Genomic DNA, 42,009 nt, shown 5'->3' on the forward strand with positions numbered 1-42,009 from the left:
GCAACAGCAAATGAGTTTTTCTGCACACCGCGCCCAAGCTCACCAAGATTTTTATACCATTCCAGGCAAACGTAACCCTTACCGGCTAAAACATCCTGCCGTAAACCTTCTTTTTTTATCAATTGACCAAGTTGAAGATCATCATCCGGGCGCAGTTTTATGCGTACATGCGTGCCAATTTTTTCATAAGCTGTACGTCTGACCAAATTGAAAGCCCCTATGCCCGACGATGCTTTTGATTTCGGTTTTTTTGCCTCCCATGGTTTCATGGCAATCATGAGCATAATGCTTAATGTGGCAAATACACTGTTTAAAATTGACGACCGGGAGATCAACTCAGGTAACATGGTTAAATGATCAACCTCGTGCTTAACGGCATAACCGACAGCCTTGTTAATAGCATCAGGATGAAAAACGATATCAGCATCGGCAAAAAGCATCCATTCCTCAGTACTGCTAAGGTAACCCTGGTAAAGTGCGTTGTTTTTACCAAGCCATCCGTCGGGTAAAGTGTCTATCGTAGTTACCTGAAGCTTTGGATAGTGTAAGCTAAAATCTTTCAGGATGTCGGTGGTACGGTCGGTTGAGCGGTCGTTCACTACAATAAGGCGATGGTTAGGATAATTGATATGGCAAACGCTTTGCAAGGCTTTTTCAAGGTCTTCCTCCTCGTTTCGCACAGCTATAATGATGGCAAGGGGTGGGGGATTATCCATCACAGGTTGTCGGCTTACCTGTTTAATTTGTTTAAAGCCGATAAGCAGATAAAAGTTAAGCGCTAAAGTGGATACAAACAGTATTACGCTGTACCAGAATAATATCATGATAAATAGGTTTGGATAAAGGTGGGCAAAATCAGGAAATAATCACAACAAAAAATGGCATATTGCATTACCAATTTTAACACCTATGAAAAACATCAGCCGCAAAAAATTTATTGCTTCGGCCGCAATAGCTGCTGCCGGTTTACCTTTTGGTTTAAGTGCTTTGGCTAAGCAATCACCCTTAAATACTGACGTTGCCACAGGTAACCCCTCTGCGGGTGAAAAAATAAAAGTGAGCATATTTTCCAAACATATGCACTGGCTTAATTATGCCGATATGGCCGCTTTAACGGTACAGCTTGGTTTTGACGGAATTGACCTTACTGTAAGGCCCGATGGCCACGTGCTGCCCGAACGTGTTGCCGATGACCTGCCTAAAGCGGTTGAAGCTATTGAAAAAGCCGGGCTCAAGGTTTATACCATAGTAACCAATATTAAAACTGCTGATGAAAAATACGCCGAACCGATCCTGAAAACAGCATCGGCATTGGGCATTAAATATTATCGTACCGCCTGGTTTAATTATGATAAGGCTACCAGTGTACCGGCCAATATCAGGGCTATCAATAAGCAACTGGCCGGTCTTGCCCAGCTCAACAAAAGGTATGGCATGCACGGCGGCTATCAAAACCACTCCGGCGACTTGTTTGGAGCATCACAATGGGATTTATGGCTGAGCCTTGAAGGGCTTGATCCTAATAACATCGGTTGTCAGTACGATGTAAGGCATGCAACAACTGAAGGTGCCGATACCTGGCCTGTTACACTTGACCTGTTGAAGGCTTATTCCAAAACAATCAATGTAAAAGATTTTTACTGGGAGAAAAAGGGCGACAAATGGCGGGTGAAAAGTGTGCCATTAGGCGAGGGTATGGTTGATTATAAAAAATACTTCAGCCTGCTAAAACAATACAATATCAATGGCCCCATGAGCCTGCACTGCGAATATCCCTTAGGCGGGGCAGAGGATGGTAAACGTGAGCTGACTATTAGTAAGGATGAGTTTTCGGCCGCTTTAAAAAAGGATTTGACCAGATTGCGTGGATGGCTGGCAGAGTATGACCTGTAGGTCTCGTTCAACGCATTACAGGTTTAAGTATCCGCGCTTCAACCTGTCATTTTTTTTACTCCCCTAAAACTTGTTTTATAACAAATTTGTTACTAAATTTAATAACAGCATGCCCGTCGCTTGATCTCCCTGATCGCCCCGGGTTGCTCATAACCAATTATTAAACTAAAAGGAGGGCTTTATGAATCTGGTTCATAAAATTGAACACTGGGGCGACACTCATCACCCTAAAGTTTTGGATATTGTGCGTATTGTTCTTGGCGTATTTTTATTAGTGAAAGGCATAACTTTTATGGAAAATACATCATACCTGCGAGGTATTATTACCGATCAGGATGTTATTAACGTATCGCCAGATATGCTGATGATCCTGGTATACTATGTATCATTTGCCCACATGGTTGGTGGTATACTCATAGCCATGGGTATATTAACCCGTTTGGGCTGCATTATTCAGATCCCTATATTGGTGGGCGCAGTATTTTTAACAGGGATTTTCCAGGAACCTATCAATACCATGTTATGGCCATCAATTACAGCTCTGGCTCTGCTTATACTATTTACCATTTTAGGCTCCGGTCCATGGTCATTGGATAAAGTACTGTCGTTTAAGGGATAATGGAGAGATAAGAAATCAAGAGCCAGGAAAGGAATTTCTTTTAACTAACACCAAAACTGTAAAACTCCCAATTTGGGACTTAAAACTTCGAACTCAAAACTTCCGACTTCCAATTAATATCCTTTAACGGCTTCATCTACATAACACCATAGCCAGCGCTCACCTGGTTCGGCAGATATAACTACGGGATGGCCTGTAGCGTGGAAATGCTTAGTCATATGCGTATTGGGTGAACTATCGCAGCAAAGCGTAACGCCGCAGGTTTGGCAGGTACGCAGGTGCAGCCATGAACCGTGATGTTTTATGCATTCCTCACAAACGTAGCCTTTGGGCTCGGTTATGCTTTCAACAGCTTCGATGTGGGCACAGGTTTCTTCCATAGGTATATGTAGTGATTAATAATTTAAACTTCGGCAAGATATTTATGTACGAAACTTATAGCCATTGAGCCTTCGCCTACGGCAGATGCCACGCGGTTCATAGCCCCGGCACGCACATCGCCAGCTGCAAATATACCCGGGCAACTGGTTTCTAACAGGAACGGATCGCGTTTAAGCTTCCAAACTTTTCCAAAGCTTTCATAGCTGCGCAACTCACGGCCGGTTTCAATAAAGTCTTTACTGTTTTTAATAATATCCAGCTTTATCCAGTCGGTATAAGGTTTAGCGCCAATAAATATATACAATGCGTTAGCCGTTTTAACCTCAGATTCTTTGGTTTTACAGTTTTGTATCGTAAGCTTTTCAAGGCAGTTGGTACCTTCGGCCTCAATTACCTCGGTATTTGGCATAACCTTTATATTGGGCGTATCGGCAATCTGGTTGATCAGGTAGGCAGACATGGTTGCCGTCAAATCATCTCTGCGGATAATAATATGCACGTTTTTTGCAAATTTGGAAAGGTACATAGCTGCCTGTCCGGCCGAGTTACCTCCGCCAATTACAAACACCTCTTTACCTGTACATGCCGAAGCTTCGGTAGTTGCGGCGCCATAATAAATACCTGCCCCGGTAAAGTTATCAACGCCTTTAACTTCCAGCTTGCGGTAATCAACCCCGGTGGTAATTACTACTGTACGGCTGATGATCTCGGGCCCGTCATCCAAAATAATGGTTTTGTAGCCATCTTTTTGTTTGATATCGCTTACAGATTGGGGTGATAAAAATTCGGCGCCTAAACGCATAGCCTGACTTATGGCGCGACGGGTAAGATCGGCGCCGCTTAAACCTGCCGGGAAACCCAGATAATTTTCAATACGGGAGCTGGTACCGGCCTGTCCGCCCGGTGCTTTACGCTCAATCAATAAAGTTTTTAAGCCTTCTGATGAACCATATACGGCAGCAGCCAACCCTGCAGGGCCGGCACCAATGATCACCACGTCATAAACATCAGTGAGCTGGGTTGGATTTTTACCCATTTTATCGGCAATATCCCTTATGGTTGGTTTTGTTAAACAACTGCCATCCTCAAATATAACCATCGGCAAATCATCGGTTGTGCGGTTATTGATGGTAAGCAAACTGGCCGAATCGATATTTTTTTCGATATCAAACCAGCGATAAGGGATCAGGTTACCGGCTAAAAAATCTTTTATAACGTGCGATTGAGGCGAAAACTGGTAACCTACCAGCTTCATACCCACAAATTCGGGGATGTAGTGGCTGTGCCAGTCGCCAAGCAGGTCATTAATTACCGGGTAAAGCTTTTCCTCGGGAGGATTCCATGGCTTCATCAGGTAATAATCAAGCTGCACATCGTTGATGGCTTTAATGGCGGCATCAGTATCGGAGTAGGCGGTCAGTAGTACACGTTTAGCTTCGGGGAATACTTTTTTCGCTTTTTCCAGAAATTTAACGCCTTCCATTTCGGGCATGCGCTGATCGCACAAAAATAAGGCGACCACCTCCGAACTGTTTTTCAGTTCAATAAGGGTATCATATGCCTCATTTGCCGATGTTGTGCTTAGTATTTTATATTCTTTGCCATACTGCGACTTTAAATCGCGGCTTATTGACCGCAGTACCTGCGGATCATCATCTATGGAAAATATTATCGGACGGCTCATAGGGTAAATATGCAGGCAAATTAACTAATATTTTTGGTAAAATCAGTTTTTTGCTAACCATTTATCGGGAAGCAAACTATAAACTCGGTATGCCCGGGTCTTGATTTTACCTTTATTGAACCGCGGTGCTGCTTCACAATACGCTGCACCACTTCAAGGCCCATACCGGTACCTTTGCCCATTTCTTTTGTGGTAAAGAACGGATCGTAGATCTGGCTGATATTATCTTCGGGTATGCCGGGCCCATCATCAATGATTCTTACTTCAACAAAGTCGTTATCTTTTTTTGTGCGGATGGTAAGTGTGCCTCTCTCATTTATTTCCATGGCATCAAGGGCATTATCAACCAGGTTGGTCCAAACCTGGTTAAGTTCGCCGATAAGCGCTTTCACTTCGGGCAGGGTTTCATCAAACTCTTCAATTACGGTAATATTTTCCTTCCTGATCTTGTAACCCAACATGGTAATCGTGTTACGGATCCCTACGTGGATATCGGCATACTGCTTATCCTGCGCGCGATCCATATGGGTAAACGTTTTAACGGAACTTACCAATTCGGCAATACGTCGTGCAGACTCCTGGATATCTTCAATCATCTTTTCGCCCATAAGCTTGGCACTGAGCCAGCCCATAATGATGGGTACTGCATGTTCAGGAATGTGCGATTTTAGTGCCTCCAGATTTTCGGTCGTAAAGCTAAAGTCAACAAAACTTTCGGCTATATCATAGGCATCCTCAACACCGTTATCTTCCAGCCATTCTGATATTTCGTCTTCAAGCTGGGTACGCTGTTTTAGTGTAAGGCGGGTATAGCATTCCTTTTTATTCAGAATCCTGAACAACTCGTCGGTCAAACCATCAACCTGCTCATCACTCGCCCTTATGGCAAACATATTTTTCAGATGGGCAGGCACCATACGCAGATGTTTTCTTAATGACAACGAGTCGCGCACAATGGCCGATGCCGGGTTATTAAGCTCATGCGCTAAACCGGCAGATAGCTTACCTAAAGCCATCATTTTATCATTTTGCTGCTGCATGGCCGTAAAATCGCGTACGCGGGTAGTCATGATATGTACCAGCGCCTGCGTAAGCTCAAAATGGTTCCGAATCATCTCCATGATTTCGGCTGTAGGGTAACTCAACACCGTCAGTTCGCCAACAGCCTGGGCATAGCCTTTGGCTATGAGACCGCGGGAATAGGGCATATAACCCGTGATACTTCCTTTTTCAACCATGGTATAGTCGCGACGCGAACCCTGCTGCATCATAAAGAAGCGCATGTTGCCTTCTATTATAAAATGTGGGCCTGTAAGATCCTGCCCCGGCTCCATTAGGTATTCACCATCTTCAAATGTTAAGATCTCACTTTTATCAATCAGCCATTGCAGCTGATCGTCGGGTATATTGGCCAAAGCTTCAAAAGCTTTTAAGTCTGATACGCTTACCTGTAGTTCACTTACCTTTTGCATAATTTAAAAGTAGGGAATATTATTTAATGATGTAAAAATGAGGCAAAAAATTGCAATTAGGTGAACCTGTGCAGGATGGATTTTGTTTGTCTGTACCAGGATTTTGTCTGAACCGGAATTTAGGGGATTATTGGATTCCCTGAATTCGTGTCCTCACGAAACGCTTTGTTAATATGGAAAGTTGATGGCTTTGAAGGCGATCGTGGAGACACGATCGCAGGGGTAGAATATCGAATGGCTCGGTTAATCTTCAGGCAGCATTCAAAAATCCAGTAATCAGGAAAATCCTATAAATCCGGGTTCAATTCCATTTGCTCAAAAATACCCCGAAGGCTTCTTTATACTGATCCCCAACGGTAATGTTCACTTTACCTATCTGTAAAGCGTTGCGGGTAATGGAGTTGATTTTATTGAGCGATACAATGAATGAACGATGTACACGCATAAAACGTTTGGATGGCAGTTTTTCTTCCAAAGCTTTTAAACTGGTGAGGGAAAGCAATGGTTTTTCCTTATCCTGAAGATAGATTTTTACATAATCTTTCAAACCTTCAATGTACAAGATGTCATTAAGAGCGATCCTTACTAACTGGTATTCTATCTTTAAAAACAAGTACTCTTCCTCTTCGGGTTCAGCGGCAATTACGGTTGCAGGGCTGTTCGAGCGGTTCACCAGTTCAAAATAATTCAGGGCTTTGTTTGATGCATGCAGAAACTCTTCATAATTAAAAGGCTTGAGCAGGTAATCGAGTGCGTCAACCCGGTAACCTTCTATAGCAAATTGGTTGTAAGCGGTAGTAAAAATGATGCGTGGTTTATTTGATCCGCGACTGTCAAGCACCCGTGCGAGCTCCATGCCGTTAAGGTTAGGCATTTGGATGTCCAGGAAAATAAGGTCAACCTTTTTATCCTGTAAGCCGACAAGTGCCTCAACGGCACTGCTATAACGGCCAATCAGTTTCAGGAAGGGGGTTTGCTCGATAAAAGCACAAACCAGGCCCAGCGCAAGCGGCTCATCATCAACAGCTATGCAGTTAATTATCATGACAGGTTAAGGGTTAAGTGAACAGTATAGATATTGGCGGTTACATCCTCAGTAATATCCAGTTTATATTTTCCTGCATAGAGCAAATCAAGCCGGCGAATGGTATTGGTTAAACCGATACCTTTATTTTCGCCAATGTTTAGGTTATGATCTTTATAGATGCCATTCTCTACCTTTAACTCCAGTAGATTATCATGCTGATCGATAATGATGCGGATAGCGCTTGGCTCCGTAGCGCTGATGCCGTGTTTAAAGGCGTTTTCTACAAAAGGTAAAAAAATCATCGGGGCCACAGTTACATCGTTAGTGTGTGCAGGCGGAGTAAAGGTAACGGTTACTTTTTGGGTAAGGCGCAGTTCCATAAGGCTGATATAGTCTTTAATGAAAGCTACCTCCTGGCTTAATAATGCCGTACCATGCTGCGTATCATATAATACATATCGCATCATGCGCGAAAGCTGGTGCAGCGCCTTGCGCGATGTTTCGGCGTTAACATGGGTAAGCGCATAAATGTTATTGAGCGTATTGAAAAAGAAATGCGGGTTGATCTGGGCTTTCAGAAAAGATAATTCCGAGCTGATCTTATCCTGTTCCAGGGCCTGGCGCAGGCGGATATCCATCTGCCATTTTTGTATAGCCGTAATACTGGTGCTGATCCCTAAAACCAATGCCACTATCACGGTTCCAAAAATATCCCAGCCGCCGCGGTCTTTTGGTTTAGGCGGACGGTGCTGCCGGTGAAAAACGGCTTCCATATGCTCATGCATATGCAGCGCTTTATCGGCCCAACTGTTAAGCAATAAAAAAACTATTACTATACCTACAACGGCTATAAAATACATACCGGTGCGGTCATGCAGTAAAAAGCGCGGAACAAGTAATTTGCTGTTAAAGTAATAGGCAGCAACCAGTATAAAAAAAGTAACCGCCTGTTTGATCCAGAACTGGTACGGAAATTCAACATTCCAGGTAAGCGGCTGGTAAAAGAACAACAGCAGTCCAAACACCACCCATATTAAAATATGAATGAGGACGGTAATGGTATTGCTTTTTGATTTAAGGCTCATTTAGGGGATTTACGCTACGGTGCACGGCAAATAAATTTACAGATATAATTCAGCAATATTACAAATCAATAAGACTATAAGACAATTATAATCGCCCGGGAGGCAAAAATCACCGATGAACGCTTTGATCTGATCTTTAAAGACTTCTATCAACCTTTCGTAGGATAACAGTCAGTGTTTATAGGCAAAAAGCTGTATCCCGTCTATACATAAACAACGCCCGTCTATTCCCTTTTTTTCACTAAAAATAATGCTATTGTTTTGGGGCTGTTAATCAGCATAAAATGAAAATCCTATACTCCTTGGCAGTAATTATTGCCTTAGCGTTTATCAAACCGTTTAACGCAAAAGCCGACCCTGGCCGTACGGTTAAAGGTGTCGTAAAAGACTCTACCGGTTACGTGGTTGCGGGTACGAGCGTAAAAATGCTTACCGGTACCGACAGCACTACCGTTATTACGGGTGCCGATGGTACCTTTACATTTAACAATGTGACAGTAAGCCAGTTTAGTTTAGTTTTTAGCTCGATAGGTTATGAACCACTCAGGCGCAGGTTTGTGTTGGCTAATGATAATAAGCCGGCTAATTTGCCGCCGGTTATCCTGAAAATAGAAACTACGATGTTAAAAACCGTAGTTATTGCGGATGTGAACCCGGTAAAGCTTAAGGAAGATACCATTGAATTTAACGCCGATGCTTACAAAGTACGCGATAATGCCCCTGTTGAAGATGTGATTAAAAAACTGCCTGGTATGGATGTTGATAAAGATGGCAATATTACCGCCCAGGGCAAAAGTGTAACCAAGGTGCGTGTTAATGGAAAGGATTTTTTTGGAGGCGACGTTAAAACAGCTACAAAAAACCTGCCTGCCGATATCGTACAAAATATCCAGATCATAGATGATTATGGCGATCAGGCAAATCTTACCGGTGTAAAAATCGGCGAACCGGATAAGGTACTGAACATAACTATTAAGCAAAATAAAAACTATGGTTACTTTGGGCAGGCCAGCATAGGTGGCGGGCGGGATGCTATTCCCGGTGTCTCAAGCGATAAGGAGAGCAACAGGCATGTGGCTTCGGCCAATGTGTTTAGCTTTAATGGCAACAGACAGCTGGCTTTTTTGGGTAACCTTAACAACACCAATACCAATCTGTTTAGTTTTGGAGGTGGTGGTCCAAGAGGTGGCGGACCGGGTGGCCCTCCGGGATCAAACAGCAGCTCATCAAACGGGATCACTACAGCACGTTCGTTCGGGTTCAATTATCGCGATAGCTGGGGCAAAAAAATTACCGCTTATGGCAGTTACAGTTTTGCCGATAATTCGGTGAACACCATCAGCAGCACTATTCAAAATAATCTTTCGTCAACCAATCCCAGTACCAATACGCAAACCAATAACCAGCAAGACGAAAAGCTGAACCACCGGATTAATTTCAACATTGAGTATAAACCCGATACCGTAAACTATATAAAGATTACCCCAACATATGCTTACGCCAGCACCAATACTACATCCGACGCAACCAGTTTACTGCTCAGAAATTCGGAAACGGTATCAAATTATAGCCTCGCAAACCTCAGTAAATCAACCGAGCCCAATTATGGTGTTAATGTGTTGCTTAACCACAGGTTTAACAGTCACGGGCGCAACTTCAGTGTAAATGTTGGGGCAGGCAGCTATACCATTAACAAATATCAAAACCCGGTTTACACTTATATTGACGGGGCCCGCAACGCACCTTTAAACCAGTTCATCAATACTGATAGCCGTACCGATAGTGTGGGGACTACGGTATCATACATGGAACCTATCAGCAAAAAAGGATACCTGGAGCTTAACTACGCTTACCATTACTCCTACACCACTGCCGACAGGGCCACCGATACCCTGGCCGATGATGGAAATATCAACCGATACGATTTGTTAAGCAATAACTATAATTCGACCTTTGTTACCAACAGGTTCGGGCTTAACTATCGTTTTATCGACAAAAAATACAATTATACCCTGGGCCTGGTAGCGCAACCTACGCTATTAAAAGGATCGTCGATAGTTGATGGCACACCATTTACTACTAATAACAATACGTTTAATTGGGCGCCTACTGCAAGGTTCATTTATAACTTTTCGCGCAGTCAGTCACTTAGTTTAAACTATAATGGCAGCAGCAACCAGCCTACTTATACCGAGTTGCAGCCGGTTACCGATTTTAGTAACGCATCATACCCGGTACAAGGTAACCCCGATCTGAAACCGGAGTTCAACAACACGCTGTCGTTAAAATACAATAAATTCAATTTTGAAAGCGGGAACGTGTTTTTCAGTAACCTGTCGTTCATTAAAACAGATAATAAGATAGTAGCCAACACCATTACCTACCCCAGAAATTATGCACCAAACAGTAAACTTGCGGGAAGTATCTTAACCCAATATTTAAATGCCGATGGCTATTATTCGGCCCAGGGGTTTTACGTGTTCGCCAAGCCATGGCAAAAAAGAAAATATAATTTATTCATGATCGGTAACATTTCGTACAATAACAACGTCTCATATATTAGTAACGTTGACTCTGCTACCTATAACATGACAACCGAAAAGAATATAGCCAAAAATTTGGTATTATCTCAAGGCGCGCGCTTTAGGGTAAGCATTACCGACGTTATTGATGCCGAAGCAAGCACTACTTACAGCGTTAACACCTCAAGCAATTCTATCAAACAGGCAAATGTTAACAGTAACTTCCAAACGCTTAATCTTGGCCTTAATGGCAAAAGCTATTTTAAAGACTGGACCCTGAGCTATGATTATTCAAAAATGATCTACTATGGTTATACGGGCGCTACCAATCCTAATATATTGAATACCTATGTTGAGCGTCGCTTTTTGAAAGGCAATGCCGGTACGTTACGCTTTTCGGTGATGGATGTGTTTAATGAAAATACCGGGTATACTACCACTCAGAACGGCAGCTATATCACTCAAACCAACAGTAATCGTTTGGGGCGTTACTACTTGTTAACCTTTACGCTTAAGCTACAGAAATTTGCCGGCAAAAGGCCAACCATGGAGCGTGGCGGACCGGGTGCTCCACCTCCGGGCGGCGGCCCCGGCGGACCGCCGCCATTTTAAAGAACAGCAAAGGTTCATAAAATATTAAAAACCTTCCCATCCCTGAGAACGATGGTGAGTTCAGATCAAAAAGCATGATGATCTGAGATTTAGTTGATGTTATCATCAGATAACTGCAGGGCGTTCCGGGGTGAGATACGGGACGCCCCTTTTTTATTAATTATACGTTAATGCACTTATTTAGGTTTCGATTTTTGGCTTAAACCAATTTATTATTCAATCAATCTGAATATCAACGCAGTAGTATGAGATATTATTCTCATTTTTTTTATTATTTAATTAAACTACACAAACCAAAGATTAAACTTTTATGTGTTAATTTACCTGGACCGTTTTTGCGGGGGTACTTCGTAGCCCGAATATTTGTTAATTTAGCCCTTTATAAAAAATAAGCTTTTTTTACAGTTTTTAATTACATTTAACCCATTATTTGTAAATAAAACTGAATGAAGCCGCTTTTACTTAAAGTTTCTGCCGATCCTGCGCATTCCTTTAGCGTAAGGCATGATGTATCACCGGATATCAATAACCGCTGGCACTGCCATCCCGAATTGGAGCTGATTTATTTCATCAAAGGTGGCGGAACGCAATTTATAGGCGATAGTATTAAGCAGTTTGAAGACGGCGATATGGTGTTGGTTGGATCAAACCTGCCTCATTACTGGCGCTTTGACGACATGTACTTTAATAATGGCAACGAACAGGTGCCGGTTGATACCATCGTGGTACATTTTTGCGAAAACTTTTGGGGCGATCAGTTTCTTCAGCTTCCAGAAAACAAGCTAATAAAAGTATTGCTTGAACGTTCAAAACGTGGCTTGCAAATAACAGGTGAAATAAAAAAGCAGGTGGCCTCTATTTTAGCCACTATGCTTAATACTGATGGTGCCGAAAGGATCATCATGCTGCTCAAAGCATTGAATACCATAGCGGGCAGTTCACCGCTTAATTATCTAACTTCTATAGGTTTTAAGTACGATCATAATGAATCGGAAAGCGACAGGCTCAATAATATTTATGAATACTCGGTACGTAACTTCCGCAAAAAGATTTACCTGGAAGAAATTGCCGATATAGCCGGTGTGAGCGCGAACTCGTTTTGCCGGTACTTTAAATCAAAAACCCGCAAAACCTACTCACAGTTTGTGATCGAAATAAAGGTAGGCTATGCCTGCAAACTCCTCATTGAAAATAAGCTCAACATCAAGCAGCTTTGTTACGACAGCGGCTTCAATAATTTCTCCACTTTTCACAAGCATTTTAAACAGGTAACAGGTAAAAGCCCACTCATGTACCAAAAGGAGTTTACGAAGAAAACATAATTTTTTGCTATCCCCGAGTGGTTTTAATTGTATTGAAAATAACTCGGGATGGGCTGACCTTTAGAAAAAAGGCAGTTCATGACAGGGCAGCAGCCCCTTCAATATCCTTTTCCATAAGGCTGAAAATAATTCTATTATCCTATCCTGGGAATAATTTCTAAATTCACGGTGATATATCTCTCGTTTTGCGCACTTACTATTAAACGCACTGATCATGACACATGAGATAGTTTTTGATAAACCGGCCGCCCGAAGGGAAAAACTCATTACGAAGCTTTACCAAAGCGCTTTCCCAACAGTGGCTAAATATGTAAGCAAAATGGGCGGCTCTTTTGATGACGCGAAAGATATTTTTCAAGATGCCCTTGTTATTTATTATGAAAAGACGTTAAACGGTGATCTGTCACCGCATAACGGTGAAAAGGCTTACCTGCTGGGTATTGCCAAACATCTTTGGCTCAAAAAGTTTAAGGGTGACCGCCATAACCTGTCGCTTGATAATTGTACCAAAGGTTTTGATGTTACAGATGAAACTGAAGATCAGCCATCGGCAGTTAAACTAATGAGATACCTGGAAACGGCGGGTAAAAAATGCATGGAGTTGCTAAGCGCTTTTTATTATCATAAGCTGCCCATGAAGGATCTCGCGGATTTGTTTGGCTACGCGGGTGAGCGATCAGCTACTGTGCAGAAGTATAAATGCATTGAAAAGGTAAGGGAAACAGTTAAAGAACAATCACTGGCCTATGAGGACTTCATTGAATGAGATCAAGGAAATTGACGATCATGTGCTTGGGCAAACTGCGCCTGATGAGGCACTGCTGTTCGAGGCCAAACTGATCATCAATCCTGGCCTTGCGTATAAGGTGATGTGGCATAAACAAACTATGGCCCTGGTGCAGCAATATGGCCGTAACAGCCTTAAGGCCGAAATTGAAACCGTACAACAAAAGCTATTTAGCCTGCCTGAGCATGCGGGTTTCAGGCAAAAGATCATGCGTTTGTTCCTTAAACGCTAAACATTAAATTTTATGAATATTAATCAAAAGGAGTTCCGCAGATATGCGGTAGGGCATCGCCGTGTCCAAAGTTTACATGTTGACAGATTTATTGCGCAGGTAAATAACAGCAAAATAAGCATGGGCATGACACCCTATATTATGGAAGAGCGGCAGCTCAACATCTCGCAAATGGATGTTTTTTCGAGGCTGATGATGGACAGGATTATTTTTCTTGGCACTGCGATAGATGAACAGGTGGCTAACATCATCCAGGCGCAATTGCTTTTCCTGCAATCGGCCGACGCCAAAAAGGATATCCAGATCTATATCAATTCACCGGGTGGTTCGGTATATGCCGGACTGGGGATTTATGACACCATGCAGTTTATATCGCCTGATGTGGCTACTATCTGTACCGGTATGGCCGCTTCAATGGCTTCGACATTACTTTGCGCCGGCGCCAACGGCAAACGGGCTGCCTTGCCGCATTCACGGGTAATGTTGCACCAGCCATCAGGTGGAGCGCAGGGGCAGGAATCGGACATTGAAATTGCTGCCCGACAGATCTCTAAAATGAAGCGAGAACTGTATGAGATCACAGCCAAACACAGCGGGCAAAGCTATGACAGGGTTTATGAAGTATCCGACAGGGACTACTGGATGATAGCTAAAGAAGCGAAAGCTTTTGGTATGATAGACGAGGTTTTGGGAGCGAAGGAGGATTGATTAGCATATTGAAGACTTACGAAGTTTAATTGCTTCGTAAGTCTGGCTATTTAAATCACTTATTCAATGCATCCACCTTATCAAAAAACTCATTTTGCAATTTGATGGTACTGGTATCGGCCTTAATCGCTTTAAGCGCTTGTACAAAGCTGGCTATTTCATGCTCTGCTATAAATTTGCCGAATTCGGGTGTGGCTTTGGCTCCTTCACCGGCATAGTGGTTAGGGTAGGCGGCGTACCACCATATAGGCGTGTAAATATTAGCCAGGTTTAAACGATGTTGATTATCGCCCGATTGTGATGCTGCCCGGTCCATCTTCATCAGGTCGGGGCGATAGTACAGCATTGATGCGGTTTCGCTTTCACCCGCGTGCTGGTCGCCTTCAATAGCCGACTTGTGCATTTTCCGATATTGGTCATTATACTCCTTGTCGCCACTGTGCGGATCATAAAAATATACAGCATAGTTGTGGCGTTTGTTCAGCAGTGATTGCATAAAGAACTGGATAAACTCCGGGTTACCTCCATGACCATTTAGTATTACTATTTTATCAAATCCGTTTCGAGCAATTTCATCGCAGGTAGCTTCCAGTAAATCCCAGATCACTTTGCTTGGCAGCGCAAACGTTCCTGGCTGATGACGGGCCTCATTGATCTGCCCATAAAAATAATCAGGAAATACAACTGCATATTCCGACTTAACAGCATGGGCAGCCCACTCACGCACATGGATCAGATCGGTGCCTAAAGGGGAGTGAGGGCCGTGTTTTTCCAGGATCCCAATGGGCAGGATACAGGTTTTCGACGATTTTTCGAGTGCAGCAGGAAAATCTGAGGCAACAAGCTCGTCCCAGCGCGCAGGTATTTGCTGGGCAAAGGAATAAGCAGAAAGCAGCAGCGCTGCAAACAGTAATAAGTAAGTTTTCATAAATTATAGGTTTAATAACAGGTTATAGCAAACTGTATTTGAACTGAAATTTACGAACTTAAAATGTTGTTTTTCAATAGGTAATTTAAAAATTACAATGAAGAGGTTAATGGATATTGGGCAATGAGTAGCAGAAAATAGCCCCTTTTTCCTTGTCGTTTTCAACCCAGATCCGGCCATTCATTTTTTCGGTAAAATCTTTACAGATCATGAGCGCTACGCCTGCGCCTTTTTCCTTTTCGTTACTGTACTGCATGTTGGCTTTAAAATTAAAGAGCAACTTTAGCTTATCGGGCGAAATACCTTTTCCTTCGTCCTGTACACAAACAGTTACATCGTTGTCATCGCTTGATGCACCTATAGTAATAGTTGAATTATCTGGCGAAAACTTAATGGCGTTATGTATAAAATTGCGGTGGATAAACTGTACCAACTCTTTGTCGGCATGAATAACAATGGCCGGGTTCACTTTGATTACGAACCTAAGCCCGCGGTCTTTACCCATTAAGTAAAATGGTTGTATTGCCTCATCTATAAGGTCCTTTAAAGGCAGGGGAACAGCTTTGTAATTAAAGCCCGACAATTGCTGTTTGATCCATTGCAATATGTTTTCAAAAATCTCCAGCGAAATGTTTGAAGAATGCTCCATGGTATCTACCAATTCCATCAATTCTTCCCGTGTAAAAGTATCGGCGTCTTTAAGTACCGTTGCCAGTGTTTTGAGTGCACCTATTGGCTGCCTGAAATCATGCGCAAGAATAGATACCAGCCGGTTGTTGAATTCATGATCTATTTGCAGTTTTTCGTTTCGTAGCTGTACGGTGTGATTAAGTTCTTCCAATGTTTGTCCGTGCTTTTTCTTCAGGTTGTACAGTCGGTAAGTAAATATTACGGTAATGGCGGTTATCACAAATAAAACACCAAGTACAATCGCAAGCACCTGCCTGTTTTGGCTCCGGATGGTTATAGCTTCCAGTTCCTGGTCTTTCAGGGCATAATCAATATAATCAAAACCTGTTGTATTAGTGTACTTCTCCTCGTCGTCATATAGTTTCAGCAATTTTGAACTGTAGCGCTGTACTTCGGGCAGATTATTTTGAGCAATATAAATATCATATAATTTTTTCCCGAAGACTTTTTCATAATAGTGATAGCCGCTTTTTTCGGCGATAAAAAGTCCCTGTTTGTAGTATTCAATAGCTTTGGGAACATTATTTTCGAAGTACAAGTCGCCAAGGTTCATGACTATATCAAGGCTCAGGTAATAAAGCTCCATGGCCAAACCATTATCTACTGCTTTTTGTAAAAGCGCCACACCTTGTTCACGCTTGTTGCTTTGAAGGTATAGCAATCCCTGTACCTGGTCTGCTTCAACGAGCATACGTTTATCTTTATACCTTGTGCCAATTTCGCGTGCTTTATCAAGGTAAACTTCAACCGAATCTTTGGGGATTTGCTCGGGGTATAGGAGCAGGTAATTGCACAGCACCAACGCCATGATAGAGTCGCGCTGCAGGGTTTTACCAATGTTTAATGCCCGCTTAAAAAAGTTTATCGCTTTTTTATCTTCCTTGTTCTCGTTAAACACAAGGCCAATGTTCATTAACCCCTGTACAACGTTTGAGGTATCATTTAATTCTTTGTAAAGGTTATAAGCCTCGTTATAATAGCGCAGTGAAAGCTGTAGATTGCCTTTAAGATCATAAACAATGCCTATAACATTTAGTGCATCGGCCTTCCCAGCCTTATAGCCAAGCCGTTCAGCTATAGTTCTTGCCTTTTTAGCATAATTGAAAGCACTGTCGATATTTTGCTCATACATAAGCATCCCCAGCCTGTTAAGCGTATTTACATATTGTATGCTATCATGCGTTAAGGGCAAGTCTTTTTTTAGTTTATTAACCTCCCTGAATTGGCCAAAACATTCAGATACAGCAAGCAACAGTAATACTAAAAAGCTTACGTTTTTTTTCATTAATTAATATTTGCAAAACGGGGCTAACGGTTCATAATATAGCCTAAAGCTATTATACGGATAAAAAATGGTATGGTTGGAGAATGTTAAATAAAATAGGCCTGAGTTACAGTTAATTTAAACTGCTATCCCCAAAAAAAGATATTCAAGCTTATGCAGGTAATACCGGCATAATGGCTGAAATAAAAAAATGATTCAAAGAACTGTTATAACGAATCGGGATTAGGAATAAAGTTCATAAATGCCTGAAACTTGGCATAATAGTTTTGCATGTTTAACTGGTAATAATAAGCACCGCGTTTTGAGCCGGCTTTATCCTTATCGGCCAGTTTAATGAGTAAACCGGTTGCCAGCACCCTTTTACTGAAATTACGTTTATCAATAGTGGTATTAAACACGCTTTCGTAAAGTGTTTGCAATTGCGGAATAGTAAACTTGGTGGGCAAAAGCTCAAACAGGATAGGATGCATAGCTGCTTTGTAGCGGATGCGTTTGCGGGCCTGCTCAACCATTTCCTGCTGGTCAAATATCAATTTAGGGGCGCGTTTAAGCTGAAACCATTCGGCATGGTAATCATCACTAATCTGGGCTTCATATTTATGGATGTCAACCAGTGCAAAGTATGCTACAGATACTGTACGCTCAATAGGGTCACGCTGGGGTTGCCCAAAAGTATATAATTGTTCAAGGTACACGCCCTCCAAACCGGTTAATTGCTTTAAAATGCGGTTGGCACTTTGATCAAGACTTTCATCTGGCTGAACAAAGCCACCCATCAGGCTCCAGTTTCCCTTTTCGGGTTGAAAGCCTCTTTTTATCAATAGGATCTTTAAAACTTCGCCATCAAAGCCAAAAATGATACAATCAACAGCTAATAATAACCTTGTTTGCTTGGAGTACTTGAGCATTTATAAACAGTAATAATTTTATGGTAAAAACAAATATAGAATAACATTCGATATAAGCTTGCAAATTTGCTGTGTTATACCTGTTAAAAACGCATTAATTTACAATTGTTAGTCAAATGTGTAAATTAATTGTGCTTTTTACAATAATAATTGACATTTATTCATTATTTATTCGCCCCATGCCGATATTACCAGCATGCGGTTGCCGCCGTGGTTACGATGCTCGCACAAATAAATTCCCTCGCCGCTTCAAAATCGATAAAGCGAAAATCAATACGTCCGCTGCTCACAAAAAAGTTCCCGACAACCTCCCTCCTGCCGTTCCAAAGAACTTATTTTTAAAGTAGTTGGGATCTTGCGGCTCCAATTCGCTGTTATGATAATTACCTAATGTACCATAGCACCGTAAGCCGGGTTGAAATGATCAAATGCATGTGCGCGGCTAAAATTAAGCTGTCCACTAACCAACTCGTCTGAGTAATTAGGGCTTTCATCAACTACTAACGCCCCCGAAATATAATTTGTCGATTTGACAGCATCGGCAGATACCGGTTTAGGCAGATAAGCAATATCGCTATGGTGCATGGCCGGCGCATAAATATGATCACTGCATGCACATACTGGACAGGAGCAAAAGCAGGCTGAATTTAAGTTTCATCATAAAAGGTCCGGGGCAGGTTTATAAATAGGCACCAAGGGCATTTATATCATAACCTTATTTCGTTAGCTATATTAACAACAAGTCATCATCACTAAATATTAAAATGCGTTTGCCCAACTATTTATTATACCAGGCTACCAATAAAGTCATCCGTAAAATCATCGGCAAAATGAATTACGTTTTGCAATTCGGAAAACTCATCTATTTGATGGGTAGTAGTAAGTACAATAGCTTTCATACCTGCATTAGCGGCAGCTTCAGCACCTTTAGGTACATCCTCAAACACAATACAATCTGTGGGCAATGTATTCAGCAATTCGGCAGCTTTTAAAAATGTTTCTGGATGGGGTTTACTTAGTACTACGTCATCGGCACTTACTATTGCTTTAAAATAATGCCTGATGTTAAGATTATCCAGTACAAAATCAATGTTAAAAGGAATAGCGGCTGAACCGATAGCCATAGGGATACCGTTTTGATAAGCTTTTTCCAAAAACTCATGCAAGCCGGGCAATAATGCCAGATGGGGCAAAAACTCATCCTGGTAGCGCTGTTCCTTAAGGTACGAGAGCCTGTCCATTTCTTCGGCAGTAAAGCGATTGGGGCCAAACATACGTACCAGTACTTCCTGATTTTTGCCGTACATCTGTGGTTTTACTTCATCCCAGGTAAAGCTACCGCCAAGGTCGGTATTTAAAAGATATTGCCATGCTTTGGTATGATAAGGCATGTCATTGATCATAGTGCCGTTGAGGTCGAATATAAAGGCCTTCATGTATTAATTTTCAATTTATGAGATAAAACCGAGCCAATTTTTCGGCAAACTTAAACCTTTAAAAAACTAAAAGTTGAATTAGGCCACATATTCTTTAAACACATAGGCGATTAGTTTTTAACAGCCGCACGATGAATGAATATATTGTTCGATTTTTTTAGCGAAACATTGGTCTTTTCATGTACTTAATCCATCCGATAAAAAGGTATTTAATCCTAAAGATTTTAACCATAATGAATTTTAAGCTTAAGCAATAATTCAAAAAGAGGCGCTCAACCGTATAGCTATCATACAATCGCACGAATTGCGGAGGCCGGTAGCGTCAAAGCTTGGTATATTAAACCTCATGCGAATGGAAAATATTGATTTTGGTTACTTTAATATAATAGAACATACCGTTAACGAACTGGATGAAAAGATACGGGGGATAGTAAAAGATTCGGAAGACACCATCCAGGGAGGCCATTTGTCAGTAGCCTGATCATCAATTATTTAACCGGACAAATACTATCCCACAGATTTGATTTACACCTAAATTACGCTTTGGCTATTGCTGATTACGGTAAATTATAACTACCTTGGCGGCATTAATAAATAAAAGAATGCAAAATCAAGGAACAGTAAAATTTTTTAATGAAACAAAAGGTTTCGGATTTATAGTACCAAGCAATGGTGGTCCGGATATTTTTGTTCATTCAACAGGCCTTATTGACGAAGTTCGTGAAAACGACACCGTTGAATACGAAGTTGAAAACGGCCGTAAAGGTCTTAACGCGGTAAATGTAAAAGTTATATAATTATAATATAATCATTAAGCCTACCAGGCACTCAATTTTTGAGTGCCTTTTTTGTTGACTTATTTTTTTTATTAACCTGCAGGGTATTTCAACTTAATATTTGAATGTTACTTTCAAATAAAACTGGCATTGTTGTTGTTTAAACTATGATATCATAAATCGACTACATATAAAACAAAGAAAGAACATGAAAGATCAAGCAAAAATTATAGCAGCACTATTGGTAGGTGCAGCGGCGGGCGCGGCTTTGGGTTTATTGTTAGCTCCTGAAAAAGGGACTGAATTGAGAGGAGATATTGCAGACTATATAAATGATTTGGTTGATACAGCCAAAACGAAAGCGCAAACAACAGCCGGAGAAATCAAAGATTACAGCAACAATGTAATTGACAAAGCAAAAACCAAGTTTAGCGGAACTGTTAGTGACCTTTGGGATGCTAAAGATAAAGCTGTTGACACAGTACAATCAAAAGCCGATGAAATTGCAGGCAAAGCCAGCGACGCCGCCGAAAGCGCAAAAGATAAAGCTAAAGCAACTGCTAATGACTGGAACAATTCTGTACAAAACGCATAATATTTAGTACTATCATAAAATAATAAAACCCTGCCAGTTGGCAGGGTTTTATTATTTATAAGCGTTTTTTTTATTATTTATTCCATGTATTGTTGCTGTCATCAGCATCCATAAATATACCGCCATCTAAAGTAGCTGATTTAATGGTTTTGGCGGTTTTGATATCTACCGAAATTTGCTTTTGATTTTTTTCCCAAACCACAGGGGTTTGATGAATGCTTTCGGCCGAACCATCAGCATAAGTAATTTTTACATCAAACGGAATTACAAAACCGCCCACGTTTTTAATTGCTACTGTATAACCACCGGCTGTTTTGGTTACACCTTTTACCGACAGATCGATATAGTAATTAGTAAAGAACCAGTTATTGAAAAACCAATCAAGGTTTTTACCTGTAATATTACTCATAGAGTTAAAATAATCCCATGGTATTGGGTGTTTGCCATGCCAGCGGTCCATATATCCATGCAGGGCTTTTTTGAATAGTTGATCGCCCAGCATGTCTTTCAGGGCTAAATAACTTAATGATGGCTTACCGTATGAGTTATTACCGTACCCACCCCTCAATTCGCTCGATGGTGTAATGACCGGCTGATCTTCGGCGGTTGAAGCATCATGGATCCATCTGTCAACACGGAAATTTTTATACAATGCTTCAGCTTTTTCTTTGCCAACTTCTGATGTTCCAATCAACAGTTCAAAAGTGGTTGCCCAGCCCTCGTCCATAAATGCATAACGGCTTTCGTTAATACCCATATAAAAAGGGAAATAGGTATGCGCTATTTCATGATCCTGCACAAACTGCGAAAAGCGCACATCGTTGGTATGGCTATCGTTAACCATCATAGGGTATTCCATATCTGCAAAGCCCTGGAACGACGTCATTTTAGGGAACGGGTAGGGTATCCCCGGCCAGTTATGTGATAACCAGCTTAATGAATTACGGCCGTTTTGTACCGCATGATGAAAATCTTCCGAGCTATCTAAAAAAGCAGCCTGCATACTGGCCCGGCGGTTTGTTGCGTCATCAACCACAACGCTGGCTGCATCCCATACATAATGATCACTAATACCTACAGCCATATCGCTGATATCAATAGCGGTCCAGGTCCAGGTGTTCATCTCCTTTTGAGCCGTTACTTTATGGGCGGCAAGCTCAGCAGCCGATGCAATATTGATAGTTGAATCACTGGTGAATGAAGCCTTCAATCGTTTTGCATATTCAGGCTGAAGCACCTCTTCAGGGTTTTGCAGGGTACCGGTAGCCCAAACCACGTAGTTTTTAGGCGCGGTAACGTGCAGGGTATAGTCGTTAAAGTCGTTGTAAAATTCCTGGGCATCTAAAAAAGGTAGCCTGTCCCAGCCATTGTAATCGTCATAAACCGACACCCGCGGATAAAAATAAGCCAGGTAGCAGGTAGTTGAATCGATCATTCCTTCGCGGCCGCTTTCTTTCGAAATTTCAAAATGCCAGCCAATATCAAGCTTAACAGAATCATGAGGCATCAACGACTTACTTAAACCAACCATTTGATTTGTTGAACCTGATGCAACTTTTTTTGCTTCGCCATTAATTGAAAAGCTATCAAACTGAATGCCCGGTGTAAGATAGTCAGCCCCTGCATCGCCAAAACGGGCGGCACCCGGTTTATGAATGTTCAGGATGACCTTCATGTTAAGCCTTTTTAAAGTATCCGGACTATTATTAACATAAGTGATCTGTTCTGTGCCTTTTACAGTACGATTTTGAGGCACAGCCGTAATACTGATATTATAACGGCCATAATTTTGCCAGTACTTTTTGCCGGGGCGGCCATCAGTCGAGCGCGTTTCGTTTTTAAATGCTTTTTGTATATCGCGTGGCATATACAAGGTTTGGGCCTTAACCTGTATAAATGCAATGCAGGCTAATGCAGATAAAATAATGGGTTTGGTCATACGTCTTAAATTTCGTTGCCAATTTAAATTAATTGGACTAAATAACGATATGCAAGAAACATTAATCGGAAAATTTAAAACAAAAAATCGCTTGATAAATCGCTATATCAGAGCTTATTTTGTAACAAAGCTGTCACAAAGATTATTTATAAATAAATATTTTGCGGTATCGAATATATTTTTTTTTACTTTGTTACCAGTTATTTTAATAGGGGTATTAAATAACTAACATTTAAGCCATCTGCGCTATGCGGATGGCTTTCTTATTTCCCCTCTCAATCAGCAACAATATATTCTTTGGAAATGAGCGTAAAAAGCTCGTCATTATCAATTGATTCATCTTTACACTCGGTAAGTAATTGTTGAGCTTCAGTATAATTAAGCTGCTTGGCCACCATTATTAACATATGGCACGAAGTGATATTAATATGCTCAAGTAGCTGCAGATACAACATAATATCCATATCCAACAATACCGGTATAGTTTGCTCTTCGTCCAGGCAAAACTCATCCTTAACAATGGACTTTATAGGGTTACAGTTCTTATCCGATGGAATTTCATTAATCAGGGTATACACCTTATTCATCCGTTCTATCTGTTTTTTGATATCGTCCCAAAACTCCTGTATCGCTTGCTGCAATGCGGTAAAAGAAGCGAGGCCTTTCAGGTGCCCAAGGTGCTTATCAAGATAACACTTACCAAAATAAATGCGGTTTAAATTGTGGACAAATACCTTTTTTAATAAGTCATTGTCCAGTGTTTTAGGGGCATTTTTACTCATAGCATAAAATTAAAGTGTAGTTGTGGTTGATTATATTCTTAAAGCTATTAATTACATCATTGCCCATCAAACTTACCTTAAAAATAAGTAAGTTTTATTACCGGACAGATGTGCCCGATAAATTAACTTTGCACTGCAATAACATAATGCTATGAAATATAAATTAGGCGATTTTGTTCGGTTTGTTGATGAAAAAATGGAAGGTTTTGTAACGCGCATCATCGACGAACAGATGATAGGCGTTACCGGCGAAGACGATTTTGAGATTCCGGTACTGGCCAGTAAAGTAACTTACGTTCATGGTTACCAACCGGCAGGGGCGACAAAAAGCAACAATACAACGGCTGAAAAGCCCTTAACACCAGGTGAATTTGTAAAAAAAGGCGTTTATATAGGCGTGGTTACTGATGCCAGGGCAAGTTCTGTCGTACATTTTCATTTAATCAATGAAACTTCGTTTCAGTTGCTGGCTACTTTAACCACAGATAAGCAACAGGTATTTAAAGGCGAATTTGCAGGGATCATCGCGCCAAAATCAACCGAAAATATCTACTCCGCCCAACTGGCCGATCTGCAGGTTTGGCCAAAGTTTATTTTCAGCGTTTTATTCAGTACCAAACAAAACGTTGAACCACCGGCACCGTTGGCTGTACATGAAAAGTTTAAGGCCAAGGATTTCTCAACCACTAAAAAGAACATTCCATTCCTTAACCAGGCCGGCTGGCTCATCAGGCTCGACGAGCCTGAACTGATTATTGATGCTCAAAAACTGAAGGAAAGCTTTTTTGAAAGCCCTACCGAAAAAGTAGTGCTTGAAAAGCCGGTTAGCGAAGTTGACCTGCATATAGAAAAGCTGCGGGACGATTACCAGTTTTTAAGCAGCGCTGAGATTATGGAGATTCAACTGGCCCATTTTCACAAAGCGCTTGATGCAGCTATTGTTCATCAACTACCTGATATTACTTTTATACACGGTGGTGGCAATGGCACGCTGCGTAATGAGCTGCACAAACAATTGGGCAGGCATAAAAAAGTACAAACCTTTATGGATGCCCGTAAAGAAAAATTTGGTTACGGCGCTACCAAGGTGTTGTTGAAGTAACAATTTACGAGAGTAAGTAAGCCTTACGAAGTTTTAAAACCTTCGTAAGGCGGTTTTTCTTACTTTTTCGCAAACCAGATTTCAAGATTAGGCAACTTTAAAGTTTGATGCGGCGATGCCGGATCATGTAACTTTAAACTCACCGGGTAAAGTTCATTTGCTTCAAACGTTAAAGGTTCAAGATCTTTAATATAGATATTTTGTGGAATACTATGTGTGAGCGCAAAAGGAATGTTCTTTTTAAAGTTGTTGAACACTTTTATCAGTAACTGGTTATTGCCGGGCATCAAATCCAAACTGATGACATGACTTACAGAGGCAGCCTTACCCGGATTATTATTGATGAGCAGTTGCCTCCCATTAAGCAAAACAATTATGCCATCGCCGCTGGTAATCTTAACCTGCGCGTAAATTAAATCCTTGCCTGCGTTGATGTTTTGCAAAATGTAGTAAGCATTATCCATGCCTGCAGGCAGATCAATCAGCTGCCCGTTTTTATAGTAATTTACAGACCGCCATGGTTTATCGGTGTCTTTGGTAAAAGGTTTTGAGATATCGATTTTATCCGCGCTGCCATTTAAACCTCCTAAGCCCGCGGAGTATGGGCCGGTTATATATAATGGCCCCCATTTTATTTTAGCCGTATCGGGTTTATACTTCATCTTCCTGTCGCTGTCGAGTTTGAACGTGGTGGTTACATTATTTACATTTAGGTCAACAATGCTGCCTTTTTCTTCGTCGGTATATTGTATAGCAGGCTGATACCTGCCTTTGTGTTTGGGCTTAATTGTCCAGCCTTGCTTTACCGTACTTTGATAATTGCTGTTATAATCAATACCCGATGAACTATAATAATTATAAGCGTTGTGCTCATCCAGTTTTATGTGGTCATAACTGCTGCTCAGGATATGAACAGGTTGCACTTTGTAACCTTCGGCAACGTCAACCGCTATAACTTTTATTTGTTTTTCACTGTCAAAACCTGCGGGTAAGGTTATCACAGCGGCATCAGTTGCCTGTTTAAAGCTAAGCGATTGTTGTTCACCCAAAACAGAAACATTACTAATCCTGCCTTCCAGACCGGGTAAAGTGATCAGGCCATCAGCGGGTGCCGAGGTTACAAAAAGATAAAGCTTATTGGGTTTACTGGTTATATTCCCCCAGTCAAAAGAGGCAAAAAAGGGATCGGCAGTTGTGCCATAAACAGCTTCGGCATTTTTATGGAGCCAGGTCCCTATCTTCAATAAAACATCCTTTTCAAAACCAACTACTGAGCCATCTCCTTTGGGCCCGATATTAAGCAGGTAATTCCCTCCCCTGCTAATCACGCGGATCAGGCTTTCCAATTTCTCTTTATACTTTTCATCCTCGCTTCCGCGTTTTTGCCACGACCGGTAGCCCCAGGTTTCGTCAAAAAATGAAGCGGGCGACTGCCAGGGCACTCCGATGGAATAATCGGGATACTGATTATCACCCATTACGGCAAAATCGCCCTGATCATTACCCAAACGGCTGCTTACCATACAATCAGGCTGCAGGCGGTGCACCAATTGATAAAGCTCTTTACTTTGTTCAGGGCTTTGCGACCCCATATCAAACCAAAGTTCGGATATAGTACCATAGTTTGATAGCAACTCGGTTACCTGCTTCTTGTTATATTCATGATGCTCGGGTGTTATATAATCAGAATTATGACTTGATATGGGTGATGCCTGCGGATAATGCCAGTCTATCAGCGAAAAATACAAACCAAACCTCAGACCATGCCTTTTACAGGCTTCGGCCATTTCCTTTACCACATCACGGTTAAATGGAGTAGCATCAACCACATTAAAATCGGTAGTTGTAGTTTTAAACATGCAAAATCCGTCGTGATGTTTTGAAGTCAGTACAACAGAGCGCATCCCAGCCGCTTTAGCCAGCAGGGCAATACTATCAGCATTCCAGTTTATCGGGTTAAAGTTTTTGGCCAGGTTGGCGTAAGTATCACTGTAAATACCAGCATGGGCCTGGATTTGCTCACTTAAGCCGCGGATAACCGGCTTCCCATCCCAAACACCACCCAAAACTGAATAAATACCACCAAAATGGATAAACATGGAAAACTTCTGATCCTGCCATTGCTTTATCGAAGAAGATGGCGGTTGTGCAAATGCAAAATGAATACAAACTAATAACGATAACAGTGTGCTTATGATTTTTTTCATGGGAGGACTTCAATACCTCAAAGTGTAAAAAAGTTGTTAATAAACAAAAAACTCACAACTTAAACTTGCCTGTTATAAACTAACAGCTACACAATTATGCACACAAAATAACTCAACTTTACACTTTTGCTAATAAACATGTTATATAATTGTGAAATACGCTTCACAAATTGCATTTTTTTAATAAAAATATTATTTGCATCTTTGTAGCAACACAACCCTAACCCTAATTCATAATGAAAAAAATTCTCTTGCTCAGTAGCAAGGGTTCATTTAACCTTTAAAAAAACGTAATGTCCGAATCTATTCAAATTCAACCCAATATCCATTGTGAGCCTTGCAAAGAATGTGGTGCACGCCCGGTAATTAATCAAACCCGTAAAGGTTTTGTGGTTACCTGCCCAACAAATAAAAAGCATTATGAAACTGCTCCCGGTATGGTAAATATTGATGAATGGAACAGGTTTAACCAAAAATCGCCCGTGCTTACAGGCACACAATATAAAAGCAAAGCCTCATAAAAACTATTCCATAAAAGTAATAGTTTCAGTTTTGGGTATTTAATCAATAAAAACCTGCTTATGAGGATACAATGGGTTTAATTGTATTCATGTTATGCATATTGTAGATACTGAAAATGAACCTTCAAAAAAAAGGCACAGCTATACATTTTGTCCAAAGTGCCAAACCAATACCGGCCAAAGGATCCACCGGCCGGCATTGTTAAAGCTATTGACATTTTGGCTGCCGGTTAAAAGGTATTTTTGTTATAGCTGCAACAAAAAATACCTGGTAATTGAAAGGTAACGAAACCGTTCGGTAACAACACTTCCTATTGTTCAAAACACAGTATAGCTTAACAATATAAGACCCTTTCACTTTGCAAAAAGCGGAGCTGTTTGCCTGCTACCCGATTTGAGATACTCGGCATAGCTTTTTTTAATATAACTGATCATATCATAATCGCTCATTTTTTTCACTTTTTTAATTTCGGGGTGATATTGGTTCATAAAGTTTTGCAGCGAATCGCCTTTAAGATTAGTTATTGAGCTCACCTTTTCTGGCGAAAAAAACCTGTCCACATACTCATCTTCTTCATCTTTCAGCAAAATCTTTTGCAGCTTTGATTGCGGAGCTCTGTTTTTATTCAACATGTCGATCACCGACAGCAAGTTGATGCTCAAGATAGTTGCTGTACTTTTATCCGCATTTATGTGATTGCTGGGCTTACCAAAATCAAGATCAGCCGGACGTGCTATAAACGCATCTTTTATGGTTGAGCTATGATAGGCAAAAACAGAGGCAAACTCCCTCCTGTTACGTAATGAATCGGCCCTGGCATTACGCCTGGCCCTGATCTTTACCTCACTTAAAACAGTTGCCGCAGGCTCAATGTAACATCTTAAGGTATCAAATTTTAAAAAACTGACTATAAGCTTAAAAGGCTTGTAACCTATGCTGGTGATCCTTAAAGTATCACCGGGCTTTACGTTGGCCAACACAAACTTCCCTTCGGCATTACTTATACTTTTTGATGCAGGTGTATTGATAAAAGCATTTGCCACCGGCAAATAGGTAGCTTTATCAATAACAATACCTTTAACACGCTGGGCAAACAGATTTATTGACAAGAGCATCAATATCACTGTTGAGGTAAGTTTCAATGTTTTCATGACGGGTTCAGTTAACAGGTGAGCAGGTTAACTAAATATACGCATAAATTATTAACCTGTACACTTTTAACAAATATTAACATATGCCGCATTACGGTCACAAACCTTTTCTTTCCGCTAAAAAAGCCAATAAATTACTTCATCATCGCTTCAAAAATTTCGTCAAAACCTTTGCTTTTAAATTTTTGGAAGGTTCCGTCAAACTTTTCGCTAATGGGGTTAAGCAATTGAAAGCAAAGCTGTTTATCTTCCTCGCTCAATGCACTGGTCATCATTCGCGCAACTTCAAGTACACGTACTTTGGCTTTTCCAAGAGTTTCCTCTCCAAGGGCTGTTAATTTTAAACGCTTAATACGTTTATCATCAATATCTTCATACTCGGTTATCAGTTCGCGTTTTTTTAGCCTGTTAAGCATATTGGTACCGCTTGATAGTTCGATTATGTTATTATAAATAGCTTCAGATTTTATTGGGTTAACCTGGTTAAAAATAGTAACCAATATACCGAACTCCTCTATCTGATCAAGCCCTGTACCTTCAAGCGCTTTGTTTGAATATACCATATGGTACTTTCCTATCCGTCTTATCAAAATCATGAGCTTGCCGTTAATTCCCGGCCTTAATTGCCAGTCGGGCGTTGCTTTCTTCTCATCTGCTGCCTTGGCCATTAGCTGATGCCGGAAGAAATCATCCAAATTACAACCGGGATTTTGCTCCTCATAATCGCCCCAAAGCTTAACCAATTCAACTGTTTTATTCACGTGTTATTTCCTTTTGGTATCAAATCTAAAAAAAACGTCTCCAATATTTGCTATTTACTTTCTTTTGGTATAATATTGCATTAGTTTACTACCATATGGTATATTTTATAAATTTAATCAATCTTACCAAATGAATACCTCACTCTTTTTACCAGCACTATTAATACTACACTTAACAGGGCTAACTATAATGGCGGGCACCACCATTGTTGATTTTACAGTATTTAAAACCTTTTGGAAGCATTTTGATGATGATACAGAAAAATCAAAAGGTATACTGGCAGGTACATCTAAGTCATCAACACTGATTGGAATAGGTGCCGCCCTGCTGGTTATAACAGGCATTGGCATGATGGCCTTAACCCATGGCGTATTTGGCGAACAGCTATGGTTTAGAATAAAAATGGGAATTGTTTTGGTTCTAATGCTAAACGGGATATTTTTTGGAAGGAAGCAAGGCGAAAAGCTACGAATGATTATGAGTAACGACAAAGCTTACTTAGCAGAACGGGTTGACCAAATTAAGGTGAACCTTAATATCTTTTTTACGGTACAACTGATATTGTTTTTCAGCATAGTTTTTTTAAGCATTTTCAAATTTAGTTAATCAAAAAAAAAATGGAAATGCAACAAAACACGCCTATTTATAAGTTGGTAATTGTAGGCGCAAACGGCGGCATTGGCAGGCAGTGCGTTGAACAGGCCCTTCAGGCGGGACACTTGGTTACTGCAATATTACGAAACCCGGCCAAATTAGCAATCGAGCACCCCAATCTAAAAAAAGTAAGCGGTGATGTTATGCAACCCGGCGCATTTGAAAATCATTTTGAAAACCAGGATGCTGTGATTTCGGCAATAGGCGTAGCCGGCGGTTTCGGATCAGATAAACCCACAGCTTTATATTCGCAAGGCAATGCCAATATTTTAAAAGCGATGGAACGAAAAGGCATAAACCGCATGTTCCTGATCTCGGCCAGTGCAATTGAAATAAGTCCCGTGCTTCCATTTTATATCAGGTTTATCGAAAAATATGTAGTTCAAAAACTGCTGAAACACATGTATACCGATTTGCTCAAAATGGAGGCATTGATAAAAAGCAGTAACATTAACTGGACTATCATTAGACCTCCACAGCTTACAAACCAGGCTGTTACCGGCACATATCGCATAGCTATTAATGCATTTCTTAAAAACTGCCTCAAAATATCAAGGGCCGATGTTGCGTACTTTATCATTAATAACATTGCTAACAGGGATACATACCAGGCAACAGTTGAAATTGGATATTAACACTAAATTCCGCCAATGAAGCAGGGCACTTTTAACTACATGTTAACTTAGCGTTCCAATCAAAGCTGACTATCTGGTATAACAAAAAAGACCTTTCCATTACTGAAAAGGTCTTTTCTTTTAGTACGCTGCGGATTATTTTCCGTAAACTATCCAGGAAGCTTTCGACCAGTCATTAGCTGGATCGATCGCACCTATATAGTTGGTTTTATCAAAGAACGAATCGGATAAGGAGCCATCAAACTTGCCTGCAACAATTGCCGGTGAACCTGCTTTAGGCAATAAGTTTGGAGCAGCGTTGTTAAACGGATCGGTCAACATAATATCCGCTGCAGCAGTAAATGATTTTGTGCCATCGCGGCCTTCAACTAAAGTTTTTAAACCTGCTGCGTCCAGTAAACCAGCTGTAGCCAATTTGTCAACTTTATAAGGTGAAGTTACCGCCTGTAACAAGCTGTTTTTTAAACCGCTTGTCCCGGCAATATAATACTGCGCGGTTGGGTCATTATCCAGGTCTAAGCCCGCTTTTTGCCCCCCCATTACTATGGCATTAGCCAAAATAAATTTTGCACCTCTTCTCCAGCGCATACCGTAACCGTAATCCGCAGATACTCCTGTGGCGTTATTAGGCCCTACAGCCGTAAAGTTCGACAACAAAGGGAATGTGTTAGGAGTTAACAAATAACCTTTAGCATCTGTTGTGTTATCCACTTCAAAATTGTTGGAAATATCACCACTGGTACCTTTATTATCAGTAAACGCCGGATCTTTAACAGAGATCGCGTATTGGATCTTACCGTGGTATCCGTCATCAAAATCAAAATCATCATCAGCGTTGTTATAGGCAACCAGGTATTTAGCATTAAATGAACCCCCGAAAAACTCGTAAGCATCGTCAAGGCCGCGAAGCACTTCAATGTGGTCTATTTTGGTACCGCTACCTACGGTATACATACTTAAGCCGTTTACTTCATCACCAGGGTTAACCGCTTTACCGGCATATTCAATACGTACATATTGTAAAACCCCCGAATTATCAGCATCGTTTGTGCCGCCGAATGGCTGGTGCTCGGTATCTACGCCACCTTCCAAAACAGCGTGATTGCCATTACCCGTGGCCGATCCAACGATCACAAGGCCACCGAAATTACCTGGTTTCGGATCAGCCTCCGCCGAAGTGAAAACAATTGGCTTATCAGCAGTTCCGGCGGCATTGATCTTGCTTCCTTTATAAATGATAAGGACACCGGCTGAGTCTTTATTGCTCACAATTTTGGTTCCCGGATCGATGGTTAAAGTTGCATTATTATCCACGTAAACATAACCGCGAAGCCTGTAAGTGATATCGGCGGTCCAATGTGTGTCTTTAGTAATCTTTCCCCTCACATCCATCTTGGTAACAGCAGGAGGATTAACCGGTGGATTTTTACCCGGATCATCGTTTTTTGAGCAGGATGCTAATCCTATCATGGCTAATGAGCCAAGTAAATACAACGTTTTTTTCATAATAATTGTTAATAATAATTGATAATAAATTGAAGGCCTTTTACTGTATAGCGTGATTATTTTTTAAAACTGAAATTATATTTGAACGAAAGGGTTGTTCCAAAACCCGAATAACGGCTCTGGATGATTTTATCCTCTTTAGCATTATATGCGGTGCTCCCCGAGCTTCCGTAATTATTATACAATGCGAAGGGCTGCGCAAGCAGATCAGATACGGTCAGTTTAAGCTCGGCATGCTTTTTAAATAACGCCTTGCTTAGCTGCATATCAATCACATTCCGCGGTTTCTCATAGATGTCCACACCACCGGTAACGGCCCTGAAACGTAAACGCTCCCCTATCCTGTTATAAAGCACGTTGAAAGAAAAATCACTGCCTTCGGGTGTATAATACAGGCCCGAGTTGATCAGATAGGGTGACTGTCCCTGGAGGGGGGTAGACGTGTTACGGCCATCAGCCAGCTTTACCTTGGCATTGATATAGGAAGCATTCACATAAAATGTTACATCATTCAAGAAACTTCCCTCAGCAATAAAATTCAGTTTCTTCCTCATCTCGGCTTCAAAACCGAAATCCTTGGCATTGAGCGCATTCTGATAAGTCAAAATATCGTTACCCTGATTAATCTGCTCGATCGGATTCTTAAATTTCTTGTAAAAAGCCGAAACCGAGATGATCTCCCCTCCTGACGGGTAATATTCAAAGCGAAGGTCTGCGTTATCAATTATACTTCGCTGCAGGTCCGGGTTACCGCTGACGATAAAGTTAGTCTGGTAGTCAAAATAGCGAAAACTGGCAAGCTCTCTGAACTCCGGACGGTTTACCGACCTGAAGTATGCCGCACGTAAATTGACCTTCTCCGATAAACTATAGGTCAGGTTACCCGAAGGCAGAACATCAGTATTATTATATTTCTGTTCGGTCTGGCCCAGCGGTTTGAGCGATTGCGCATACCGTTCAACACGTGCCCCCCAAACCAAACGGATTTTTTTGCTCAGCTTATTGTCCAGCATCACATACCCCGCGTCCTGATCGGCTTTTCCTTTGTAATCGGTGGAGCTAAGGTCCAGGCGCGACAGATCGATCCCGTTTTGAGCGATACTTTGAGGACTGAACACATTAAAGATCGTATAACCGCCGGTGAGTGGGATTGCTTTGTTTCCGAAGCCGATGGCGTCAGTGTATCCCAGCGCATCAATACTGAAATCACGGTCACGATGAGAAATAAGACCACCGAATTTCAATTTCTGCGACTCATTAAGCCACTTGAACGGAACTGCCAGGTTTGCTTTCGCGCCGTAAATATTTTCATTTAATTTAGAATACACACGGCCCAGATCATTAGGTTTGGGGCTGTTTTCGCTGGATAATGAGATATATTCGGGCTGGTTCAAAGGTGTATAGATGGTTACGATCCTTTGATCGGGCTGGTTCCGGTATGATAAACCGTAGGAAGCATTCCAGTCAAAAATAATATTCTTTTTGCCCAGCGTGTGCTGTCCTTCCAATGCAGAAGTATAAATGCCGTTTTGAGTTGTCTCTACAGAGTAGCCTTTGTAGCGCAGCGGGTCTGTTTGACCGGCCTCAAAATTCAGGGCATTGTTGGTTTGCTCGAAGTCAACAGAAAAATCGTTGTTGTAAAGGTTTCTCCAGGCAATTTTGTTTTTTCCGAATGTATAAGCGAAATTCAGCAAACCGCCAAGGCTTTTATAGTTGGTATAGGTATTACGGTCAAAGCTGTACAGGGGAAGCTCTTTCGATGCATCATTGAACCCGGTATAACCAATTCTGTCACCAAATGATGCACGGTGCCCATTGCTGTAGTTCAGACTGAAGTTATAACCCAGGCGATTGCCATTTGTATTGATTTTGGAATTGCCCGTGGAAAATTGAAAACCAATATTGGGAAGGCTCATTTGCCCTTCTTTGTAATAAAAGGTATTGGGAAATTGCTGCGCTATAGCGATTTTTTCGGCACTTGTTGTCCCGGATGTATAGTCTTTTTTCACATTAGAATAAGCTGCAGGCAGCTTTCTTGAACCGTCATCGAATCCAAGGAAATCATATTTCCCGTTAGGCCTCGCATCGATAAAGTTATTCTTAAGAGTAGTTTTGGAATTATAGCCAACGCTTAACGCCACTTCCAGGAACCTGCTGTCGGGAATATCTTTGGTAATAGTATTGATCGTACCACCCGCAAAATCACCGGGCAGATCGGGCGTCGCCGTTTTGTACACGATAACATTATCGACAAGACTTGAAGGAATGATGTCAAAAGCAAAAGCTTTTTTATCCGGTTCGGAACTTGGCAGCGTTGTCCCGTTCATCATATTGTTATTATACCTTTCGGATAAACCACGGATAACAACGAATTTACCCTCCTGCACGCTTGTTCCGCTGACGCGTTTCAAAACGTCACCAGTATTCCGGTCAGGGGATTTACGGATCATATCGGCAGATATACCATCACTTAATTGTATACTATTCTTCTGCCTTGCGTAAAGGGCGTTTACTGAAGCCTGGCGGTAAGTAGCTTTCACAACAACTTCATTAAGTGCCTGCGTTGAAGATTGGGTCAAAGCGACATCCAGCGAGGTTACTGCACCTGCCTGAACTTCCACATCAGAAACCGATTTGCTCTGGTAACCGATGTATTTAACAACGATACTGTATTTGCCCGGCTGAAGTCCACTCAATATATACCGGCCTTCCACATTGGTGGCAGCGCCCTTGCTGCCGCTCTGTAAGCCAACTGTCGCGCCTATGAGTGTTTCACCAGTCTTTTGGTCGATTACCTTACCGGCAATTTTACCCAATGACTGTGCAAATGAATTGGAGCTTATTAAAAAACTTAAAATAATGAAAGGAAAGAGCCGAGTAAACTTTTGCATAATCTTAAATGACGCTCAAAATTATCGGCGATAAATTAAGCCAATGTTAAGTTCATATTATCAAAAAGAATATATTGAATAATCGATATTATAGACAACGTTAAATAGACTAAGAAGCTTCCAACATTCAAAAAACAAACTCTATTTTAGCACGATCAAATAATTGTAAACAGCGATGGCACAAAAGAAAACAGAAGAGTTCAGTTATCCCGACCAGTTCATCTCAGATGTATCCATAGCACTGTCGCACCCCGGTAGGATCTCTATTATCCGTATCATTGCCCGGAAACCTGGGATTACCACAGGCGAGCTCGTGGAATTTCTACCGTTCGCGCAATCTACAGTATCCCATCATTTGAAGGAGTTGATCAAAACCGAATTGATCTCGGTTAGCATCGATGGAAAAAGATCTTTGTATACATTAAATGAAAATATGTGGAGCAGATTCGCCAGACATTATGGTCGCCTCGTGGAAGAACTGGGCATACCGGATTCCCACGAAGCAGAACCGGAACAACATTAATTTATATTCTATAATATCGTATCTATGCCCGGTTCAAATATGGATATCAATAAAGCAGATCTGGAACTTTGCAACTTTGCCAGGTTGCTGGCGCTCCCGATCAGGGTATATATCTTCAAAGCGCTTATCGCTAACAACAACATACTATCTCAGGAGGTATTGCTTTCTCTTCCTTTTAACCCAGGGCAATTAACGAAGCATATAACCGATCTTAAAAAAGCAGGCTTTGTAACCATCAGACGCGAGAATAGAAAGATCAGATATGAGCTTAAAACATCCGATATAAAGCGCCCTGCCAGGCAGTTGGCCGATCTTTTCAAAATCATCGGCAGCTACGCACCTATTGAGCCACTAAACCCTAACACCGCCGCTTCCGGGAAAGAGAGCCTCCCACCTGCCGCTTTGAGCTTTGGTAGGTTGATCAAAAAGTATAGGACAACATTAAAGTTTTCACAAGAATATTTATCCGCAGAACTTGGAATGAACCGGAGCGACTTAAGCAGGATAGAATCAAATAAAAAGGACTTTCCTCCGGGGAAGCTACAATTGCTGGCGCTGGCACTATCTGTTGAATATGATGTAATAAAAAAGCAATTCTATAGCTTCAAAATTGTGGAAATGGTTGACAAAAGCGGGTTTGACGAGGCCGTATTAAAAAATGTCAGTCACGTGCTGCAGGCCGGCATTCCCGTCTCCGAACATTTCCCAACCAAGCGGGCTACCCGATAAAGGCTGTTTATATTACATTCATATGTTATGTAGGAGATTGTCACGCCCCCTTAGTGATATCCTTTTTAATGCAATGGCTGAGCATAATTCAGTATAACATTAAATGTATATTAAAGGCAACAAGCGAAGATTGAATCGATCTTACGATATAAACTCATTTTTCATGCAATTTAATCTTCATATGTAACCTGTTTAATACCAATTGCCCAACTTGCTTACCCTCTTCTGTTCCAACTATGCAGGAATTTTTAAAATGTATACCGCCATAAACGCGCGATATGCCCGCTTCCATTGCTGCTTCCCTAAAAGATCTAAAGCTACGGGGTGCTATTCCAAACTCAGTCTCTGATGTATCCCGGTATGCAAAATTATCTCCGAATTGGTTGGTCAAAATCTCGGCTGCTGCTGCCGAGATTACAGCATGGCCGCTTACGTATTCGGGGAATGAGGGCGTTTGAATATATGTTTTCCAGTCAGGGTCCAAATATTTGGTTATTACAGTCTCGGGGCGAACTAAATTATATTTATACTTAAAATACCAGCAATTGATAAATGCATCGAATAAAGCAATCGATGTTTCAGCATATGCACAAACTGTGCTGCTAAAATCGGCCTTGCACGTTTCTGAGGCTATCCCCGCGATATTCATCCAATGCCCGCCCGGTGAGAACTTCTTAGTTCCAAAGGTGGCATGTCCCACAACGTTTAACTTAAAGGCATTATCATCCCAAAAATCAGCGATGTGTTTTTGCTCTTTGGTAAGATTTGTACCAATAGACTTTACATCTAATACGTCCTTATAAAACTGGCTATTTATGTCCTTCATATCAAATAAAGGAGGTCGTGGTGGCGCCACTTGCGAAGCAGAATCGAGTATCAAAGGCCTGATCTCTCCCCAATGCGGTTCCAATGCTTGTGAATACATAGGTGGTGTAGGTACCCAACGCCCTTCTTTTTTTGTAACCGTGTATTTGTTAGCGGATCGTGTTTGTGCATAATGATCCGTTTTGCTCCATTTCATAATGTGCTTTGCAACTACATCTGAATAGTTCACCGAATGCTCAAATACATCAGAAGGCATTCCGCCATCTTTTGCTTTCTTTTTTAATGCATCGACATATTCATCCATACTCCCCTCTGGAAATGTAACCGCATTCCCTACATAGCAAAAGGCAAGCAAGGATGCAAACGGGTAATCAATTTCAACACCCGGAGCAGGTTTTGGGGTAGCGGTTAAATGCCTGATTTGACCTGCCAACGACCGGAATTTTTTAGGATCCTGGGCGGATATTACCTCGTATGCGGCGATGTTAGCATACGCATAGTTACGGGAAGCAATGACTGGGGGGAAATTATTTTCAAGTATAATGTCATTTAATTTTTTTTCCGTAATACGGTACAATTCCGGGTTATCAGTTATCTTTTGATAATCAGTTTTTTGGCAGGAACTAAGCAAAATGATAATCCCTGAAAGCCAAAGTAAAAAACGATTCATAAAAATTTATTAATTGTGACGCAGCATAGCTACTATATGAAAAGGTGCTTTTATTTGATAATAGTCATTGGCTCCGAAAAAGCCTTGTCGCTATCCAAAAATGATAGCGACATTTAAATCTACGGCCCATGGTAATTAGTCGGAACTATTGTCCCGGTATCTTCGGGCTTTGAAATTTGCTGCGTTTTGCGATAAAACAGATGCTTACCAATATTGCCGCATGTATTAATTGTATTTCGTCTGATTAATTATTAAAATTAAAGCTTAAACATGTCGCTTATAAATTGCCTTTTTTTAACTCATCCACAGCATAGTGAGCCGCGCGTGCGGTAAGCGCCATGTAAGTGAGCGATGGGTTTTGACAGGCGCTTGAAGTCATGCAGGCCCCATCAGTTACAAACACATTTTGCGCGTCCCAAACCTGATTGTGCGCGTTGAGTACCGATGTTTTTGGATCTTTACCCATACGTGCACTCCCCATCTCGTGAATGCCCTGACCAATTGCATAATTTTTATCCCAGGTTGTGATATTCTTTACCCCGGCCGCTTCATACATGGCCACCAATTCTTTAATAATATCCCTACGCATGCTTAGCTCATTCTCTTTCAAACCCGCATCCATTGAAAGTACAGGCAGCCCCCACTTATCTTTCACATCTTTATTAAGCGTTATTTTGTTATCGTGATAGGGCAAAATTTCACCAAAACCTGTCGCTCCGATATGCCATGCACCAGGTTCTGTAAGTGCATCTTTAAAATCAGCACCTATATTCATTTCCGCAACATCCCGGCTCCAGCCGTCCCTGCTGGCGCTTCCCTGGTAACCATAGCCGCGCAGGAAGTCCCTTTTATCACCAAACAAGTTAACAAAACGGGGAATATAAAAACCATTCGCCCTGCGGCCAAAATAGTATTTGTCTTCGAAGCCTTCTATTGTTCCTTGTGCGCCGAGCATATAATGATGATCCATAATATTATGTCCTAATTCGCCGCTGCTACTGCCTAATCCGCCTTGCCATACATCTGTTGCGGTATTCATCAAAACCCATGCACTGTTCAGTGCAGAAGCATTCAGGAATACAATTTTTGAATAAAATTCATAGGTTTTATTCGTTTCGCCATCCAGCACCTCAACACCCGTCGCTTTGCTGGTGTCTTTATCGTACAAAATTTTGGTTACGATTGACCATGGCCTCACGGTAAGGTTACCCGTTGCCATTGCTGCGGGCAGCGTTGAAGATTGGGTACTGAAATAGCCGCCAAATGGGCAACCCTCCCAGCACCGGTTTCTAAACTGACACTGCGTTCTTGCCTGGATAGGCGCGGTAAGATTGGCCACGCGGCCTATAAACATGTGGCGCTGTCCCTTGTAAAAAGCTTTTATTCTTGATGCCACATCTTTTTCCACACAATTTAGTTGCATAGGCGGCAAGTAGTGCCCATCGGGTAAATGGGGCAAGCCCTCCGTCGATCCACTTATTCCGGCAAATTTTTCTACATAGTCATACCATGGCGCCAGTTCTTTATAACGAATAGGCCAATCAACAGCAATACCATCTTTTGCATTAGCTTCAAAATCAAAATCACTCCACCGGTAGCTTTGCCGCCCCCATAAAGTAGACCTTCCGCCTAACTGATATGAACGCCACCAGGTAAACGGTTTAACTTCCACATAGGGACAATCTTTTTCATTTACCCATGACTTCATCAGGGGTTCCTGGGCCGCGGTCCCGTACATAGCCCAATCCCGGGATATAACAGGGTTATCTGTTTTCTGCTGTAAGGTAGCATTGCCCCGGTGTTCAAATTCCCATGGATCTTTTGTAGCGGTAACATAATCCTTTATATGCTCATAATTACGACCGCGTTCAAGCATTAATACTTTCAGCCCTTTTTCGGTTAATTCCTTTGCAGCCCATCCGCCGCTAATCCCCGAGCCGATTACAATAGCATCGTAGGTGTTTTGAATTTTAGCTTTGGTATTTACGTTCAATGAATCTATTGGCATTTGACTATATTTAGATTTATGGTATTCGGTTAAATTATAGTTCGGCAATTTCTATTTTTCGGTAATAAATTTCTGCTTCTTCGGATTGTATAATTATCCGCCCATCATTCAACGATGGTAATTCGGTTGTATTTTACTACCACCCTATTTACAATGCAGGTAATTTTATTTTATCACTATTCTCTATACTGTATTCCATTTACTCCTTTTTTATCCGGAGCCTTTACCAGTACCTCTGTTTTATCATTATTTTTAGCTACGATCAGCAGCTTATTGTTTCCGGCTTTAATCTCTTTTATATCACGTACGGCCCCTTTTATTACGATGCCGCTTACCTGAGGCTTAACTGCCGTAAAGCCACCTTTCCCGTCTCCTTTAAGCAGCAATCCATAGCTGGCATCGTAGATCCCTGCTTCCGGTTTTGACTGGTAAAAGTTGCCTCCCAGCACAATGTCCTTTTTCCCATCCCCGTCATAGTCTTTCACCACCAGCCCAAAAACCGTCGAAAACTGCGCCTCCACCGGCAATGGCTTCACCAGGAACTTACCATTCCGCTTATTCAGCAGCACACTGCTCCGCATTTCGCAGGCATCCAGCTTAACCATCTTTTGTAACAGTTCCCTGCCAAATATATCTTCCATCGTTTGTTCCTTGTACTGGGCGTACCGCAGGTATTTCTTCTTCAGATAAGGAAGTTCGCCTACCAGGTCATGCCTCAGTGCCATCGGGTATTGTTTGTCGCCGTTATAGGTGCATACTATATCTTCTATGCTGCCCGTGCCGCTAAAGTCCCCAACATACATGCTTACCGGCTTCGCTCTGGTTGCCTTAAACCTGGAGTTTAGCCCGTGATTGCCGGCTACTATATCCGGGTAACCATCGCCGTCCATGTCCGCAATCTCCAGGCGGTTCCACCACCCATTACTCCACTCCAAACCCGCTTCGCGCGTTACTTCCTTTAAACGCCCCCCTTCATTATGGAATATCCGGATCGGCATATACTCCCCGCAGGTTACCAGGTCTGGTTTTCCGTCGCGGTCATAATCAAACCATTTGGCATCCGTAACCATACCCAATTCCGTTAAGCCCAGGGCCCTCTCCTCGGTTACATCTGTAAAAAAGCCTTTGCCATTGTTCTGCAGGAGATAACCCTTGCACGGGTAGCCATATTCACCCGGCTTTAACCGCACTCCAACAAACAGGTCCTGGTCCCCATCCCCGTCAACATCTGCTGCCGTTACGCAGGAGCTGCTCTCAAACTGAAATGACGGCAGCACCTGTTGCGATTTGCTGAAATTACCCTTCCCATCATTGATATATAGCCGGTCGATCAGATCCGTCGAGTTAGCCGAGAACTCGTTGCCTCCGCTGCATACATACAGGTCCTGGTCCCCGTCGCCATCCGCGTCGAAAAACAAACAGTCCGTATCTTCACTGGCCTTATCCTGCTCAAACAGCTTTTCGTTGCTCCGTTTAAAACGACCCGCCCGGGTTTGGATATATAATGCGCCTGGCTGGTCCTTGGCCCCGCAGATATAGAAGTCTTCCAAACCGTCGCCGTTGACATCCCCTTTACCTATCCGCGGACCATCCGCCGAGTGCATCTGGAAGATCAGCTTTTCCCTGTCAAAATCTATAAAGTCATTTTCCTTGTGCACAAAGTCTATCCCATGGTTATCTGTACTTTGCTCAAACACCGGCTTTGAACCGGCTGCCCCTCGCACTGCTTTCCCGGGCAGTTCTGATTCAACCTCCTTTACCGTGATCGTCTGGTTCGGTTTTACTCCTTTTAATACTTTCTGCTTACCACAAGGCCATTTTACCACTATCGAATCGATCTCCTTTATTTTACCTAACCCGAAATTCAACCGGGTGTCTACGCTCGATTCAAATCCCCGCGACGGAACCTGCTCCTGGTAGTTTAAGGTATGATTATAGTATAACGTTACCTGCGCCCCTACGCCAAACCGGTTCCTCCCCTCGCCCTGCAATACTACTTTCAAATATTTATTCGCCGGCTCCAGCTTCCTGCTGTTGTTTCGGTAGATAAAGGCCGGCATATTTACATTGTTCACCACCAGGTCAAGCGCACCATCGTTATTTAAATCACCATATGCCGAACCATTCGAAAAACCCGGATC

The 42,009-nt window shown here is 41.8% G+C and carries 37 protein-coding genes (1 of these 37 only partly in view); 16 read left to right on the forward strand and 21 right to left on the reverse strand.

Features of this window, described 5'->3' with window-relative positions; genetic code table 11:
• Positions 1-824, reverse strand: the 5' portion of a protein-coding gene (locus BLP33_RS22385; protein WP_090533299.1) for a glycosyltransferase family 2 protein. 307 nt of this gene lie to the left of the window's left edge; 824 of the gene's 1,131 nt are visible here — the first part of the coding sequence; it begins with the start codon at positions 822-824; its stop codon lies beyond the left edge, outside the window.
• Between the two features lie 85 nt (positions 825-909).
• Here BLP33_RS22385 and BLP33_RS22390 point away from each other — a divergent pair, with 85 nt between their 5' ends.
• Positions 910-1,893 (forward strand): sugar phosphate isomerase/epimerase family protein, encoded by a 984-nt coding sequence (locus BLP33_RS22390; protein ID WP_090533301.1) that lies wholly within the window; start codon positions 910-912, stop codon positions 1,891-1,893.
• 181 nt (positions 1,894-2,074) lie between these two features.
• Positions 2,075-2,512, forward strand: coding sequence for a DoxX family protein (locus BLP33_RS22395; protein WP_090533303.1), 438 nt, complete (start codon positions 2,075-2,077; stop codon positions 2,510-2,512).
• Between the two features lie 113 nt (positions 2,513-2,625).
• Here the strand turns inward: BLP33_RS22395 and BLP33_RS22400 are convergent, their stop codons facing one another.
• The 5 genes from BLP33_RS22400 to BLP33_RS22420 all read right to left on the reverse strand — a co-directional run bounded on the left by BLP33_RS22400 (position 2,626) and on the right by BLP33_RS22420 (position 8,161).
• On the reverse strand, positions 2,626-2,892 hold the full coding sequence (locus tag BLP33_RS22400) for a UBP-type zinc finger domain-containing protein (protein WP_090533305.1): 267 nt from the start codon (positions 2,890-2,892) through the stop codon (positions 2,626-2,628).
• A gap of 23 nt (positions 2,893-2,915) precedes the next feature.
• Positions 2,916-4,577 carry a response regulator gene (locus BLP33_RS22405; RefSeq protein WP_090533307.1) on the reverse strand — a complete coding sequence of 554 codons (1,662 nt, stop codon included), beginning with the start codon at positions 4,575-4,577 and terminating at the stop codon, positions 2,916-2,918.
• Between the two features lie 53 nt (positions 4,578-4,630).
• Positions 4,631-6,049 carry an ATP-binding protein gene (locus BLP33_RS22410; protein ID WP_090533309.1) on the reverse strand — a complete coding sequence of 473 codons (1,419 nt, stop codon included), beginning with the start codon at positions 6,047-6,049 and terminating at the stop codon, positions 4,631-4,633.
• Between the two features lie 301 nt (positions 6,050-6,350).
• Positions 6,351-7,094 (reverse strand): LytR/AlgR family response regulator transcription factor, encoded by a 744-nt coding sequence (locus BLP33_RS22415; protein WP_090533311.1) that lies wholly within the window; start codon positions 7,092-7,094, stop codon positions 6,351-6,353.
• Positions 7,091-8,161: a sensor histidine kinase gene (locus tag BLP33_RS22420; RefSeq protein WP_090533313.1), complete on the reverse strand. Its 1,071-nt coding sequence runs from the start codon at positions 8,159-8,161 to the stop codon at positions 7,091-7,093. The genes BLP33_RS22415 and BLP33_RS22420 overlap by 4 nt, the downstream gene beginning before the upstream one ends.
• A 284-nt stretch (positions 8,162-8,445) precedes the next feature.
• Between BLP33_RS22420 and BLP33_RS22425 the strand changes: the two genes are divergently transcribed.
• The 5 genes from BLP33_RS22425 to BLP33_RS22445 all read left to right on the forward strand — a co-directional run bounded on the left by BLP33_RS22425 (position 8,446) and on the right by BLP33_RS22445 (position 14,344).
• Entirely contained in the window at positions 8,446-11,295 is a 2,850-nt protein-coding gene (locus BLP33_RS22425; RefSeq protein WP_090533314.1) for a TonB-dependent receptor, read from the forward strand.
• 446 nt (positions 11,296-11,741) lie between these two features.
• Positions 11,742-12,617 (forward strand): AraC family transcriptional regulator, encoded by an 876-nt coding sequence (locus BLP33_RS22430; protein WP_090533316.1) that lies wholly within the window; start codon positions 11,742-11,744, stop codon positions 12,615-12,617.
• A 214-nt stretch (positions 12,618-12,831) separates the two neighbouring features.
• Positions 12,832-13,383, forward strand: coding sequence for an RNA polymerase sigma factor (locus BLP33_RS22435; RefSeq protein WP_090533318.1), 552 nt, complete (start codon positions 12,832-12,834; stop codon positions 13,381-13,383).
• Positions 13,364-13,636, forward strand: coding sequence for a hypothetical protein (locus BLP33_RS22440; protein WP_139160047.1), 273 nt, complete (start codon positions 13,364-13,366; stop codon positions 13,634-13,636). Before BLP33_RS22435 ends, BLP33_RS22440 begins: the two co-directional genes overlap by 20 nt.
• 12 nt (positions 13,637-13,648) lie before the next feature.
• Positions 13,649-14,344: an ATP-dependent Clp protease proteolytic subunit gene (locus BLP33_RS22445; protein WP_090533322.1), complete on the forward strand. Its 696-nt coding sequence runs from the start codon at positions 13,649-13,651 to the stop codon at positions 14,342-14,344.
• Between the two features lie 55 nt (positions 14,345-14,399).
• Here the strand turns inward: BLP33_RS22445 and BLP33_RS22450 are convergent, their stop codons facing one another.
• The 5 genes from BLP33_RS22450 to BLP33_RS22470 form a co-directional block, all read right to left on the reverse strand.
• Positions 14,400-15,272, reverse strand: a complete 873-nt coding sequence (locus BLP33_RS22450; protein ID WP_090533324.1) for a creatininase family protein — start codon at positions 15,270-15,272, stop codon at positions 14,400-14,402.
• 106 nt (positions 15,273-15,378) lie between these two features.
• Positions 15,379-17,247, reverse strand: a complete 1,869-nt coding sequence (locus BLP33_RS22455) for a tetratricopeptide repeat-containing sensor histidine kinase (protein ID WP_090533326.1) — start codon at positions 17,245-17,247, stop codon at positions 15,379-15,381.
• A 206-nt stretch (positions 17,248-17,453) separates the two neighbouring features.
• Positions 17,454-18,155 (reverse strand): NUDIX hydrolase, encoded by a 702-nt coding sequence (locus BLP33_RS22460; protein WP_090533328.1) that lies wholly within the window; start codon positions 18,153-18,155, stop codon positions 17,454-17,456.
• A gap of 387 nt (positions 18,156-18,542) precedes the next feature.
• The gene (locus BLP33_RS22465; protein WP_090533330.1) at positions 18,543-18,740 is read right to left on the reverse strand and encodes a hypothetical protein; all 198 of its coding nucleotides are present in this window, start codon (positions 18,738-18,740) and stop codon (positions 18,543-18,545) included.
• A 200-nt stretch (positions 18,741-18,940) separates the two neighbouring features.
• Positions 18,941-19,591: an HAD family hydrolase gene (locus tag BLP33_RS22470; RefSeq protein ID WP_090533333.1), complete on the reverse strand. Its 651-nt coding sequence runs from the start codon at positions 19,589-19,591 to the stop codon at positions 18,941-18,943.
• A gap of 352 nt (positions 19,592-19,943) precedes the next feature.
• On the opposite strand from BLP33_RS22470, the gene BLP33_RS27810 reads away from it, so the two are divergent.
• The 3 genes from BLP33_RS27810 to BLP33_RS22480 all read left to right on the forward strand — a co-directional run bounded on the left by BLP33_RS27810 (position 19,944) and on the right by BLP33_RS22480 (position 20,962).
• Complete coding sequence (locus BLP33_RS27810) at positions 19,944-20,072, forward strand: hypothetical protein (protein ID WP_256382337.1); 129 nt, start codon at positions 19,944-19,946, stop codon at positions 20,070-20,072.
• A gap of 121 nt (positions 20,073-20,193) precedes the next feature.
• A complete protein-coding gene (locus tag BLP33_RS22475) occupies positions 20,194-20,388 on the forward strand; it encodes a cold-shock protein (RefSeq protein WP_090533335.1) in 195 nt (64 codons plus the stop codon).
• Positions 20,389-20,575: 187 nt separating this feature from the next.
• Positions 20,576-20,962 (forward strand): YtxH domain-containing protein, encoded by a 387-nt coding sequence (locus tag BLP33_RS22480; RefSeq protein ID WP_090533337.1) that lies wholly within the window; start codon positions 20,576-20,578, stop codon positions 20,960-20,962.
• A 73-nt stretch (positions 20,963-21,035) separates the two neighbouring features.
• On the opposite strand, the gene BLP33_RS22485 is transcribed toward BLP33_RS22480, so the two are convergent.
• Together BLP33_RS22485 and BLP33_RS22495 are read right to left on the reverse strand one after the other, a co-directional pair.
• The gene (locus tag BLP33_RS22485) at positions 21,036-22,901 is read right to left on the reverse strand and encodes a M1 family metallopeptidase (RefSeq protein ID WP_090533339.1); all 1,866 of its coding nucleotides are present in this window, start codon (positions 22,899-22,901) and stop codon (positions 21,036-21,038) included.
• A gap of 275 nt (positions 22,902-23,176) precedes the next feature.
• Positions 23,177-23,683 carry a DUF892 family protein gene (locus BLP33_RS22495; protein WP_090533342.1) on the reverse strand — a complete coding sequence of 169 codons (507 nt, stop codon included), beginning with the start codon at positions 23,681-23,683 and terminating at the stop codon, positions 23,177-23,179.
• A 151-nt stretch (positions 23,684-23,834) separates the two neighbouring features.
• On the opposite strand from BLP33_RS22495, the gene BLP33_RS22500 reads away from it, so the two are divergent.
• Complete coding sequence (locus tag BLP33_RS22500; protein ID WP_090533344.1) at positions 23,835-24,785, forward strand: Smr/MutS family protein; 951 nt, start codon at positions 23,835-23,837, stop codon at positions 24,783-24,785.
• A 59-nt stretch (positions 24,786-24,844) separates the two neighbouring features.
• On the opposite strand, the gene BLP33_RS22505 is transcribed toward BLP33_RS22500, so the two are convergent.
• Positions 24,845-26,992, reverse strand: a complete 2,148-nt coding sequence (locus BLP33_RS22505) for an alpha-L-fucosidase (RefSeq protein ID WP_090533346.1) — start codon at positions 26,990-26,992, stop codon at positions 24,845-24,847.
• A 293-nt stretch (positions 26,993-27,285) separates the two neighbouring features.
• Between BLP33_RS22505 and BLP33_RS22510 the strand changes: the two genes are divergently transcribed.
• A complete protein-coding gene (locus BLP33_RS22510; protein ID WP_090533348.1) occupies positions 27,286-27,513 on the forward strand; it encodes a hypothetical protein in 228 nt (75 codons plus the stop codon).
• Between the two features lie 354 nt (positions 27,514-27,867).
• Here the strand turns inward: BLP33_RS22510 and BLP33_RS22520 are convergent, their stop codons facing one another.
• On the reverse strand, positions 27,868-28,665 hold the full coding sequence (locus BLP33_RS22520; protein WP_090533352.1) for a peptidase associated/transthyretin-like domain-containing protein: 798 nt from the start codon (positions 28,663-28,665) through the stop codon (positions 27,868-27,870).
• Positions 28,666-28,799: 134 nt separating this feature from the next.
• On the reverse strand, positions 28,800-29,426 hold the full coding sequence (locus BLP33_RS22525; RefSeq protein WP_090533354.1) for a MarR family winged helix-turn-helix transcriptional regulator: 627 nt from the start codon (positions 29,424-29,426) through the stop codon (positions 28,800-28,802).
• Between the two features lie 130 nt (positions 29,427-29,556).
• On the opposite strand from BLP33_RS22525, the gene BLP33_RS22530 reads away from it, so the two are divergent.
• Together BLP33_RS22530 and BLP33_RS22535 are read left to right on the forward strand one after the other, a co-directional pair.
• On the forward strand, positions 29,557-30,033 hold the full coding sequence (locus BLP33_RS22530) for a DUF2214 family protein (RefSeq protein ID WP_139160048.1): 477 nt from the start codon (positions 29,557-29,559) through the stop codon (positions 30,031-30,033).
• An 11-nt stretch (positions 30,034-30,044) separates the two neighbouring features.
• Positions 30,045-30,716: an NAD(P)-dependent oxidoreductase gene (locus tag BLP33_RS22535; RefSeq protein ID WP_090533359.1), complete on the forward strand. Its 672-nt coding sequence runs from the start codon at positions 30,045-30,047 to the stop codon at positions 30,714-30,716.
• A gap of 135 nt (positions 30,717-30,851) precedes the next feature.
• On the opposite strand, the gene BLP33_RS22540 is transcribed toward BLP33_RS22535, so the two are convergent.
• Together BLP33_RS22540 and BLP33_RS22545 are read right to left on the reverse strand one after the other, a co-directional pair.
• On the reverse strand, positions 30,852-32,222 hold the full coding sequence (locus tag BLP33_RS22540) for a hypothetical protein (RefSeq protein ID WP_090533361.1): 1,371 nt from the start codon (positions 32,220-32,222) through the stop codon (positions 30,852-30,854).
• A gap of 56 nt (positions 32,223-32,278) precedes the next feature.
• Complete coding sequence (locus tag BLP33_RS22545) at positions 32,279-35,113, reverse strand: TonB-dependent receptor (RefSeq protein ID WP_090533363.1); 2,835 nt, start codon at positions 35,111-35,113, stop codon at positions 32,279-32,281.
• Between the two features lie 175 nt (positions 35,114-35,288).
• Between BLP33_RS22545 and BLP33_RS22550 the strand changes: the two genes are divergently transcribed.
• A complete protein-coding gene (locus tag BLP33_RS22550; RefSeq protein WP_090533366.1) occupies positions 35,289-35,636 on the forward strand; it encodes an ArsR/SmtB family transcription factor in 348 nt (115 codons plus the stop codon).
• Positions 35,637-35,660: 24 nt separating this feature from the next.
• Positions 35,661-36,365, forward strand: a complete 705-nt coding sequence (locus tag BLP33_RS22555) for a helix-turn-helix domain-containing protein (RefSeq protein ID WP_090533368.1) — start codon at positions 35,661-35,663, stop codon at positions 36,363-36,365.
• A gap of 154 nt (positions 36,366-36,519) precedes the next feature.
• Here the strand turns inward: BLP33_RS22555 and BLP33_RS22560 are convergent, their stop codons facing one another.
• The 3 genes from BLP33_RS22560 to BLP33_RS22570 all read right to left on the reverse strand — a co-directional run.
• The gene (locus tag BLP33_RS22560) at positions 36,520-37,860 is read right to left on the reverse strand and encodes a vanadium-dependent haloperoxidase (RefSeq protein ID WP_090533370.1); all 1,341 of its coding nucleotides are present in this window, start codon (positions 37,858-37,860) and stop codon (positions 36,520-36,522) included.
• Positions 37,861-38,137: 277 nt separating this feature from the next.
• The gene (locus BLP33_RS22565; protein WP_090533372.1) at positions 38,138-39,868 is read right to left on the reverse strand and encodes a GMC oxidoreductase; all 1,731 of its coding nucleotides are present in this window, start codon (positions 39,866-39,868) and stop codon (positions 38,138-38,140) included.
• 176 nt (positions 39,869-40,044) lie between these two features.
• On the reverse strand, positions 40,045-42,009 hold a 1,965-nt coding region (locus tag BLP33_RS22570; protein WP_175490089.1), incomplete at its 5' end, for an FG-GAP-like repeat-containing protein.

Origin of the sequence: Mucilaginibacter sp. NFR10, from assembly GCF_900100445.1 — a bacterium.
In the GTDB taxonomy this organism is placed as follows: Bacteria; Bacteroidota; Bacteroidia; order Sphingobacteriales; family Sphingobacteriaceae; genus Mucilaginibacter; species Mucilaginibacter rubeus.

Coding starts and splice junctions, on each gene's coding strand:
- BLP33_RS22500 (WP_090533344.1), top strand. CDS start 23,835: ATGAAATATAAATTAGGCGATTTTGTTCGGTTTGTTGATGAAAAAATG.
- BLP33_RS22470 (WP_090533333.1), bottom strand. CDS start 19,591: ATGAAGGCCTTTATATTCGACCTCAACGGCACTATGATCAATGACATG.
- BLP33_RS22460 (WP_090533328.1), bottom strand. CDS start 18,155: ATGCTCAAGTACTCCAAGCAAACAAGGTTATTATTAGCTGTTGATTGT.
- BLP33_RS22450 (WP_090533324.1), bottom strand. CDS start 15,272: ATGAAAACTTACTTATTACTGTTTGCAGCGCTGCTGCTTTCTGCTTAT.
- BLP33_RS22565 (WP_090533372.1), bottom strand. CDS start 39,868: ATGCCAATAGATTCATTGAACGTAAATACCAAAGCTAAAATTCAAAAC.
- BLP33_RS22425 (WP_090533314.1), top strand. CDS start 8,446: ATGAAAATCCTATACTCCTTGGCAGTAATTATTGCCTTAGCGTTTATC.
- BLP33_RS22530 (WP_139160048.1), top strand. CDS start 29,557: ATGAATACCTCACTCTTTTTACCAGCACTATTAATACTACACTTAACA.
- BLP33_RS22395 (WP_090533303.1), top strand. CDS start 2,075: ATGAATCTGGTTCATAAAATTGAACACTGGGGCGACACTCATCACCCT.
- BLP33_RS22400 (WP_090533305.1), bottom strand. CDS start 2,892: ATGGAAGAAACCTGTGCCCACATCGAAGCTGTTGAAAGCATAACCGAG.
- BLP33_RS22390 (WP_090533301.1), top strand. CDS start 910: ATGAAAAACATCAGCCGCAAAAAATTTATTGCTTCGGCCGCAATAGCT.
- BLP33_RS22415 (WP_090533311.1), bottom strand. CDS start 7,094: ATGATAATTAACTGCATAGCTGTTGATGATGAGCCGCTTGCGCTGGGC.
- BLP33_RS22545 (WP_090533363.1), bottom strand. CDS start 35,113: ATGCAAAAGTTTACTCGGCTCTTTCCTTTCATTATTTTAAGTTTTTTA.
- BLP33_RS22420 (WP_090533313.1), bottom strand. CDS start 8,161: ATGAGCCTTAAATCAAAAAGCAATACCATTACCGTCCTCATTCATATT.
- BLP33_RS22435 (WP_090533318.1), top strand. CDS start 12,832: ATGACACATGAGATAGTTTTTGATAAACCGGCCGCCCGAAGGGAAAAA.
- BLP33_RS22540 (WP_090533361.1), bottom strand. CDS start 32,222: ATGAAAAAAACGTTGTATTTACTTGGCTCATTAGCCATGATAGGATTA.
- BLP33_RS22560 (WP_090533370.1), bottom strand. CDS start 37,860: ATGAATCGTTTTTTACTTTGGCTTTCAGGGATTATCATTTTGCTTAGT.
- BLP33_RS22430 (WP_090533316.1), top strand. CDS start 11,742: ATGAAGCCGCTTTTACTTAAAGTTTCTGCCGATCCTGCGCATTCCTTT.
- BLP33_RS22485 (WP_090533339.1), bottom strand. CDS start 22,901: ATGACCAAACCCATTATTTTATCTGCATTAGCCTGCATTGCATTTATA.
- BLP33_RS22440 (WP_139160047.1), top strand. CDS start 13,364: ATGAGGACTTCATTGAATGAGATCAAGGAAATTGACGATCATGTGCTT.
- BLP33_RS22410 (WP_090533309.1), bottom strand. CDS start 6,049: ATGCAAAAGGTAAGTGAACTACAGGTAAGCGTATCAGACTTAAAAGCT.
- BLP33_RS22465 (WP_090533330.1), bottom strand. CDS start 18,740: ATGCACCATAGCGATATTGCTTATCTGCCTAAACCGGTATCTGCCGAT.
- BLP33_RS22550 (WP_090533366.1), top strand. CDS start 35,289: ATGGCACAAAAGAAAACAGAAGAGTTCAGTTATCCCGACCAGTTCATC.
- BLP33_RS22455 (WP_090533326.1), bottom strand. CDS start 17,247: ATGAAAAAAAACGTAAGCTTTTTAGTATTACTGTTGCTTGCTGTATCT.
- BLP33_RS22555 (WP_090533368.1), top strand. CDS start 35,661: ATGCCCGGTTCAAATATGGATATCAATAAAGCAGATCTGGAACTTTGC.
- BLP33_RS22475 (WP_090533335.1), top strand. CDS start 20,194: ATGCAAAATCAAGGAACAGTAAAATTTTTTAATGAAACAAAAGGTTTC.
- BLP33_RS22480 (WP_090533337.1), top strand. CDS start 20,576: ATGAAAGATCAAGCAAAAATTATAGCAGCACTATTGGTAGGTGCAGCG.
- BLP33_RS22505 (WP_090533346.1), bottom strand. CDS start 26,992: ATGAAAAAAATCATAAGCACACTGTTATCGTTATTAGTTTGTATTCAT.
- BLP33_RS22535 (WP_090533359.1), top strand. CDS start 30,045: ATGGAAATGCAACAAAACACGCCTATTTATAAGTTGGTAATTGTAGGC.
- BLP33_RS22405 (WP_090533307.1), bottom strand. CDS start 4,577: ATGAGCCGTCCGATAATATTTTCCATAGATGATGATCCGCAGGTACTG.
- BLP33_RS27810 (WP_256382337.1), top strand. CDS start 19,944: ATGGAAAATATTGATTTTGGTTACTTTAATATAATAGAACATACCGTT.
- BLP33_RS22520 (WP_090533352.1), bottom strand. CDS start 28,665: ATGAAAACATTGAAACTTACCTCAACAGTGATATTGATGCTCTTGTCA.
- BLP33_RS22510 (WP_090533348.1), top strand. CDS start 27,286: ATGTCCGAATCTATTCAAATTCAACCCAATATCCATTGTGAGCCTTGC.
- BLP33_RS22495 (WP_090533342.1), bottom strand. CDS start 23,683: ATGAGTAAAAATGCCCCTAAAACACTGGACAATGACTTATTAAAAAAG.
- BLP33_RS22445 (WP_090533322.1), top strand. CDS start 13,649: ATGAATATTAATCAAAAGGAGTTCCGCAGATATGCGGTAGGGCATCGC.